The organism is Pigmentiphaga sp. MLSB6-MA01 (assembly GCF_058793475.1).
Map to the genome: position 1 here is coordinate 55,882 of NZ_JBXAFV010000014.1, position 54,897 is coordinate 110,778.

53 protein-coding genes and 1 tRNA gene (2 of these 54 cut by a window edge) are annotated in these 54,897 nt (G+C 67.9%); 31 read left to right on the forward strand and 23 right to left on the reverse strand.

Features of this window, described 5'->3' with window-relative positions; translation table 11 throughout:
- Both AC1Q6E_RS21360 and AC1Q6E_RS21365 read left to right on the forward strand, forming a co-directional pair.
- Positions 1 to 444, forward strand: partial view of an RraA family protein gene (locus AC1Q6E_RS21360; RefSeq protein ID WP_152798492.1) — the 3' portion only. It extends 207 nt beyond the left edge of the window; 444 of the gene's 651 nt are visible here — the last part of the coding sequence; its start codon lies off the left edge, out of view; it ends in the stop codon at positions 442 to 444.
- Positions 441 to 1,118 carry a 4-carboxy-4-hydroxy-2-oxoadipate aldolase/oxaloacetate decarboxylase gene (locus AC1Q6E_RS21365; RefSeq protein WP_152798493.1) on the forward strand — a complete coding sequence of 226 codons (678 nt, stop codon included), beginning with the start codon at positions 441 to 443 and terminating at the stop codon, positions 1,116 to 1,118. The genes AC1Q6E_RS21360 and AC1Q6E_RS21365 overlap by 4 nt, the downstream gene beginning before the upstream one ends.
- Before the next feature lie 257 nt (positions 1,119 to 1,375).
- Here the strand turns inward: AC1Q6E_RS21365 and mgtE are convergent, their stop codons facing one another.
- The 6 genes from mgtE to AC1Q6E_RS21395 form a co-directional block, all read right to left on the reverse strand.
- Positions 1,376 to 2,845 (reverse strand): magnesium transporter, encoded by a 1,470-nt coding sequence (mgtE, locus tag AC1Q6E_RS21370; RefSeq protein ID WP_152798494.1) that lies wholly within the window; start codon positions 2,843 to 2,845, stop codon positions 1,376 to 1,378.
- Between the two features lie 254 nt (positions 2,846 to 3,099).
- Positions 3,100 to 3,822, reverse strand: coding sequence for a monofunctional biosynthetic peptidoglycan transglycosylase (gene mtgA, locus AC1Q6E_RS21375; RefSeq protein WP_152799070.1), 723 nt, complete (start codon positions 3,820 to 3,822; stop codon positions 3,100 to 3,102).
- 75 nt (positions 3,823 to 3,897) lie between these two features.
- Positions 3,898 to 4,737 carry a shikimate dehydrogenase gene (aroE, locus tag AC1Q6E_RS21380; protein ID WP_152792320.1) on the reverse strand — a complete coding sequence of 280 codons (840 nt, stop codon included), beginning with the start codon at positions 4,735 to 4,737 and terminating at the stop codon, positions 3,898 to 3,900.
- The gene (locus AC1Q6E_RS21385) at positions 4,737 to 5,723 is read right to left on the reverse strand and encodes an energy transducer TonB (RefSeq protein WP_296556911.1); all 987 of its coding nucleotides are present in this window, start codon (positions 5,721 to 5,723) and stop codon (positions 4,737 to 4,739) included. The genes aroE and AC1Q6E_RS21385 overlap by 1 nt, the downstream gene beginning before the upstream one ends.
- Positions 5,724 to 5,740: 17 nt before the next feature.
- Positions 5,741 to 6,691: an NAD(P)-dependent oxidoreductase gene (locus AC1Q6E_RS21390; protein ID WP_296556912.1), complete on the reverse strand. Its 951-nt coding sequence runs from the start codon at positions 6,689 to 6,691 to the stop codon at positions 5,741 to 5,743.
- 57 nt (positions 6,692 to 6,748) lie between these two features.
- The gene (locus AC1Q6E_RS21395; RefSeq protein ID WP_124691180.1) at positions 6,749 to 7,156 is read right to left on the reverse strand and encodes a VOC family protein; all 408 of its coding nucleotides are present in this window, start codon (positions 7,154 to 7,156) and stop codon (positions 6,749 to 6,751) included.
- Positions 7,157 to 7,374: 218 nt separating this feature from the next.
- On the opposite strand from AC1Q6E_RS21395, the gene AC1Q6E_RS21400 reads away from it, so the two are divergent.
- Genes AC1Q6E_RS21400 through AC1Q6E_RS21420 form a run of 5 tightly spaced genes read left to right on the forward strand, consistent with a single transcriptional unit; the run spans position 7,375 to position 11,661 of the window.
- A complete protein-coding gene (locus AC1Q6E_RS21400; protein WP_296556913.1) occupies positions 7,375 to 8,367 on the forward strand; it encodes a Bug family tripartite tricarboxylate transporter substrate binding protein in 993 nt (330 codons plus the stop codon).
- A gap of 15 nt (positions 8,368 to 8,382) precedes the next feature.
- Positions 8,383 to 9,606, forward strand: coding sequence for an FAD-dependent oxidoreductase (locus AC1Q6E_RS21405; RefSeq protein ID WP_296556914.1), 1,224 nt, complete (start codon positions 8,383 to 8,385; stop codon positions 9,604 to 9,606).
- Positions 9,593 to 10,531 (forward strand): alpha/beta hydrolase, encoded by a 939-nt coding sequence (locus AC1Q6E_RS21410; RefSeq protein WP_296556915.1) that lies wholly within the window; start codon positions 9,593 to 9,595, stop codon positions 10,529 to 10,531. The genes AC1Q6E_RS21405 and AC1Q6E_RS21410 overlap by 14 nt, the downstream gene beginning before the upstream one ends.
- 27 nt (positions 10,532 to 10,558) lie before the next feature.
- Positions 10,559 to 10,975, forward strand: coding sequence for a RidA family protein (locus tag AC1Q6E_RS21415; RefSeq protein ID WP_152798207.1), 417 nt, complete (start codon positions 10,559 to 10,561; stop codon positions 10,973 to 10,975).
- Between the two features lie 32 nt (positions 10,976 to 11,007).
- Entirely contained in the window at positions 11,008 to 11,661 is a 654-nt protein-coding gene (locus AC1Q6E_RS21420) for a GntR family transcriptional regulator (protein ID WP_492573486.1), read from the forward strand.
- 46 nt (positions 11,662 to 11,707) lie between these two features.
- On the opposite strand, the gene AC1Q6E_RS21425 is transcribed toward AC1Q6E_RS21420, so the two are convergent.
- The 3 genes from AC1Q6E_RS21425 to mpl are packed head-to-tail and all read right to left on the reverse strand — an operon-like array spanning position 11,708 to position 15,772.
- Complete coding sequence (locus AC1Q6E_RS21425; protein ID WP_152798209.1) at positions 11,708 to 13,756, reverse strand: ribonuclease catalytic domain-containing protein; 2,049 nt, start codon at positions 13,754 to 13,756, stop codon at positions 11,708 to 11,710.
- 7 nt (positions 13,757 to 13,763) lie between these two features.
- Complete coding sequence (locus AC1Q6E_RS21430) at positions 13,764 to 14,375, reverse strand: YqiA/YcfP family alpha/beta fold hydrolase (protein ID WP_152798210.1); 612 nt, start codon at positions 14,373 to 14,375, stop codon at positions 13,764 to 13,766.
- Positions 14,372 to 15,772 carry a UDP-N-acetylmuramate:L-alanyl-gamma-D-glutamyl-meso-diaminopimelate ligase gene (mpl, locus tag AC1Q6E_RS21435; protein ID WP_492573487.1) on the reverse strand — a complete coding sequence of 467 codons (1,401 nt, stop codon included), beginning with the start codon at positions 15,770 to 15,772 and terminating at the stop codon, positions 14,372 to 14,374. The genes AC1Q6E_RS21430 and mpl overlap by 4 nt, the downstream gene beginning before the upstream one ends.
- A 107-nt stretch (positions 15,773 to 15,879) precedes the next feature.
- Between mpl and AC1Q6E_RS21440 the strand changes: the two genes are divergently transcribed.
- The 9 genes from AC1Q6E_RS21440 (at position 15,880) to AC1Q6E_RS21480 (ending at position 23,322) form a co-directional block, all read left to right on the forward strand.
- Positions 15,880 to 16,497 carry a hypothetical protein gene (locus AC1Q6E_RS21440; RefSeq protein ID WP_152798212.1) on the forward strand — a complete coding sequence of 206 codons (618 nt, stop codon included), beginning with the start codon at positions 15,880 to 15,882 and terminating at the stop codon, positions 16,495 to 16,497.
- Positions 16,494 to 17,024, forward strand: a complete 531-nt coding sequence (locus tag AC1Q6E_RS21445) for a TlpA family protein disulfide reductase (RefSeq protein ID WP_152798213.1) — start codon at positions 16,494 to 16,496, stop codon at positions 17,022 to 17,024. The genes AC1Q6E_RS21440 and AC1Q6E_RS21445 overlap by 4 nt, the downstream gene beginning before the upstream one ends.
- Positions 17,025 to 17,161: 137 nt before the next feature.
- Entirely contained in the window at positions 17,162 to 17,596 is a 435-nt protein-coding gene (aroQ, locus tag AC1Q6E_RS21450) for a type II 3-dehydroquinate dehydratase (RefSeq protein WP_152798214.1), read from the forward strand.
- Between the two features lie 21 nt (positions 17,597 to 17,617).
- Positions 17,618 to 18,076, forward strand: a complete 459-nt coding sequence (gene accB / locus AC1Q6E_RS21455; RefSeq protein WP_152798215.1) for an acetyl-CoA carboxylase biotin carboxyl carrier protein — start codon at positions 17,618 to 17,620, stop codon at positions 18,074 to 18,076.
- A gap of 168 nt (positions 18,077 to 18,244) precedes the next feature.
- Entirely contained in the window at positions 18,245 to 19,594 is a 1,350-nt protein-coding gene (gene accC, locus AC1Q6E_RS21460; RefSeq protein ID WP_152798216.1) for an acetyl-CoA carboxylase biotin carboxylase subunit, read from the forward strand.
- Between the two features lie 16 nt (positions 19,595 to 19,610).
- On the forward strand, positions 19,611 to 20,504 hold the full coding sequence (gene prmA / locus AC1Q6E_RS21465; RefSeq protein ID WP_152798217.1) for a 50S ribosomal protein L11 methyltransferase: 894 nt from the start codon (positions 19,611 to 19,613) through the stop codon (positions 20,502 to 20,504).
- Between the two features lie 12 nt (positions 20,505 to 20,516).
- Entirely contained in the window at positions 20,517 to 21,692 is a 1,176-nt protein-coding gene (locus AC1Q6E_RS21470; protein WP_492573488.1) for a zinc-ribbon and DUF3426 domain-containing protein, read from the forward strand.
- 5 nt (positions 21,693 to 21,697) lie between these two features.
- A complete protein-coding gene (locus AC1Q6E_RS21475; RefSeq protein ID WP_152798218.1) occupies positions 21,698 to 22,654 on the forward strand; it encodes a carbohydrate kinase family protein in 957 nt (318 codons plus the stop codon).
- Positions 22,655 to 22,821: 167 nt separating this feature from the next.
- A complete protein-coding gene (locus AC1Q6E_RS21480) occupies positions 22,822 to 23,322 on the forward strand; it encodes an outer membrane lipoprotein (protein WP_152798219.1) in 501 nt (166 codons plus the stop codon).
- A gap of 67 nt (positions 23,323 to 23,389) precedes the next feature.
- Here AC1Q6E_RS21480 and AC1Q6E_RS21485 read toward each other — a convergent pair whose 3' ends face one another.
- The 7 genes from AC1Q6E_RS21485 to AC1Q6E_RS21515 all read right to left on the reverse strand — a co-directional run bounded on the left by AC1Q6E_RS21485 (position 23,390) and on the right by AC1Q6E_RS21515 (position 31,421).
- Entirely contained in the window at positions 23,390 to 23,947 is a 558-nt protein-coding gene (locus AC1Q6E_RS21485; protein WP_152798220.1) for a YggT family protein, read from the reverse strand.
- A gap of 228 nt (positions 23,948 to 24,175) precedes the next feature.
- Positions 24,176 to 24,694, reverse strand: a complete 519-nt coding sequence (locus tag AC1Q6E_RS21490; RefSeq protein ID WP_152798221.1) for a histone H1-like DNA-binding protein — start codon at positions 24,692 to 24,694, stop codon at positions 24,176 to 24,178.
- 382 nt (positions 24,695 to 25,076) lie between these two features.
- On the reverse strand, positions 25,077 to 26,240 hold the full coding sequence (locus AC1Q6E_RS21495) for a ribonucleotide-diphosphate reductase subunit beta (RefSeq protein WP_492573489.1): 1,164 nt from the start codon (positions 26,238 to 26,240) through the stop codon (positions 25,077 to 25,079).
- 26 nt (positions 26,241 to 26,266) lie between these two features.
- Positions 26,267 to 29,164 carry a ribonucleoside-diphosphate reductase subunit alpha gene (locus tag AC1Q6E_RS21500; protein WP_296556918.1) on the reverse strand — a complete coding sequence of 966 codons (2,898 nt, stop codon included), beginning with the start codon at positions 29,162 to 29,164 and terminating at the stop codon, positions 26,267 to 26,269.
- Between the two features lie 539 nt (positions 29,165 to 29,703).
- Entirely contained in the window at positions 29,704 to 30,297 is a 594-nt protein-coding gene (gene ampD, locus AC1Q6E_RS21505; RefSeq protein ID WP_492573490.1) for a 1,6-anhydro-N-acetylmuramyl-L-alanine amidase AmpD, read from the reverse strand.
- A complete protein-coding gene (locus AC1Q6E_RS21510; protein WP_152793839.1) occupies positions 30,294 to 30,539 on the reverse strand; it encodes a PP0621 family protein in 246 nt (81 codons plus the stop codon). The genes ampD and AC1Q6E_RS21510 overlap by 4 nt, the downstream gene beginning before the upstream one ends.
- A gap of 30 nt (positions 30,540 to 30,569) precedes the next feature.
- Complete coding sequence (locus AC1Q6E_RS21515) at positions 30,570 to 31,421, reverse strand: cytochrome C assembly family protein (RefSeq protein ID WP_152793840.1); 852 nt, start codon at positions 31,419 to 31,421, stop codon at positions 30,570 to 30,572.
- A 23-nt stretch (positions 31,422 to 31,444) separates the two neighbouring features.
- Between AC1Q6E_RS21515 and ffh the strand changes: the two genes are divergently transcribed.
- The 5 genes from ffh to AC1Q6E_RS21540 are packed head-to-tail and all read left to right on the forward strand — an operon-like array spanning position 31,445 to position 36,407.
- Positions 31,445 to 32,863, forward strand: coding sequence for a signal recognition particle protein (ffh, locus tag AC1Q6E_RS21520; protein ID WP_152793841.1), 1,419 nt, complete (start codon positions 31,445 to 31,447; stop codon positions 32,861 to 32,863).
- A 42-nt stretch (positions 32,864 to 32,905) separates the two neighbouring features.
- Complete coding sequence (locus AC1Q6E_RS21525) at positions 32,906 to 34,048, forward strand: MlaE family ABC transporter permease (protein ID WP_152793842.1); 1,143 nt, start codon at positions 32,906 to 32,908, stop codon at positions 34,046 to 34,048.
- Positions 34,042 to 34,836 carry an ABC transporter ATP-binding protein gene (locus AC1Q6E_RS21530; RefSeq protein ID WP_492573491.1) on the forward strand — a complete coding sequence of 265 codons (795 nt, stop codon included), beginning with the start codon at positions 34,042 to 34,044 and terminating at the stop codon, positions 34,834 to 34,836. The genes AC1Q6E_RS21525 and AC1Q6E_RS21530 overlap by 7 nt, the downstream gene beginning before the upstream one ends.
- On the forward strand, positions 34,837 to 35,775 hold the full coding sequence (locus AC1Q6E_RS21535; RefSeq protein ID WP_152793844.1) for an MlaD family protein: 939 nt from the start codon (positions 34,837 to 34,839) through the stop codon (positions 35,773 to 35,775).
- Positions 35,772 to 36,407, forward strand: a complete 636-nt coding sequence (locus AC1Q6E_RS21540; RefSeq protein ID WP_296556921.1) for an ABC-type transport auxiliary lipoprotein family protein — start codon at positions 35,772 to 35,774, stop codon at positions 36,405 to 36,407. The genes AC1Q6E_RS21535 and AC1Q6E_RS21540 overlap by 4 nt, the downstream gene beginning before the upstream one ends.
- Here AC1Q6E_RS21540 and AC1Q6E_RS21545 read toward each other — a convergent pair.
- The 3 genes from AC1Q6E_RS21545 to AC1Q6E_RS21555 are packed head-to-tail and all read right to left on the reverse strand — an operon-like array spanning position 36,386 to position 40,139.
- The gene (locus AC1Q6E_RS21545) at positions 36,386 to 37,108 is read right to left on the reverse strand and encodes a hypothetical protein (RefSeq protein WP_296556922.1); all 723 of its coding nucleotides are present in this window, start codon (positions 37,106 to 37,108) and stop codon (positions 36,386 to 36,388) included. The genes AC1Q6E_RS21540 and AC1Q6E_RS21545 overlap by 22 nt on opposite strands.
- A 20-nt stretch (positions 37,109 to 37,128) precedes the next feature.
- Entirely contained in the window at positions 37,129 to 38,652 is a 1,524-nt protein-coding gene (locus tag AC1Q6E_RS21550) for an alkaline phosphatase (protein WP_152793846.1), read from the reverse strand.
- 47 nt (positions 38,653 to 38,699) lie between these two features.
- The gene (locus AC1Q6E_RS21555) at positions 38,700 to 40,139 is read right to left on the reverse strand and encodes an alkaline phosphatase (protein ID WP_296556923.1); all 1,440 of its coding nucleotides are present in this window, start codon (positions 40,137 to 40,139) and stop codon (positions 38,700 to 38,702) included.
- A 211-nt stretch (positions 40,140 to 40,350) separates the two neighbouring features.
- On the opposite strand from AC1Q6E_RS21555, the gene AC1Q6E_RS21560 reads away from it, so the two are divergent.
- Entirely contained in the window at positions 40,351 to 41,346 is a 996-nt protein-coding gene (locus tag AC1Q6E_RS21560; protein ID WP_152793848.1) for a Bug family tripartite tricarboxylate transporter substrate binding protein, read from the forward strand.
- 139 nt (positions 41,347 to 41,485) lie between these two features.
- On the opposite strand, the gene AC1Q6E_RS21565 is transcribed toward AC1Q6E_RS21560, so the two are convergent.
- Positions 41,486 to 43,219 carry a proline--tRNA ligase gene (locus tag AC1Q6E_RS21565; RefSeq protein WP_492573492.1) on the reverse strand — a complete coding sequence of 578 codons (1,734 nt, stop codon included), beginning with the start codon at positions 43,217 to 43,219 and terminating at the stop codon, positions 41,486 to 41,488.
- Positions 43,220 to 43,302: 83 nt separating this feature from the next.
- On the opposite strand from AC1Q6E_RS21565, the gene AC1Q6E_RS21570 reads away from it, so the two are divergent.
- Together AC1Q6E_RS21570 and AC1Q6E_RS21575 are read left to right on the forward strand one after the other, a co-directional pair.
- Complete coding sequence (locus AC1Q6E_RS21570; RefSeq protein WP_152793850.1) at positions 43,303 to 43,875, forward strand: RNA pyrophosphohydrolase; 573 nt, start codon at positions 43,303 to 43,305, stop codon at positions 43,873 to 43,875.
- Between the two features lie 71 nt (positions 43,876 to 43,946).
- Positions 43,947 to 44,564, forward strand: coding sequence for a CNP1-like family protein (locus AC1Q6E_RS21575; protein ID WP_296556925.1), 618 nt, complete (start codon positions 43,947 to 43,949; stop codon positions 44,562 to 44,564).
- An 83-nt stretch (positions 44,565 to 44,647) separates the two neighbouring features.
- On the opposite strand, the gene AC1Q6E_RS21580 is transcribed toward AC1Q6E_RS21575, so the two are convergent.
- Positions 44,648 to 44,724 (reverse strand) — tRNA-Pro (locus AC1Q6E_RS21580).
- Positions 44,725 to 44,785: 61 nt separating this feature from the next.
- The gene (ispB, locus tag AC1Q6E_RS21585; RefSeq protein WP_152793852.1) at positions 44,786 to 45,751 is read right to left on the reverse strand and encodes an octaprenyl diphosphate synthase; all 966 of its coding nucleotides are present in this window, start codon (positions 45,749 to 45,751) and stop codon (positions 44,786 to 44,788) included.
- A gap of 248 nt (positions 45,752 to 45,999) precedes the next feature.
- On the opposite strand from ispB, the gene rplU reads away from it, so the two are divergent.
- The 7 genes from rplU to AC1Q6E_RS21620 all read left to right on the forward strand — a co-directional run bounded on the left by rplU (position 46,000) and on the right by AC1Q6E_RS21620 (position 54,335).
- Positions 46,000 to 46,311, forward strand: coding sequence for a 50S ribosomal protein L21 (gene rplU / locus AC1Q6E_RS21590; protein WP_087841668.1), 312 nt, complete (start codon positions 46,000 to 46,002; stop codon positions 46,309 to 46,311).
- Positions 46,312 to 46,380: 69 nt separating this feature from the next.
- Positions 46,381 to 46,638 carry a 50S ribosomal protein L27 gene (gene rpmA / locus AC1Q6E_RS21595; RefSeq protein ID WP_087841667.1) on the forward strand — a complete coding sequence of 86 codons (258 nt, stop codon included), beginning with the start codon at positions 46,381 to 46,383 and terminating at the stop codon, positions 46,636 to 46,638.
- Between the two features lie 412 nt (positions 46,639 to 47,050).
- The gene (obgE, locus tag AC1Q6E_RS21600; RefSeq protein ID WP_492573493.1) at positions 47,051 to 48,262 is read left to right on the forward strand and encodes a GTPase ObgE; all 1,212 of its coding nucleotides are present in this window, start codon (positions 47,051 to 47,053) and stop codon (positions 48,260 to 48,262) included.
- A gap of 55 nt (positions 48,263 to 48,317) precedes the next feature.
- On the forward strand, positions 48,318 to 49,442 hold the full coding sequence (proB, locus tag AC1Q6E_RS21605; RefSeq protein WP_152793854.1) for a glutamate 5-kinase: 1,125 nt from the start codon (positions 48,318 to 48,320) through the stop codon (positions 49,440 to 49,442).
- Between the two features lie 196 nt (positions 49,443 to 49,638).
- Positions 49,639 to 51,033, forward strand: a complete 1,395-nt coding sequence (locus tag AC1Q6E_RS21610) for an MFS transporter (protein WP_492573525.1) — start codon at positions 49,639 to 49,641, stop codon at positions 51,031 to 51,033.
- 162 nt (positions 51,034 to 51,195) lie between these two features.
- A complete protein-coding gene (glpK, locus tag AC1Q6E_RS21615; protein WP_152793856.1) occupies positions 51,196 to 52,725 on the forward strand; it encodes a glycerol kinase GlpK in 1,530 nt (509 codons plus the stop codon).
- Entirely contained in the window at positions 52,725 to 54,335 is a 1,611-nt protein-coding gene (locus AC1Q6E_RS21620) for a glycerol-3-phosphate dehydrogenase/oxidase (protein WP_492573494.1), read from the forward strand. Before glpK ends, AC1Q6E_RS21620 begins: the two co-directional genes overlap by 1 nt.
- Here the strand turns inward: AC1Q6E_RS21620 and AC1Q6E_RS21625 are convergent.
- On the reverse strand, positions 54,278 to 54,897 hold the 3' portion of the coding sequence (locus tag AC1Q6E_RS21625; RefSeq protein ID WP_492573495.1) for a TetR/AcrR family transcriptional regulator. It continues 106 nt past the right edge of the window; 620 of the gene's 726 nt are visible here — the last part of the coding sequence; its start codon lies beyond the right edge, outside the window; the stop codon is at positions 54,278 to 54,280. The two genes, AC1Q6E_RS21620 and AC1Q6E_RS21625, sit on opposite strands and share 58 nt — an antisense overlap.

Genomic DNA, 54,897 nt, shown 5'->3' on the forward strand with positions numbered 1-54,897 from the left:
GGCCATGTCATCGTGCTGGACAACGGCGGACGGGTGGACTGCACGGTTTGGGGCGACATCATGACCGAGATCGCGCATCGCCGGAAGCTGGGCGGCACCGTGATCGACGGCATCTGCCGCGATGTGTCGCTGTGCATGGACCTGGGCTATCCTGTCTTCAGCCGCGACCACTGGATGCGCACCGGCAAGGACCGCGTGCAGGTCGAGGCCACCAACGTGCCGGTCAACATCGGCAATGCCCGGGTCGCGCCGGGCGACCTGCTGCGTGGCGACGCCGACGGACTGATCGTGGTGCCGCAGGTCCACGAGGAAGCCGTGCTGGCGGCGGCCGAGGAAATCGCGATGGTGGAGGATCGCATCCGCGAGGCGGTGCGGGGCGGCATGCGCCTGGATGAAGCGCGGCGAGGCCTCGGCTATCACACCCTGCAGACGAGGAAGAAATGAGCCAGAACCGTTTTCCGTTCATGTCGCTGTCCACCGTCACGGTGGATATCGAGCGCCCGAGCCCGGCCCAGGTGGAGCAGGCCTTGCCGCTGCCCAGCTCGACCCTGCATGAAGCCGCCGGCAAGATCGGCGCGCTGCCGTCGGCGATCAAGCCCGTGCATCCCTCGTTCCGCATCTGCGGTGCCGCCGTGACGGTGCAGTCGCCGCCCGCCGACAACCTGTGGCTGCATCGCGCCATCGTCGCCGCGCAGCCGGGCGACGTGCTGGTGGTGCACGTCGGCGGCCACTACGAGGCCGGCTACTGGGGCGAGGTCATGTCGCAGGCGGCCCGCGCCCGCGGCCTGGCGGGGCTGGTCATCGATGGCTGCGTGCGCGATGGCGCCATCCTGGAGCGCTTCGGCTTTCCCGTCTTCGCGCGCGGCCTGTGCATACGGGGCACGGGCAAGGATTTCGAGGCCCGCGGCTGGATCAACGCGCCGACGCTGTTCGGCGACGTCACCGTGCAGCCGGGCGACCTGATCGTCGGGGACACCGACGGCGTCGTCGCCATTCCCCGCGCCCGCGTCGACGAGGTCCTGGCCAAGGCCCGCCAGCGCGAAGAGGACGAGGCCCGGATCATCGAGCGTCTGGCAGCCGGCGAAAACTCCCTGGACATCTATGGCTGGAATAGATAGGGGGGCCCCCCTACGCCCTTCGGGCGCCCCCCAGGGGGCGATGCGGGTGGACCGGCGGAGCCGGATCCACCGCATCCTGGGTCTAGTACCCGTTTCTTGGAGTGTGGCAGCGGTACTTCGCTGGCTGCCAGCGGTAGCAACGGTGATTCAATCCAAGAGACCGGTACTAGACCCAGGAAACCGCGGATCTGGCTTTGCCAGTCCGCTGGTTTCGCCCCCTGGGGGGCGCGCGTAAGCGCGTAGGGGGGGACCTCTTCCTATAGCAGGAACAGCGTCGCCAGGCCCAGGAAGATGAAGAACCCCATGGTGTCGGTCGCGAAGGTCAGCAGGACCGACGAACCGATGGCGGGGTCTTTGCCGAAGCGGCTGCGGGTCAGGGGGACCAGCATGCCTATGCAGGCGCCGACCAGCAGGTTCAGGACCATGGCGGCCATCATGACCAGGCCGAGCGAGTAGCGCCCGGAGATCGCCCAGGCGAACAGGGCGGCCACCGCGCCGCCGCCCAATCCGACCGTCAATGCGATTTCCAGTTCGCGGCGCACCAGCTTGCCGACGTTGGCCGCGTTGATGCGGCCCACGGCCAGCGCCCGGATGATGAGGGTCATGGTCTGGTTGCCGGAGTTGCCGCCTATGCCTGCGACGATGGACATCAGGAAGGCCAGGATGACGATGTGGCCCACGGTGTCCTCGAAGCGCGAGGCGACGAAGGCGGCGGTCGAGGCGGTGCACAGGTTGACCAGCAGCCAGGGGGCGCGGTTGCGGATGGCCTGGTGGATGGGCGCGAAGATGTCCTCTTCCTGCAGGCCGGCCTTGGACAGCGCCTGCTCGTCCGAGGCTTCGCGGATCACGTCCACCACCTCGTTCACGGTCACGCGTCCGATCAGGCGGCCGACGGCGTCCACCACCGGCGCCGACACCAGATCGTAGCGCTCGAATGCGGCGGCGGCCTCGTCGGCTTCGTCCAGCGGCGCCAGGGTCAGGATTTCCGTCTCCATCACGTCGACCACCTGCGTCTCGGGATCGCTGACGATAAGGCGGTTGATGGCCAGGCTGCCCATCAGCTTGTCGTGCCGGTCGACCACGAAGATCTGGTCGGTGTGGTCGGGCAGTTCCTGCAGGCGCCGCAGGTAGCGCAACACCACTTCCAGCGTGACGTCGTTGCGCACGCGGACCATTTCGAAGTCCATGATGGCCCCGACCGAATCCTCGGGGTAGCTCATGACTTCGGTCAGGCGCGCGCGTTCCTCGTCGGTCAGGCCCTTCTGGACCTCGGCCACCACCTCCGGCGGCAGGTCGGGGGCCAGGTCGGCCAGCTCGTCGGCTTCGAGGTTCTCGGTCGCGGCGACGAGTTCCTCCTGGTCCATGGTCGAAATGAGCGACTCGCGGACCCAGTCGGCCACTTCGAGCAGGATCTCGCCGGCGCGCTCGGGGCGGACCAGTTGCCAGACCGCCTGCCGGTCTTCCTTGGGCAGGGATTCGAGAATGAAGGCGATATCGGCCGGATGGAGGTCCTCGAGCAGCGCGCCGAGTTCGGCATCGTGCTGGCGGTGGACCAGGGCCTCGACCAGCGGGGCGCGGCTATCGCCGGCTTCCTGCCGGTGGACCAGTTCTTCGACCAGGTGCTGGCGTCGCAGCAGTTCCTGGACATGCTCCAGGGCTTCCTGGGCATCTTCGGGCTCGAGCCGGTTGCGCTCGAGCGATTTGGGGTGGGTTGCTTGTTCGACCATCGCGCGAGAAAACACAAGACGGCCCCGCACGGGCCTTGGGTCTGGCGCCTGACGCGGGCGGACTCAGGTAGGGCTCGAACGGAGGCCGGGGAACAAAGGGCCGGCGGGTAGTAAGGGTCTAGGTCGTGGCTGTGAGGCCATACCGGGAAAGCAGTACGCATGCACTGCGAAGTAGAAGACGCCGCAATTGTACGCGTGCCGAATGACATTCGTCTGCGTGGCCCGGCCGCCTGGCGAGCTTGGTTGCAATTGCGTCACGGAATGGCCGCGCCGGGCATCCAGCGCAGCAGGCGGTCGGTGCGCGAGGCGAGGTAGGCCGAGCCCCGGTTCTTGTCGTAGAACCGGGGCCGGGGCAGCATGGAAGCCAGCCGCGCGGACTGGTAGGGCGACAGGTTGGCGGCCGAGGTATTGAAATAGTGCCGGGCCGCCGCCTCGGCGCCGAAGACCCCCTCGCCCCATTCGGCGATGTTCAGGTACAGCTCCAGGATGCGCTGCTTGGTCATGACCAGCTCGATCATGTAGGTGATGACCACCTCCTGGCCTTTGCGCAGGTAGTTGCGGGAGTTGGACAGGAACAGGTTCTTGGCGACCTGCTGGGTGATGGTGGAGCCGCCGCGCATGGGCCGCGAGGGCGGTTTGCGGCCGCGCGCCACCGCGCGTTCGGCAGCTTCGGCCAATTGACGGTTGTGATCGTAGGCCTTTTCGACGGCGTTCCAGTCTATGCCGCCATGTTCCAGGAAATTGGCGTCCTCGGCGGCCACGGCGGCGCGCTTGAGGTTGTTGCTGATACGGGCGTAATCCACCCACTGGTAGTTCAGGCGCCGGTGGGGATCGCGCTCCTGCAGCCGCGACAGTTCGCTGCGCATGACCGAGGTCGAGCCCGGCGGCATGTAGGCATACCAGAGCACCCAGCCGAACAGCCAGGCCTGGTACAGCAGCACCAGCGCCGCCGCGGCCAGCACCAGGCGCACGGCCATGCCCGCGGCGCGGGAGGCAAGCGAGCGGCGGCGGGAGGGGCGCGCGGGGCGGCGGGGTGGCATGACGGGTCGGTATTACGCGGACAGCATGTGCCGCAGGGCGGCCAGGACCGGCGCCGGGTCCGGCCGCACGCCGCGCCAGATGAAGAAGCTTTCGGCCGCCTGGCCGACCAGCATGCCCAGTCCGTCGGCGGTGGCCGTCGCGCCGTCGGCCACCGCCTGGCGCATGAAGGCGGTGGGGCGGGCGGCGTACATCAGGTCGTAGGCCATCGCGCCGGGGGCGTAGGCGCCGGCCGGCAGCGGCGGGGCTTGGTCGTCCAGGCTGCTGGCGGTGGCGTTGATGACGAGGTCCCAGTTGCCGCCGGCCGGCAGGTCGCCATAGCCGCTTCCCCGCAGCGTGGCCTGTCCTGCCGGGAACGAGGCCGCCAGTTCCTCGGCGCGCGCCGGTGTGCGGTTGGCGACGTCTATGCGGGCGCAGCCGGCCTCGATCAGCGGCAGCAGGATGCCCCGCGCCGCGCCGCCGGCCCCGGCCAGCAGCACGCGCGCACCGGCCAGGCGCGCGCCCAGCCGCCGCAGGTCGCCGATCAGGCCGATGCCGTCGGTATTGCAGCCGTGCAGTTGCCCGCCTTCCATCCACAGCGTATTGACCGCCCCGGCCGCCATGGCGCGGGGGCTCAGGTGGGCGCGGGCCAGCTCGAAGGCCTGCAGCTTGAAGGGGACGGTCACGTTCAGCCCGCCGCCGCCCGCCGCGAAGAACCCCGAAACCTGGGCGGCGAAGTCGTCGATGGGCGCGCAGATCGCCTCGTAGGTGAGATCCTGGCCGGTCTGTTCGGCGAACCGCGCGTGTATCCAGGGCGATTTGCTGTGGGCGACAGGATTGCCGATGACGGCATAGCGGGTGGGAGTGGAGGGCATCAGCCGGGCTTCGCGAGTAGCTTGTCGTTGGTGAAGTACCAGGTGCGGGTGATGGCCAGGACGTCGGTGTCGCGCGCGATCTGGGGCGGGAACGGGGCGAACGGCGTGGCCAGCGCGACGATGCGCCTGGCCGCGTCGTTCAGTATTTTATGTTCCGAAGGCTTGTCGATGTCCATGCGTTCGACGGTTCCGTCGCTGCGTATATATACCGTCATGCGCAGGGACCCGTACACCTTGCCCCGGGCCGCCGCCGGATAGTTCTGGTTGCCCAGTGTCTCGACCCGCTGCCGCCATTGTTCCACGTACGCCGCGAAACGGTATTCCGAGGTGGAGGGCGCGAAGAAGTGTCGGCGCGGCCGCTTGTTGTAGTCGTCGACGCGCTGGGAGATTTCGGCGAACTGGCGGGCGAGCTGCTCCGCCCGGACCTGGGTGGGATTGCGTTCGGGAACGGGGGCGCCCAGGGGCCCAGGGGGCGTGGGCGCCTGGCCAGGGGCGCGCGACAGCGAGGCGGCCAGGCGGCGTTGTTCCGCCTCCAGCGCCGCCTGGCGCTGCTGCAGTTCGGCCAGCAGCTTGCCGTCGCGGCTGGCGGCCGAGTGCGGCACCGGTGCCTTGGCATGCCCGGACGCGGCATCGCCGCCGCCGTCGCTGGCGACCTGCGCCCGCAACTGGGCCTGGGCCGGGGCGTGGCCGGTGCCGGCGTTGAGCAGCACCACTTCCAGCCCGTCGTCGCGCTCGGGGCGCGTGGGCCCGGGCGCGGTGAAGTGCAGCGCGAACAGGATGAGGTGGGCGAACAGCGAGATCGCCAGCGCACTCATCAGGTAGCGCCGGTCGGGGCGGGTGGTCCAGTCCTCGGCCAGTTGGTCGAGGAGGCGCGCGCCGGCGCGCCGAAGCCGGCGCGGCAGAGGATCCTGCGTGGAAGAGAGCCGGGGGCCGGAGGCCGCGGGCTTGCCGTCAGGGGGGAGGGGGGGAGCGGGGGGATGCGACACCCCGCGATTGTAAAGCGTCAGGCGGCAGCGGATGGCCGTACGGCGTAGCGCGGCGGGCGGCCGGCCAGGCCATCTTCCAGGCTTTCCAGCATCATGTCCAGCTGCACCAGGATGGCGGCGGGCGAGCGGCCCGATATGTGGGGTGTCAGCACGACATTGTCCATGGCCGCCAGCTCGGCCAGCAGCGCGGCCGGCGGCTCGGGCTCTTCCTCCAGCACGTCCAGGCCGGCGCCGGCGATCTGTCCGGCGCGCAGCGCTTCCATCAGGTCGTCGGTCTTGAGCACCGATCCGCGCGCGACGTTGATGACGACGCCGCCGGGCCCCAGGGCCTGGAACATCTCGCGGTTCAGCAGGTGGCGCGTGCGCGGGCCGCCGGGGCAGCAGGCGAACAGGAAATCGCTGTTGCGGGCGAGTTCCAGCGGGTCGGCATGGTAGGTGCCGGGCGCGCCGGGCTTGGGCGAGGGGTTGTGGTAGCCGATGTCGGCCCCGCAGGCGGCGGCGCGTTCGGCAACCATGCGGCCGATCTGGCCCAGGCCGATGATGCCCACCCGGGACCTGTTCAGGCTGGGACGGGGCGCGCGCAGCGAAGTCCAGGCTTCGCCGCGGGCCAGCCGGTTGCCCAGGGTCCGCAGGCCCCGCGCGACCGCGAGGGCCAGGCCGATCGCATGGTCGGCCACCGTGGCGGCATTGGCGCCGGGGGCGTTCGTGACCACGATGCCCCGGGCATGGGCGCCGGCGATGTCGATGTTCTCGGTGCCGGCGCCCATGGAGCAGATCACGCGCAGGCGGGGCAGCCTGTCCATCTGGGCAGCCGTCAGGCCGATCGAGCCGTTGGTGACCACCGCTTCGGCGTCGGCGGTGGCGCCGTCGCCGAAGGCCGATGCGCTCTCGTGCAGGTGATAGTGGCGCGCGATGCCGTCGCGCAGCGCGGGCGGCAGGGCAATGGTGGTCAGGACGTGTCGGGTCATGGGTGGTTTCCAGGGATAGGGCGGTGCGCCGCGCGCGGCGCAGGGGCTCGGACCGTTTCAACCGGCCGGCTTGACTTCCTTCACGGCGCCCTTCCAGCCATTTTCCGTGATGTCGAAGACCGTGCCGTCCGGCATCCGGTATTTGACCTCATAAAACACGTTGGGGTCGGTTTCCTTGCGGCCGGTCAGGTAGGTGCCGCCGGCTTCGGTGATGCGTTTCTCGGCGGCTTCCAGGTCGTCGACCCACATGCCGAAGTGGATCACGCCGCGTACGTCCTTCAGGCCCGCGTAGCCGGGCACGGTCTCGTTGGCGAAGTTCAGCAGCGCCACGTTCATGACGCCGTCCGTCATGTAGACGCCCCGCATGGCCTTGCCGGCCCGGGTCATGCCGAAGGCTTTTTCGAAGAATTGGGCCGCCGCCTCGGGATCTTCCACCGAAAGGGCGATGTGCCTGAGTTTTTCCATGAGTGCTCCTGGTCGTTCAAGGGATGAAAAATGGGCCTTTCCATTTTTTGGTGTTCCATTCTATATTACAGGTATACCAAAATTAATAAAGGATTTTTGTTTTTGCTTTTGTGAATACCTGAATTTGATTTGGCATGTAAGTTGCATCGGATGTCTCCGTGTGACCGGGCGCCTCGGGCGAGTGCGTCGTCGGCCACCTCACCAATCTGGAGCTCGGAATGAACAAGCAACGCAGGTCTTACATGAAGGCGGGGGCCCTGGCCCTGGCCGTGTCGGCATCGGCGGCGGCGCCCGCGGGCGGGGCGTTCGCGGCGTCCTGGCCGGTGCGGCCCATCACCATCGTGGTGCCCTATGCACCCGGCGGCAACACCGACCTGATGGCGCGCCTGATCGGCGAGCAGCTCTCCAAGGCCCTGCATACGCCGGTCGTGGTCGATAACAAGGCGGGGGCGGCGGGCCTGATCGCGGCGGAGTACGTGGCGCGTTCGCCGGCCGACGGCTATACCTTGTTCATGGGCACGCTCACGCAGATATCCACGGCGCCCTTCACCAACAAGATCCGCTACGACCCGGTGAAGGATTTCGTGCCCATCGCCAACGTGGGCGGCAATCCGTTCGTGATCACGGTCAATGCACGCGTGCCGGCTCGGGACATCCAGGCATTGATCGCCTATGCGAAGCGGAATCCCGGCAAGCTCAACATGGGTAACGCCGGCGTGGGCGGGCTGACCCATTTGTCGGCCCTGGTCTTCGCGAAGTACACGGGCATCGACGTCGTCGAGGTGCCGTACAAGGGGGCATCGCTGGCGCTGGGCGACGTGGTGGCCGGCCAGATCGACATGTATTCCGGCAACCTGTCCGAGGTCGTGCCCTATGCCCGCGATGCGCGGGTACGCTTGCTGGGCGTGTCCAGCAGGAACCGGGTCAAGCAGTTGCCCGACGTGCCGGCGCTGGCGGAGTCCGTGCCCGGCATTCCCGAGGTCGAGACCTGGAACGGGCTGCTGGGCCCGGCGGGCATGCCGGCGGAGGCCGTGGACCGGATCTCCGGCGCGGTGCTCGCGGCCCTGGCCGACCCCGCCTTCCGCAAGAAGCTGGAGGACGCCGGCATTACCCCGCTGCCCGAGGCCAAGGAACAGTTCGCCCAGCGTATCCGCCGCGACATCGAGGTGTGGAAACCCATGATCGAAATGGCCGGCATCAAGCCAGAATAATCCAGGAGGAGGACCATGATGCAATCAGACAAGCAGCGCGTTCTCATCGTCGGCGCGGGCCCCGTGGGCATGGTGTGCGCGCTGGCGCTGAACCGGCGGGGCATACCGGTGACCGTGTTCGAGCAGGAGCCCGGCCCGGTCAAGGACCAGCGCGCCGCGTCCATCCATCCGACCACGCTCGAGATGCTGGACGAGCTGGACGTGACCCGTACCATCGTGCCGCGCGGCCTGATCTCGGAAACCTACCAGTACCGCGACCGGGTCAGCGGCAAGCTGATCGCGGAATTCGACCTGCGCGGAATGGCCGACGTCTTCCGTTTTCCGTTCGTGCTGCAGTACGAGCAGTACAAGCTGACGGGCGACATCGCGCAGCAGTATGCTGACGAATCGGACTTCGACGTGCGCTATGGGCATACGGTCGACCAGATCGAGGAGCATGCCGATCACGTCGAGATCGCGGCCAGGGGGCCCGACGGTATCCGGCGCTATCGCGGCGCCTACCTGATCGGCGCCGACGGCGGGCGCAGCACGGTGCGCAAGGCCGCCGGCATCCCGTTCGAGGGCTTCACCTACCAGGAGCGCTTCATCAAGATCGCCACCAGTTTCGATTTCCAGCAGGCCCATCCGGACTACGCCTATCGCAACTATTTTTCCGATCCGGACGAATGGTGCAATCTTTTCAAGGTCCGGGGCGAGGCCGGGGAAGGGCTGTGGCGCGCCATCTTCCCGACCCGCGTGGACGAGTCCGAGGAGCAGGCCCTGAGCGAGCGGGGCGTCGAGGCACGGATGCAGAAGTTCTTTCCCAAGGCCGGACGCTACGAAGTCGCCTATTGCAACGTGTACGGCGTGAACCAGCGCGTGGCGCAGACCTTCCGGCGCGGCCGGCTGCTGCTGGCCGGCGACGCCGCGCACGTCAACAATCCGATCGGCGGCATGGGCATGAACGGAGGCATCCACGACGCCATCAACCTGGCCGGCAAGCTGGGCGCGGTGCTGACGCGAGGCGCGGACGAGGCGTTGCTGGACCAGTACAGCCGCCAGCGGCGCCATGCCGCGGTGGCTTTCGTGCAGGCGCAGACCATCGCCAACAAGAAAATGCTCGAAGAAAAGGACGAACCCAGCCGCCAGAAGAAATTCGGAGAGCTGGCCCGCATCGCGGACGACCCGGCCGGCGCGCGGCAATACATGCGCCGCGCCTCGTTGCTGGAGAGCCTGGAAACCGCCAATGCCATCACCTGAGGACACCATGATCGATCCCACCCGCACGCTGGGCAGCCTGCCGCCCGAGCAAGCCGCCGAACTCGAGCGCGCCGGCCCCATCTGGGGCACCGACATCAACCGTTTCCGCGACCTGGTCGTCAAGCTGTATTCGCCGCTGGTGGCGGCGGCGCCCAAGGACGGAATCGCCGTCGCGCGCGACCTGCCGTACGGCGACAGCGCGCGCCAGGTGCTGGACGTTTTCACGCCCGACGGCGCGCGCGATGCCGACGTCGTGGTCTTCGTGCATGGCGGGGCCTTCATCCGCGGGTCCAAGAGTTCCAACGGCCATATCTACGACAACGTGTCGTACTGGTTCGCGCGCCAGGGCATGGTGGCGGTCAACATGGAATACCGCCTGGCGGGCGAGGCGCCGTTCCCGGGCGGCGCCGACGACGTGGCCGCCGCCGTGCGCTGGCTGGCCGGGAACGTGTCCGCCCACGGCGGCAATCCGCGCCGCATGTTCCTGATCGGGCATTCGGCCGGCGGCACGCACGTGGCCACCTATTGCTTCGATCCGCGCCGGGGCTACCGGCCCGATCCCGGGGTGCTGGGCGCGGTGCTGGTCAGCGCGCGCCTGCGGGCCGACACGCTGCCGGGCAATCCCAACGCCCGCGCGGTCGAGGCCTACTTCGGCACCGACCCGGCCCGCCACGAGGCCGACTCGCCCATGGCCCATGCGGCCGAGTCGGACCTGCCGGTGATGATCGCCATCGCGCAATACGAGAATCCCTACCTGGACCTGTACGGGCTGGAGTTCTGCCAGCGCATTGCCCGCGCGCGCGGCTACGTTCCGCGCTTCGTGCAGATGATGCGGCACAACCATACGTCCATCGTCGCGCATTTCGATAGCGGCGAGGAAACGCTGGGCCGGGAGATCCTGGATTTCTTGCGCGGCATCGCCTGATTTTTTCTTTCGAGTCCGAGGTCCCCCATGAGTCATTCCCCCGCGCCCACCGCGCGTCCCCAGCCGCTCGGCAAGTATCCGCCCTACAGGATCGACGGCGACACCATCTACCTGTCCGGCATCAGCGCCCGCCTGCCCGACGGGTCCATCGCCGGCACCACCCGCCATGCCGATGGCAGCGTGACCCGCGACATCGAGGTCCAGACCCGGGTGGTGCTCGAGAACGTGCGGGCCACGCTGGCCGAGGCCGGCGCGAGCCTGGCCGATTGCATCGACATCCTGGTATTCCTGACCGATATGAAGGATTTCCCGAAATACAATGCGATCTACGGCGAGTATTTCGATGCAGGCGGCCCCACCCGCACCACGGTGGCGGTCAACGAGCTTCCGCGTCCCGACATGATCGTCGAGATGAAAGTGGTGGCATGCCGGCCCCGGCCGTGACCGCATGCGTCCCACAGACCTATCGGGTAGTCATGTCCACGATTTCCTCCAAGATATCCAAGCAACTGGCTGAACAAATCATCGACGGCACCTACCCGCCGGGCGCCAAGCTCGAGGAACGGTCGCTGGCCGAGAAGTTCAACGTGTCACGCACGCCCATCCGCGAGGCCCTGCGCGAGTTGGGCAGCCGGGGGCTGGTGGAGGTGATGCCGCGCCGAGGCGTGGTGGTCGCGTCCATCGGCGTCAAGGAACTGGCCAAGCTGCTGGAGGCCGACTGCGAACTGGAAGCCCTGTGCGCGCGGCGGGCCGCCGAATGCATGACAGCCATGGAAAAGAAGGAGCTCGAGTTCATCTACGAGCAGAGCGCCGAGTTCGCCAGGAACGAGGACACCGCGGGCTATCTGAACAACAATCGCCAGTTCCACGCCCTGATCCTGGCCGGCGCCCACAACGACGTGCTGGCCGCGATGGTGGCCGACCTGCGCGAGCGGCTGGCGCCGTTCCGCCAGGCCCAGGCCCAGGTGAACGACCGGCTGGCGGTGTCGCACGACGAGCACGAGCCCATCGTCAGGGCCATCCTGGGCGGCGCCTGCGAGGCGGCGTACAACGCCATGCGCAGCCATCATGCCCGCCTCAGCAATCACGTGCTGCGGCTGATCCGCTCGCGCCAGGACGAGGACGCCTGAGTCCGCGGCAGGCGGAGCGCAGGCCGCCGCCGCGGCAAGACGGGCGTCAGGCCCCTTCTTCCGGCTTCGGCCCGTCGTCCGGGGCGGGAGCGCCGGCATCGTCCAGGCGCTGGTCCGTGGGGTCGGGACCGTCCGCGGCATCCGTCTCGGCCATTTCCACTACGGCTTCGGCCGTCGGTTCGTCCTCGATGTCCTCGGCGTCTCCCTGGGCATCCACCACGTCCAGGAAGCGGCAGTCCAGGCTCAGGTCGAGTTCGTCGTCGCCCATGACTTCCAGGAGGACGTGCCGGCCGCGCTCCAGGTCGGGCAGCGTACCTATGCGCGTATAGAACGGCGCGTCCTTCAGCCTGACCAGATCCTCGCGCAGTACCACGGCCTCGATCCGGCGCAGGCCCTGCTGCTTGATCCAGCGCAGGCACCAGAAGCGTTCCATGGCCTGCTGGAAGTCGGCATAGGCGCCGTACTTGGCCTCGAACGCGCTGATGACGGCATACAGGTCGGCCTCGCGGGGCTTGTAGGGGGCGACCAGGCGCGCCGATACCCCGTGCTCGATGGCGGCGATCAACTGGCCCTGGTTGACCAGGTCCACATAGCGCCGCAGCGGCGACGTGCACCAGGCATATTGCGGGACCCCTATCGAATCATGGGGGGCGGCGGCGGTTCCCATCCGTACCCGGCCCATCTGCTGGGACCGGTAGATGCCCGGTACCCCGCAGGACGACAGCAGGCCGCCCCAGAGGTTGTTGGCCAGGATCATGTACTCGGCCACCAGCCGGTCCAGCGGCGCGTTGCGCTTGCGCTGCTCGATGCGGACATGCGCCGATTCGGGGTGGTCGGGGTCGCCGTCCACGTAGAAGCTGAAGTCGACCCGGTTGTTCGATTCGGGCTTGCCCCGGACCTCGTCGCGGCGCCGGGACAGGGCCTTGGCCAGCCGCCACAGCGGGCGGAAGACGTGTCCGTAGGGCAGTTCGGCGGCGGGGTCGTCCAGTTGCGCTTCGCCGACCACGTCGTCCAGCGTGTTGTGGCGCAGGTTCTCGCGCACGGCGATGCGCTCGATGCGCGATTCGTGCGATAGGATCTCGCCGGTGTCGGGGTGGGCGACGACGTACAGCGACAGCGCGGGCACCGGCCGGCCGGCATCCAGCGAGAAGGCGGCGATCACCTCGTCGGGCTGCATGGGGATCTTGGCGCCCGGCATGTAGACGGTGGACATGCGCGCGCGGGCCAGCTCGTCCAGGCCGCTGTCGCGCGTCACCGCCAGGCCCGGGGCGGCGATGTGGATGCCGACCCGAAGCCGGCCGTCGTCCAGCTCCTGCACCGACAGCGCATCGTCGATCTCGGTGGTCGTGATGTCGTCCACCGAATAGGCCTCGACGTCGGCCAGCGGCAGGTCGCGCGCGATGGCGGGCACCTCGGCCGGGGCGAAGCCCGTGCCGCGCGGGAAGTGCTGGGCGTAGAAGCGGCGCTTGTGGATGGCGATCGCGCTGGGGAAGGCGCCCAGGTCCATCAGCAGCCGCTCGGGCCGCATCTGCAACTGGGTGCAGGCGGCATCCAGCGCCTTCCATTCCAGGGTGTTCTTGTCGGGCTTGAACAGCAGGGTCTCGGCCTGGCGGGCCAGGGGCTCGGGCAGGGTGCCGGCCTTGATCTCGTCCACCCAGGCCTGCTGTTGTTCGGCCTGGCGCTGCTTCTTTTCCAGGGCGGCCAGCGCGGCCGCCAGGATGTCGGGCGGGGCGGGACGGTACTTGCCCTTGCCGCGGCGGTGGAAATAGACCGGCGCGCCGTGCACGCGCAGCAGCATCGCGGCCTGCTCCACCGGGGTTGGCGGGTGGCCGTAGTATTCCTCGGCCAGCACCGGGATGTCGAAGTCTTCCTTGGGCGCGCATTCCCACAGGAACTCCAGGTCCAGGTCCTGCGAGGCCGCCTCGGCCGCCTTGAGCAGGGCCTCGGGCGACGGTTGCTCGAAACGCACGATGACCGCGGACTTCTTGATCTTGCTGCGCTTGCCGCTGGCCGCCTCGACCTGCAGGCTGGTGTCGGTTTCGCTCAGGACGGTGGCGGCCTTGAACCCGCCGTCGTCCTCGTAGAGGACATGCATCGTGTGTTTACCCAGGGATAGATTCGTCGTCTGCCGCGGCGTCGGCGAAGGCCAGGACGCCGGGCAGGTAAAGCTCGAAGTCGGAGATGCCGTGGTCGCCGCCGTCGATGATGTGCTGCCGCGCGCCCGCGTAGTGGTCGCGCATTTCACGCCAGTCCAGCACTTCGTCGCCGGTGGCCGCTAATAGATAGTAGCGGCTGGGACGGGTGATGCGTGCGACGGCGTAGGCGCGCAGTTCGTCCACGTGGCCGGCGGTGAAAAGGAAGGGCTGGCCGTCGTGGTAGGACTGGTGTTCGCCCACCTGCGTGGCCAGGTCGCGCGGCGCGTGCACGGCAGGATTGAGCAATGCCGCGCGGCAGCCCAGCTGCTCGGCCAGCCAGGTGGCATAGTAGCCGCCCAGCGAGGAGCCGATCAGCGTCAACGCCTGCCCGTTCGCCCGGGCATGCCGCTGCATGTCGCGCGCCAGCGGTTCGGCCAGTTCCATGGCTTCGCGGGGACTGGCCGGCAACTGCGGGCAGGCCCATTCGCGCCGGCGCCCGCGTTCGGCCATGGCCTGGGCCAGGAGCCGCGCCTTGGTCGAGGCGGGCGAAGAGCGGAATCCGTGCAGGTAGAGGATCATCGGGCGGTCCCGGCGGGGGCGCGCTCGCGCAGCGCCTGCAGCAGCTTGTCGTGCACGCCGCCGAAGCCGCCGTTGCTCATGACCACGACGTGGTCGCCGGGGCGCGCGGCGGCGGCGATGGCCGCGACCATGGCCGGCAGGTCCGCCCAGCCGCTGGCCCGGCCGCCCAGGGGCGCCAGGGCCTCGGCCGGGTCCCAGCCCAGCGCATGCTTGCCGTCCTGGGCGCCGAAGCAGAACACCAGGTCGGCGTCGCGCAGCGAGTCGGGAAGCAGGGCCTTCATGGCGCCCAGCTTCATGGTGTTCGAGCGTGGCTCCAGCACGGCCAGGATGCGCTCGCCGGCGACCCGGGCGCGCAAGCCGGCCAGGGTCGTGGCGATGGCGGTGGGGTGGTGGGCAAAGTCGTCGTAGATCCGCACGCCGTCCACGGTGCCGCGCAGTTCCATGCGGCGCTTGACTCCCGCGAAACGGCTCAGGGCCGCCACGGCGTCGGCCGGGGCGACGCCCACGTGCCCGGCCGCCGCGATGGCCGCCAGGGCATTCATCCGGTTGTGCTCGCCGCTCAGTGTCCAGGCGACGCGGCCCGCGGATGCCCCCCGGTGGATGATCTCGAAGGTGCCCGCCGCGTCGTCGGGGCCCGCCCGCCAGTCGCCGTCGACGCCAAACGTGACGGTTTCCGACCAGCATCCGCGGGCCAGCACCCGCTCGATGGCGGGCGTGCGGGTGGGCGCGACGACCCGGCCCTGGCCGGGGATGGTCCGTACCAGATGGTGGAATTGTGTTTCGATCGCGGCCAGATCCGGGAAGATGTCGGCGTGATCGTATTCCAGGTTGTTCAGGATGGCGGTCCGGGGCCGGTAGTGGACGAACTTGGACCGCTTGTCGAAGAAGGCGGTGTCGTACTCGTCGGCCTCGATCGCGAACACCGGCCGCGCGGCGCCCCGGCCCGGCTGCAGGCGCGCCGATACGCCGAAGTCCTGCGGCACGCCGCCCACCAGGAAGGACGGCTGCAATCCGGCCGACTCCAGGATCCAGGCCAGCATCGAGGTCGTCGTCGTCTTGCCGTGCGTGCCGGCCACGGCCAGCACGTGGTGGCCGGGCAGGACGTGCTCGCCCAGCCACTGCGGCCCGGACGTGTAGGGCAGCCCTTCGTTCAGGATGGCTTCCATCAGCGGGTTGCCGCGGCTGACCACGTTGCCGACCACGAACAGGTCCGGCCTGAGCGCCGTCTGGCCCGCGTCGAAGCCTTCGATCAGTTCGATGCCCTGTTCCATGAGCTGGGTGCTCATGGGCGGGTAGACACCGGCGTCGCAGCCGGTGACGCGGTGCCCGGCCGCCCGCGCGATCAGCGCCAGGCCGCCCATGAAGGTGCCGCAGATGCCGAGTATGTGTAGATGCATGGTTGCCTGCTTCCGGTCGGGGTATGGATTGTAGACGCCCGGGCCGGACCGCCGCGGTCCGGGGCGGGGACGAAGTATGATGTCGAGGTCACCTCCTCGGAGCAATCATGCCGTTTTCTTCTTTGCGCCAGGAAATCGCCGCCGCTGCGGCCCGGATGATCGCCGAGGACGGGCTGGACTACAGCTCGGCCAAGCGCAAGGCGGTCAAGCAACTGGTGGGGGCGGGCAGCCTGCCCCGCGGCGACGTGCTGCCGGACAATGACGAGATAGAGAGCGAGGTCCGCGAATATCAGGCCTTGTTCATGGGGGATACCCAGCCCGCGCGCCTGGCAAGGCTGCGGCGGGTGGCGCTGTCGGTCATGGGCCTGCTGGAACGATTCCAGCCCTACCTGGTCGGTCCTGTCTGGAACGGCACCGCGGGCGAGCATTCCGATATCGCCCTGCAGTGCTTTGCCGACTCATCCAAGGAAGTCGAGATATTCCTCCTCAATCATGGCATCAAATACGAAGTGGGCGAGCGCCCGGATTTCCGTGGCCGCGGCAAGGTCGAGGCCCTGTATTTCCTCTGGCAGGAGGAAGGCGTCATGCTGAGCATCTATGATGGCCTGGCGCTGCGAGGGGCCTTGAAGCCGGGCCCGGACGGCCGGGCCGAGCGCGGCGACGCCCGGGCCGTGGCCAGGCTGCTGGAGGATGTCCAGGGGCGGCTGCAGGGAGAAACGGCATGAGCGGGTCTTCTCGCCGCCGGCTGCTGGCGTACGGCGGCGCGGGCGTGGCGGCGGCCCTGCTGGGCGGCGGCGTGGCCTGGTGGCGCCTGGCGCCGGGCACCGCGTCCGACCGGGCGGTGAACATCCTGTACGCGCAGACGCTGGAGGGGCTGGACGGCCGTTCCTATCCGTTCCAGCAATGGCGAGGACAGCGCCTGGTGGTGAATTTCTGGGCGACCTGGTGCCCGCCTTGCGTGGACGAGATGCCGGAACTGGACATGCTGCACCAGGAATTCGCCAAGACGGCGCAGTTTGTCGGGATCGGCATCGATTCGGCGGCCAACATGCGGAAATTCGTCGAAAAAGTCCCGGTGGGTTATCCTTTGCTGATCGCCGGGAATGTCGGTACGGAACTGGCGCGCGAGCTGGGCAACGCCAGCGGCGGCTTGCCGTATACGGTCGTGATCGACGAAAAAGGGGGAGTTATCCATCAGTATTCCGGCCGGATCAAGCCCGATACCCTGCGGGGTGTGCTCAAGCCTGCCTGAATGCTGTCCGGACCCCTGGGCATCCCCGGGGCGGGATGTTCCCGACATAGGCAGAATCGCCGAATTCGTTACAATTGATAGACAATATGGCGTGTTTTGCGTAAAAATCGCGCCCTTCCGTATCGCATCGCAGGCATATGGCCCATCGCATACTGGTTTTGCACGGCCCGAATCTGAATCTGCTCGGCACGCGCGAGCCCGGTATCTATGGTGCGACGACCTTGGCCGACATCGATGCCCGGCTGCTGGCCCTGGCGCAGCAGCACGGCGCATCGCTCGCCTCGTTCCAGAGCAACCATGAAGGTGCGCTGGTCGACCGCATCCAGGCGGCCGTGGGCGAGGGTGTCGATTTCATCGTGATCAATCCGGCGGCCTACACGCACACCAGCGTGGCGGTCCGGGACGCGCTTGCGGCGGTGGCGGTGCCGTTCATCGAAGTCCATTTGTCGAACGTGCACAAGCGGGAAGCCTTCAGGCACCGTTCGTATTTTTCCGACCTGGCCGTGGGCGTGATCGCCGGGCTGGGCGTCGATGGCTATGAAGCGGCCGTGCGTTACGCGCTGTCGCATTGAAGAAAATTACGGGGAAGCCCCATGGATCTTAGAAAACTGAAAACCTTGATCGACCTGGTTGCCGAGTCCGGCATCGCCGAGCTGGAGATCACCGAGGGCGAAGGCAAGGTGCGTATCGTCAAGTTCGCGCAAGGCGGGCAGTTCACCGCCTCGCCGGGGGTCCAGGCCTACCAGGTCATGCCGCAGGCAGCCGCCCCGGCCCCGGCCGCCGAAGCCGCCCCTGCTCCCGCGCCCGTCGTGGCCCAGGGCCATGTCGTCAAGTCGCCCATGGTGGGCACCTTCTACCGTGCGCCCAACCCCGGCGCCTCGGCGTTCGTGGACGTCGGCCAGGCGGTCAAGGAAGGCGATCCCCTGTGCATCATCGAGGCCATGAAGCTGCTCAACGAGATCGAGGCCGACAAGGCCGGCACCATCAAGGAAATCCTGGTCGAGAACGGCCAGCCGGTCGAATACGGCCAACCCCTGTTCGTGATCGGCTGACCGGTCGACACCATGCGCATCGACACCTTGCCCGTTGATGCGCTTCACACCGTGTTATCAGTCGGGCGCCGGGACCGGCGCGCCAGTCCCGGCAAGGCACCGTCCGCCGCGGCGCCACCGGAGGACGCCGCCTCGGCCAGCCGTCCGACTTTTTCAGGACATTCGTTCATGTTTGAAAAGATCCTGATCGCGAATCGCGGGGAAATCGCCCTGCGCATCCAGCGCGCCTGCCGCGAGCTGGGGATCAAGAGCGTGGTCGTGCACTCCGAGGCCGATCGCGAGGCGAAGTACGTCAAGCTGGCCGACGAGTCGGTCTGCATCGGGCCCGCGCCGTCGCGCGAGAGCTACCTGAACATGCCGGCCATCATCTCGGCGGCCGAGGTCACCGATGCCGAGGCCATCCATCCGGGCTACGGCTTCCTGTCCGAGAATGCCGATTTCGCCGAGCGGGTCGAGAAAAGCGGCTTCGTGTTCATCGGGCCCAGGCCAGAATCCATCCGCATGATGGGCGACAAGGTCAGCGCCAAGCAGGCCATGATCGCGGCCGGCGTTCCCGTGGTGCCCGGTTCCGACGGCGCGCTGCCCGAGGATCCGAAGGAAATCATCCAGATCGCCCGCAAGGTCGGCTATCCGGTCATCATCAAGGCCGCCGGCGGCGGTGGTGGACGCGGCATGCGCGTGGTCCACACCGAGGCCGCGCTGCTCAACGCCGTGACCATGACGCGGTCCGAAGCCGCGGCCGCCTTCAACAATCCCGACGTGTACATGGAGAAGTTCCTCGAGAACCCCCGCCACGTCGAGATCCAGATCCTGGCCGACGGCCAGCGCGGCGCGATCTGGCTGGGCGAGCGCGATTGCTCGATGCAGCGCCGCCACCAGAAGATCATCGAGGAAGCGCCGGCGCCGCACATCCCGCGCCGGCTGATCGACCGTATCGGCGATCGCTGCGCCGACGCCTGCCGCAAGATCGGCTATCGCGGCGCCGGGACGTTCGAGTTCCTGTACGAGAACAACGAGTTCTATTTCATCGAAATGAACACCCGCATCCAGGTCGAGCACCCGGTCACCGAGGCGATCACGGGTGTGGACTTGGTGCAGGAGCAGATCCGCATCGCCGCAGGCGAGAAGCTGCGGCTTCGCCAGCGCGACGTCGTGTTCCGCGGCCACGCCATCGAGTGCCGCATCAATGCCGAGGATCCGTTCCGCTTCACGCCCAGCCCGGGCCGCATCACCAACTGGCATGTTCCCGGGGGCCCTGGCATCCGTGTCGACTCGCATGTCTACAACGGCTACTTCGTGCCGCCCAACTACGACTCCATGATCGCCAAGGTCATCGCCTATGGCGATACGCGCGACCAGGCGCTGGCGCGCATGCGCATCGCCCTGTCGGAAATGGCGGTCGACGGCATTTCGACCAACATCGCGCTGCACCGCGAACTGCTCCAGGATGCCCGCTTCATCGAAGGCGGAACCAACATCCATTATCTGGAGCATCGCCTGTCCCAGCGTCCGGACTGAAGGTAGCGAGTCCGTCATGCGCGAACTGGTGTTCGATTGCCCCGAGCAACTGGCCGAGCCGCTGTCCGACGCGCTGCTGGAAGCCGGCGTGTTGTCGGTGTCGGTCGAGGATGCCGACTTCGGCACCGACGCCGAGCAGCCCTTGTTCGGCGAGCCCGGCCTTGAGCCGGAAACCCAGGCATGGTCGCGCAACCGCGTCGTGGCGCTGCTGCCCGATGGCGAGGATCCCGCCCAGTTGCTGGCGGTGGCCTGCGCGGCCTGCGGGATCGACGATCCGCCCGCCTGGCAGTTGCGCGAGGTGCCGGATGCCGACTGGGTCCGCCTGACCCAGTCGCAGTTCGAGCCGATCGAGGTCGACGCCCGCATCTGGATCGTGCCGACCTGGCACGAAGTGCCGGACCGGCCGGGCACCATCTCCCTGCGCCTGGATCCGGGCCTGGCCTTCGGTACCGGCAGCCATCCCACCACGCACCTGTGCCTGGCCTGGCTGGCGGGCAATCTGCGCGCCGGCAGCAGCGTGCTGGACTACGGCTGCGGTTCGGGCATCCTGGCGATCGCCGCGCGCAAGCTCGGCGCCGGCGAGACCGTGGGCATCGACATCGACCCGCAGGCGGTCCAGTCGGCCCAGGCCAATGCGGCGGCCAACGCGGTCGAGGTACTGGCCGGCCTGCCCGACGTGCGCCAGGGCTGGCGCGCCGACGTGGTGGTCGCCAACATCCTGTCCAATCCGCTCAAGGTGCTCGCGCCCATGCTGTGCGACCGGGTACTGCCCGGCGGCGACCTGATCCTGTCCGGCGTGCTCGAGCGGCAGGCCGACGAGGTTGCGCAGGCCTATGCGCCCTGGATCGCCATGAAGGTGTGGCGCGCGCTGGATGGCTGGGTCTGCCTGCACGGGCAGCGCCCCGCCTGACGGGCATCCGGCATGGTTCTCGCTACCCGCTGCCCCCAATGCGCCACGGCGTTCCGGGTCGCTCCCGACCAGATCAAGCTGCGCGGCGGCTGGGTGCGGTGCGGGGTTTGCAACGAAGTCTTCGATAGCAGCCAGAGCCTGATCGAGCTGGATCCGGCCGGAGGTTCGCCGCGTCCGGTGGCCGCGGGACCGGCAGCGATGCCCGAGGCGCCCGCCGCCGAACCCCATGTGCTGCGCCGGCGGGGAGAAGGCCTGGCCGCGACCGTGCAGGACGACGAGGACCTGGCGCCGGCATTGGCGTCCACGCCGCCTTCCCCGCCGGTCGTGACCGACAGCGAATCTGCCTCCCGCGACATGCCGGCCGACGACGCGCCGCCTGGAGCCGGCGCGTCGATGGCGGGTGAAACGGCGCCGGCGGTTTTCGCCGAATCCTTGCCCGGCCAGGATCTGCCTTCCGTCCTGCGGTCCCGTCGCCCCGAGCCGGTCGGCCTGCCGGGCGAGGCCGATGGCGGGCCGGATGCGGGTATTGCGCCCGCGGCGGACGTTTCCATCGTGGGCGAGTCGCGTGTCCGCGCGCAGGGGGCGAGCGTGGAAGCGGCGCCGGGTTTCCTCGATGGCGAGACCCGGCGGCGCTGGCGGCGCGCCCAGTGGCTGTGGGGGCTGGCCGCGCTGGTCGCGCTGCTGATCCTGCTGGCGCAGGCGGCCTGGATCTTCCGGGCCGAGATCGCGACCCGCGTGCCCGCGTTGCGTCCCGTCATGGAGCAACTGTGCCAGCGGCTGCAGTGCATCGTGGGCTATCCCCGGGCGCCCGAACTGCTGGTGATCGAATCATCGTCGGTCGAGCCCTGGTCGCCCGAGTCGCCGGGATTCGCGCCGCCCATCGCCGATGAGCCCGAACCGGCGCCGGGTGAGTCTTCCGAGGTCGTCCTGCCGACGCGCCAGCTGGCGCTGCGGATGGTGTTGCGCAACCGCGCGGCGTTCCCGCAGTCCTGGCCCGCCATCGAGCTGTCGCTGATGGACTTGTCCGACACCGTGGCCGCCCGCCGGGTGCTGCTGCCGTCGGTCTATCTGTCGCCCCGCGATTTCGCCCAGCCGCTGGGGCCGCTCGAAGAGCGGGTCCTGCGGATTCCCATCGAAACCATCGACGCCCACGCCACCGGCTACCGCGTCGCCATCTTCTATCCGTGACCGCCATGGCCTATCCCGAAACCGCTCCCGTCATCATCTGCGGCTCCGTTGCGTTCGATACGATCATGGTGTTCGAAGGCAAGTTCCAGGAGCACATCCTGCCGGAGCAGGTCCACGCGCTCAGCGTCTCCTTCCTCGTGCCTTCCATGCGCAAGGAGTACGGTGGTTGCGCGGGAAATATCGCCTACAACATGCGGCTGCTGGGCGGCACGCCCGTGCCGGTGGCGACCGTGGGCGAGGACGCGGGCGACTATCTGCGCCGCATGCGCGAGCAGGGCACCAACGTCGACTGGGTCAAGGTCGTGCCGGAGACCTTCACCGCGCAGTGCTTCATCACGACAGACCTGGCGGACAACCAGATCACCGCCTTCCACCCCGGGGCCATGTCGGCGGCGGCCACCAATGACCTGACCGGAGCGCCGGGCGTCTGGGGCATCGTCGCGCCCGACGCCAAGGACGGCATGTTCGCGCATGCCCGGCGGCTGCACGCGCAGGGCATCCCCTTCATCTTCGACCTGGGCCAGGCCATGCCGCTGTTCAGCGGCGAGGACCTGGAGGAAATGCTGGCGCTCGCGCAGGTGCTGACGGTCAATGACTACGAGGCCCATGTGGTCGAGCAGCGTACCGGCCGCAGCATGGCCGACATCGCCGCCGGCTTGCAGGCCGCCATCGTCACCCGGGGCGAGAAAGGCTCGACGCTGCTGACCGGCGGCCAGGAGATCCGGATCGATCCCGTCAAGGCGGAAGCCGTGGTCGATCCGACGGGGTGCGGCGATGCCTATCGGGCCGGCCTGCTGTACGGGCTGACGCTGGGATGGCGCTGGGAGGACTGCTGCAAGCTGGCCAGCCTGATGGGGGCCATCAAGATCGCTTGCCGGGGCCCGCAGAACCACCAGATCAGCCGCGAGGAGATCTCGGCGCGCCTGGAGCGCGGCTACGGGCTCTCGCTGCCGCAGGGCTGAAGCGGGGCCGCCGCGGTCATGGTTTGAAACAACCTTGGCGGGCCCGGACAGGCGCCGGCGGGCTGGCGGGCGAACCGACAGGGTATAAATTCAGTCCTAGACCCTGTCGTTTCATTCCAAGAAGAGGGCGCTGCGGCGTTTCTCCGCTTTTCCACCAGGATGGTTCTATGAATCCAAGCAATTCGTCTCTTTCCCAGGTTGCCGGACGCGGGCGTGTCCTGGCCGTGGCCGCCGCGCTGTCCGCGCTGGCGCTGCTGGCCGGATGTGCGACGGGCAGCAACTCGGCATCGGTCTATGACCGGAACCAGGCGCAGCGCGAGCAAGTGGTGCGCATGGGCACGGTGGAGTCGGTGCGGCGCGTCACCATCGACCGCGGCCAGACCGGTGTCGGCACGGCGGGCGGCGCCATTGTCGGCGGCGTGGCGGGCAGCAGCATCGGCGGGGGCCGCGGCCAGATCATCACATCGGTGCTGGGCGCGATCGCCGGCGGCATCGCCGGGCAGGCGGTGGAAGGCGGGATGTCCAAGCGCGACGGCCTGGAAATCACCGTTCGTTTCGAAAACGGAGAACTGCGCTCCATCGTGCAGGAAGCCGACGAGATGTTCTATGTCGGGGATCGGGTGCGCGTGCTGAGCGGCACCGGCGCGACCCGCGTCACGCATCTCTAGACAGGCGCCCGCCGCCATGCGGCGGCGCCGCGTCGATGCCGGGGCGGGCCTTGCTGCCCGCCGGGGCTTACAGTCCGAAGATGGGCAGTCCTATCCGCGACAGCACCATCAGCGCGACCTGCGTGAACAGGAACAGGACCAACGGCGATAGATCCAGCCCCCCCAGGGAAGGCATGAAACGCCGGATGGGATCCAGCAGCGGAGCCGTCAGCGCCTGGAGGACAGGCATGGCCGGTGCGTTGGGGTTCACCCATGACAGGATCACCATCAGCAACGTGACCCACATCACGAGGTTGACGGCCCACTTCAGCATCAGCATCAGCGAGATCCACAGCCCCTCCGGCAGCATGGACAGCGGATTGCCTCCCGCGATCAGCATTACCGCCGTCAGGTAGATCAGCGCCGTCAGCCAGGCCGCCACCAGACTGGCCCAATCCACGCCCCCGCGCCCGCCCAGCACCCGCCGCAGCGGGATCACCAGCCAGTCCGTCACCTGGAACACCGTTCGCGAAATGGGGTTGTACGGTGGCATCCGCGCGAATTGCAGCCACAACCGCAGCAGCAGCACGGCCCCGTAAAGGGTGAAAACGACGTTGAGTAGAAAACGGGCGATATCGCCAACCATGAGAACTCCGAGTGCCTGCACGATTTATTCAGCAGGCTGTAAGAAAAAGATTATAGCTCCCTGCATAAGTCTCCCACAGACCCAGGATGCGGTGGATCCGGCTCCGCCGGTCCACCCGCATCGCCCCTTGGGGGGCGCGCGAAGCGCGTAGGGGGGCCACAAAAAACCCCGCCAAAGCTTGCACTCTGGCGGGGTTTGAATCAGAGCGCAAGGCGCTCCGATTAGGGCTTACGGGCGGCTGCCCGTAGGGAAGGGCCAAGCGGCTGCGGGGTTGAGCGCCGTTTTCGCGCCCGGAGCGGCCGCGGTGGACGGCGCAGGGGCAGGCTTTTTGGCAGCAGGCTTCTTGGGAGCGGCCTTCTTGGCCGGAGCCTTCTTCGCAGCGGGCTTCTTGGCAGCGGTAGCCTTCTTGGCCGCGACCTTCTTCACCGCAGCTTTCTTGGCCGGGGCCTTCTTGGCCGCGACCTTCTTCACTGCGGCTTTCTTGGCCGGGGCCTTCTTGGCTGCAACCTTCTTCACCGCGGCTTTCTTGGCCGGAGCCTTTTTCGCCGGGGCCTTCTTGGCTGCGACCTTCTTCACTGCGGCTTTCTTGGCCGGGGCCTTCTTGGCCGCAACCTTCTTCACCGCGGCTTTCTTGGCCGGAGCCTTCTTCGCCGCAACCTTCTTCACTGCCGCCTTCTTGGCCGGGGCTTTCTTCGCCGGGGCCTTCTTGGCTACCGCTTTCTTCGCGGCCTTTTTGGCTGTCGCCATGGTCTGCTCCTTTACGAGACGTTCAGGGACCCAGAACACACGAACCCGCTCGGACCATCCTCACGGGCTATTCATCGGCGCAAGCCCTGCTGTTGAACAACACCTCAACAGCGGAATCAGTTTGCGCTAATGAATGCTTTACACAGCCATTCGACATACCCCGCAACCAGTGCGACCCATGTCGAATGACTTGGCAGGCGGTTTTCCCGCCTGCCGGATGACACCCCCGTTTGCCCGGCCGCCGCTGCTTCGTCTTCGACAAAGCAACATGCGCAGGGGCCGGATGGTGCGCCGGGCGAGGGGGCCTGCCCCACGCGCCGCGTCTGAACTCATCCGGGCCCTGCCGGGCGCCCAAGGGCGCCTGATCCTGTCTACGTGCGGTCTAGTCCCAGCTCAGCGCCCCGCCGGTCTGGTATTCGATCACACGCGTTTCAAAGAAATTGCGTTCTTTCTTCAAGTCGATCATCTCCGCCATCCACGGGAAGGGATTCTCTTCCTGCGGGAACAGCGGCTCGATACCGATCTGCTGGCAGCGGCGGTTGGCGATGAAGCGCAGATACGATTTGAACATCGGCGCATTCAGGCCCAGCACGCCACGCGGCATGGTGTCTTCGGCGTAAGCGTATTCGAGTTCGACCGCTTTGCGGAAGAGGCCGCGGATGTCTTCGCGGAATTCCGGCGTCCACAGGTGCGGGTTCTCGAGCTTGATCGTGTTGATGAGGTCGATGCCGAAATTGCAATGCATGGACTCGTCCCGCAGGATGTACATGTATTGCTCGGCGGCGCCGGTCATCTTGTTCTGCCGGCCCAGCGCCAGGATCTGGGTGAAGCCGACGTAGAAGAACAGGCCTTCCATCAGGCACGCGAAGACGATCAGCGACTTCAGCAGGGTCTGGTCGGCCTCCGGCGTGCCCGTCTTGAAGTTCGGGTCGGCGATGGCGTCGATGAAGGGGATCAGGAACTCGTCCTTGGCGCGGATGGACGGAACTTCATTGTAGGCATTGAAGATTTCCGACTCGTCCAGGTCCAGGCTCTCGACGATGTACTGGTAGGCGTGGGTGTGGATCGCTTCCTCGAAGGCCTGGCGCAGCAGGAACTGCCGGCACTCCGGGGCGGTGATGTGGCGATACGTGCCCAGCACGATGTTGTTCGCGGCGAGCGAGTCGGCCGTGACGAAGAAGCCCAGGTTGCGCTTGATGATGCGGCGCTCGTCCTCGGTCAGGCCCTCGGGGTTCTTCCACAGCGCGATGTCGCGCGACATGTTGATTTCCTGCGGCATCCAGTGGTTGGCGCAGGTGGCCAGGTACTTTTCCCAAGCCCATTTGTATTTGAACGGGACCAGCTGGTTGACGTCCGTCTGGCCGTTGATGATGCGTTTGTCCGCGATGTTGACGCGGCTCGAGGAGGCGCCGGCGGACGCGGCAGCGCCCGAGGCCAGCGCGACCTCGTCGAACGCCCCGGCGTGTTCGCGCGGGGCGGCGGCGCCCGTCGGCTGCAGGGCCGGCGTGGCGGAGGGGGTGGATACTTCTTCGTCCCAAGACAACATAGATCGACTCCGGTGTTCAGCGGGGGTTATTGGCAGGCTTCGCACTCTTCGAAGCCGGGGTCACCCGGCTTCATGGTGCATACCGCCCCGACGATTTCCGGTTCCGGAAGGTTGGTGCCCGACGCGGACATTCCCGCATTGGACGATGCCGTGGGCACGGCGTTCAATTCGCCGCCGCGTCCCGTCGATTTTTCAGCGCTGGTCGCACCCAGCGTGCGCAGGTAGTAGGTGGTCTTCAGGCCGCGCTGCCAAGCCAGCTTGTACGTTTCGTCCAGCTTCTTGCCCGACGCGCCCGCCATATAGATATTGAGCGATTGCGACTGGTCGATCCACTTCTGGCGGCGCGCCGCGCATTCCACGAGCCAGCGGGGCTCTACCTCGAAGGCCGTCGCGTACAGCTTGCGCAGCTCGGGAGGTACCCGGTCGATCTTGGCGAGACTGCCATCGAAGTACTTCAGGTCCGCGATCATCACCTCGTCCCACAGCCCGAGCTTCTTGAGATCACGCACCAGGTAATCGTTGACGATCGTGAATTCGCCGGAGAGATTCGATTTGACGTACAAGTTCTGATAAGTCGGTTCAATGCACGCAGATACACCAATGATATTGGAAATCGTCGCCGTCGGGGCAATAGCGATGCAGTTGGAATTGCGCATGCCGTGCAGTTTGATGCGCTCGCGCAACGTATTCCAGTCCAGCGACGCGCTTTCATCGATGTCGACGTAGCCGCCGCGCTCTTCGCGCAGCAGCTTGATGGAGTCCTGCGGAAGAATGCCGCGGTCCCACAGCGAGCCTTCGAACGACGAGTAGCGGCCGCGTTCTTCGGCCAGTTCGGTCGAGGCGAGGTAGGCGTAGTAGCACACCGCTTCCATCGAGCGATCGGCGAAGTCGATGGCGGCATCCGACGCGTAGGGCACGCGCATGATGTGCAGCGCGTCCTGGAAGCCCATGATGCCCATGCCGACGGGACGGTGGCGCAGGTTGGAGTTGCGGGCCTTGTCGACGGCGTAATAGTTGATGTCGATCACGTTGTCGAGCATGCGCATGGCGATGTGGACCGTGTTGCGCAGCTTGTCGTGGTCGAGCTCGACCGTGCCATCGGCGTTGGTCTTCAGGTGGGCGACCAGGTTGACCGAGCCGAGGTTGCAGACCGCGATCTCGGACTCGTTGGTGTTCAGCGTGATCTCGGTGCACAGGTTGGAGCTGTGGACGACGCCGACGTGCTGCTGGGGCGAGCGGATGTTGCAAGGATCCTTGAACGTGATCCACGGATGGCCGGTCTCGAACAGCATCGACAGCATCTTGCGCCATAGCGACGTGGCCGGGATCTTCTTGAACAGTTTCAGTTCGCCGCTGGCGACCTTGGCTTCATAGCCCAGGTAGGCCTTCTCGAATTCCTTGCCCACCTTGTCGTGCAGGTCGGGGCAGTCGGACGGGGAGAACAGGGTCCATTCGGCGTTGTCCATGACCCGCTTCATGAACAGGTCGGGAATCCAGTTGGCCGTGTTCATGTCGTGCGTGCGGCGGCGTTCGTCGCCGGTGTTCTTGCGCAGCTCGAGGAACTCCTCGATGTCCAGGTGCCAGGTTTCGAGGTACGTGCACACGGCGCCCTTGCGCTTGCCGCCCTGGTTGACCGCCACGGCGGTGTCGTTCACCACTTTCAGGAAGGGGACGACGCCCTGGCTTTCGCCGTTGGTGCCCTTGATGTGGCTGCGCAGCGCGCGCACGGGGGTCCAGTCGTTGCCCAGGCCGCCGGCGTACTTGGCCAGCAGCGCGTTTTCCTTGATGGCGTCGTAGATGCTTTCCAGGCTGTCGGCCACCGTGGTCAGGTAGCACGACGACAGCTGCGAGTGCAGGGTGCCGGCGTTGAACAGGGTCGGCGTCGAGCTCATGAAGTCGAACGACGACAGGATGTTGTAGAACTCGATGGCGCGGGCTTCGCGATCGGCTTCCTCCAGGGCCAGGCCCATCGCGACGCGCATGAAGAAGGCCTGCGGCAGCTCGATGCGGGCGCCCTTGATGTGCAGGAAGTAGCGGTCGTACAGGGTCTGCAGGCCCAGGTAGGTGAACTGCAGGTCGCGGGTGTCCTTCAGCGCCGCGCCCAGGCGGGCGAGGTCGTAGGTGGCCAGCTTGGCGTCCAGCAGGCCGCCTTCGATGCCGCGGGCGATGAACTGCGGGAAATATTCGGCGTAGCGCGTGGCCATGGCGGCTTGTTCGACTTCTTCGCCCAGCACTTCCTTGCGGATGGTGTGCAGCAGGAGGCGTGCCGTGACCGTGCTGTAGGCCGGGTCCTTCTCCAATTGCGAGCGGGCGGCCAGGATGGCGGACTTGAAGATCTCGTCGGTGGAGACGCCGTCGTACAGGTTCTTGACGGTTTCCTTGAAGATGCCCTCGGCCGAGGCGAATTCTTCCAGGCCCGAGCACGCGGCCTGGATGATGGCCTGCAGGTGCTGCGGGTCGAGCGGGATGCGCAGGCCGTTCTCGGTGACGTGCACGATCGCCTGGTTGGACGAGGTGTGCATCAGCGCGCGCTGCTGGGCGCGCTTTTCGCGGTACAGCACGTAGGCGCGGGCGACGTCATGCTCGCCGGAGCGCATCAGCGCCAGCTCGACCTGGTCCTGGATGTCTTCGATATGGACGGTGCCGCCGCTGGGCTGGCGACGGATCAGGGCGTGGACGACCTGTTTGGTCAGGCCTTCGACGAGCTCGCGCACACGCGCGGAAGCAGCGCCCTGGCCGCCGTTGACGGCCAGGAAGGCCTTGGTCAGCGCGATGGAAATCTTGCCGGGTTCGAATCCGACCACGGCGCCGTTGCGCCGGATGACCTTGTGGTCGGAATACGCGGTCTGGCCGGCTTCGGTCTGTGCGGGCTTGGAAGCTAGCGGCGCAGCGGTCGATTGGGCCGAGGGAGTCGAGAGTTGCATAAGGCCTCCTGGATGCATGAAGGCGCGGGATGCCGCGCCGGTACTCGGTGTTCTGGGATTTGCAGCGAAATAATTCTGGATTACAAGGGCGTCAGGCCGCGCCGGAGCGCGGCTTGGGGCCTAACGACGAAATGCGGGACGGCTCGTGCCGTCGCACATCCGGGCTGGTATGGATAAGCCATGTTTTCCCCCTCCCTTGCAGCACGGACACTACATCTAGTGGTGTGTGACCGGCGAGGCACTAATTCTAGGGGGGTGCTGATTGTACGGCAAGTGTCAAAATGTTGCTGGCGGAAAGAATCCGGCGCTCGCATAGGTAATTCGGGCTCTATTTATTAGACAGCTAGCAACCATGCGTGTTTCACGCGGAAAGGTGCACGAGGCACGCTTGAAATGCGGCGTTTGCAGCGCGTGGAACAGAGCGGGTGCGGGTTGAGCCTGGGCGGGCCGGGGTTGGCGAGGGCGAGATTCTACAGGAGGGGCGGTGGCGGCCCGGCCCCCGGGTGCCCCGGGCACGGCCTGTGGCGGCGTGGGGTGGGTCAGGGGGCGGGTGGGGCGGTTTCGGGGGGGAGGGCGGTCCAGCCGGTTTCGCGGCCGTAGCGGGCCCAGTCGAAGGCCGGGCCGGGGTCGGTCTTGCGGCCGGGGGCGATGTGTTCGTGCCCGCGGACGGCTTCGAGGGGGTGGCGGGCGCGCAGGGCGGGGGTGAGCCAGGCCAGGGCGCGGTACTGGGCGTCGGTGAAGGGCAGGGTGTCGCAGCCTTCGAGTTCGATGCCGATGGAGAAGTCGTTGCAGCGTTCGCGGCCGGCGTGGCAGGAGACGCCGGCGTGCCAGGCGCGTTGGCCGGTGCTGGCGAACTGGACGATGGCGCCGGCGCGGTCGATCAGGAAGTGGGCCGAGACTTTCAGGCCGCGCAGGCAGTCGAACCAGGGATGGGCGTCGCAGTCGAGGGTGTTGGTGAACAGGGCTTCGACGTAGGGGCCGCCGAACTCGCCGGGCGGCAGGCTGATGTTGTGCAGGACCAGCAGCGAGATCTCGGTGCCGGGCGGCCGTTCGTCGGTGTTGGGGGAGGGGACGCGGCGCACGGCGGGGTGGTCGATCCAGCCACCGTCGTCCAGCCGCGCTTCCGGGGTCATTTGCCCGGCCCCTTCAACGAGTGGGCCAGGCTGCAATAGTTGTAGCCTTTGCGCCGCACGGCCTCGGAGGGGGGCAGATGGATGCCGCAGTGGGCGCAGCGCACCATGCCGTCGGCGGGGAAGCGGCTGGCGTCGACGCGGCGCGATTGGCGGCGGTGGCCCTTGACGGCGCTGCGGGCGGCGATGCGGGCCACGAGCAGCGCGACCACGATGACGAACACCCAGAAAAGTAGCTTGCCCATGGAGGAAAGGGATCCTATCGGAGGCGCGTGCTAGCGGCGCAGGATGATCTCGAGCACGAACCGGGTGCCGGTGTAGGCCAGCAACAGGAAGGCGAAGCCGACCAGCGTCCAGCGCAGCGCGATGCGTCCGCGCCAGCCCCAGACCTGGCGGCCCAGCAGCAGCAGGCCGAAGGTCAGCCACGAGAGCAGCGTGAAGACGGTCTTGTGGTCCAGGGGCAGGGCGGTGCCCGACAGCGATTCGGAAATGACGATGCCGGTGAGGACGGCCAGGGTCAACAGCACGAAACCGATCCAGATCAGCCGGAACAGCAGGCGTTCGAGCATCAGCAGGGGCGGCACGGCGTCGAACAGGCGGGCGTAGACCCGGGCCGAATGGCGGGGCTGGGGCGGGTTGCTGGCCGAGATGTCGTGCAGGCGCCGGTCGGCCGAGGCCATCAGCAGCGCATGCAGGGCGGCGATGGTGATCATGCTGTAGGCGGCCAGCGCGATGGCCAGGTGCACGCGCAGCCAGCCGCTGTCGGCGTGGGCGATGATGCGTCCCTCGGGAAAGACGACGGGCAGCACGGTGCCGATCACGCCCAGCGGCATCAGCCAGAGCCGCAGGCCGTCGATCGCGACCCACAGGCTCTCGGCCCAGAATACGACCAGGCCCAGCCACAGCGCGGCCGAGATCCCCAGCGCGAAGCCCAGTTTCAGGTTGCCGTCGCCCAGCATGGCCTGCTGGACCGCGAGGCCGTGCACGACCAGCACCAGCGCCAGCCCCAGGCGCTCGGCGGAGCCGGCCCGGGGTTCGGGGTGCGACGAGACGGCTCGCCACGCGAGTACCGTCAACAAGGCGTAACCGGCCGCGGCCAGTGCGTGCAATACAATTCCCATATCCATGGAAGTGTAAGCGAATCCTATTCATGCTCGATAACCTTACCGCTCGCCTGTCGCGCGTCGTCAAGACCCTGAAGGGTGAAGCGCGCCTGACCGAGGCGAATACGCAGGAAATGCTGCGCGAAGTCCGTCTGGCGCTGCTCGAAGCCGACGTGTCCCTGCCGGTCGTGCGCGAGTTCGTTGCGCGGGTCAAGGAAAAGGCGCTGGGCGAGGACGTCACGGGCAGCCTGACGCCGGGCCAGGCCCTGGTGGGAGTGGTCCACAAGGAGCTGACGTCCCTCATGGGGGGGGACCTCGGGCCCCACGCGAGCGAGTTGTCGCTGGCCCAGCAGCCTCCCGCCGTGATCCTGATGGCGGGCCTGCAGGGGTCGGGCAAGACCACCACCACCGGCAAGCTGGCCCGCTGGCTGGCCGAGGGCGGCCATGTCCAGAACGGCCGCAAGACGGGCAAGAAGAAAGTGCTGGTGGTCAGCGCCGACGTCTACCGCCCCGCCGCCATCGAGCAGTTGAAGACCGTGGCCGCGCAGGCCGGCGTCGATTTTCTGCCTTCGTCCACCGACCAGGCGCCCGAGGCCATTGCCCGCAACGCGCTCGACCATGCGCGCAAGCACCATTACGACGTGCTGATCGTCGATACGGCCGGCCGGCTGGGCATCGACGAAGCGCTGATGAACGAGATCCGCGCGCTGCATGCCCTGCTCGATCCGATCGAGACCCTGTTCGTGGTCGACGCGATGCTGGGCCAGGACGCGGTCAACGTCGCCAAGGCCTTCAACGACGCCCTGCCGCTGACCGGCGTGGTCCTGACCAAGCTGGACGGCGATGCGCGCGGCGGCGCCGCGCTGTCGGTGCGCCACGTGACCGGCAAGCCGCTCAAGTTCGTCGGCGTGTCCGAGAAGCTGTCCGGCCTCGAGCCCTTCCATCCCGAACGCATGGCGCAACGGGTGCTGGGCATGGGCGACATCCTGTCGCTGGTCGAGGAAGCCCAGCGCGCGATCGACGTCGACGAGGCGCAGAAGCTGGCCGCCAAGCTCAAGTCGGGCGACAAGTTCGACCTGAACGATTTCCGCGCCCAGATCGCGCAGATGAAGAACCTGGGCGACATGGGCTCGCTGTTGGAGAAGCTGCCGGCGCAGTTCTCGCAGGCGGCCTCGCAAATAGACAGCAAGCAGGCCGGCAAGCAGATCCGCCGCATGGAAGGCATCCTGAACTCCATGACCGAGCTCGAACGCGCCAAGCCCGAGCTGATCAAGGCCTCGCGCAAGCGCCGCATCGCCACCGGCGCCGGCGTGCAGGTGCAGGAGGTCAACCGCATGCTGTCGCAGTTCGAGCAGATGCAGGCCATGATGAAGCAGATGAAGAAGGGCGGCATGGCCAAGATGATGCGCGCCATGGGCGGCATGAAGGCGCTGCGCGGCATGAAGGGCTTGCCTGGACTCAAGTAAAGCCCCGACAATCCCGGTTCCGTGGTCCCGTCTCCAGGAACGATGAGCGTAGCTCCGCAGCCAGGCCGTCTAGTGTGGGATGCCGCAACCGGTGCCGGCCGCCTGTTGGTCGAAGGCGACTGGACGCTGGCGGCCTTCGAGGCCCTGCGCCGCGAGGTCGCCCGGTTCGATGCGGGCGACCAGGTGCGCGCGCTGGACCTCAGCCGGCTGGGCGCGCTGGATACCGCGGGCGCATCGCTGCTGGTCGACCTGCTGGGCGCCGAGCGCCTGCCCGGGCTGCTGGCCGCCGGTCCCCAGGTGGATGCCTCGCGCCGCGCGCTGCTCGACACCATCATCCGCGCCCAGGGCGCGGTCCAGCGGTGCAAGCCGCCCGAGCCGCCTGCGCCGCTGGCCGAACTGCTGTGCCACGTGGGCGAGGCCGCCGAGCAGTTCTGGAAGCACGCCGTGGGCCTGTGCGGGTTCATCGGCCTGACGCTCGAGAGCCTGGGCCGGTCGCTGGTGCGCCCACGCTCGTGGCGGATCACGGCCACCGTCGCGCAGATCGAGCAGATCGGGCTGAATGCCGTTCCCATCGTCGCCTTGCTGACCTTCCTGGTCGGCGCCGTCGTGGCTTTCCTGGGCGCGACGGTGCTGCGGGACTTCGGCGCCACCCTTTATACGATCAATCTGGTCGGGTTTGCCTTTCTGCGCGAATTCGCCGTGTTGCTGACCGCCATCCTGATGGCGGGCCGGACGGCCAGCGCCTTTACCGCGCAGATCGGCTCGATGAAGGCCAACGAGGAGATCGACGCCATCCGGGCGCTCGGCCTGGACCCCATCAACATGCTGGTGCTGCCGCGCGTGCTGGCGATGCTGGTGTCGCTGCCCCTCCTGACCTTCATGTCCATGCTGACCGGCATCGCGGGCGGCATGGTGGTGTGCGCCTGGAGCCTGGACATTCCGCCGTCGCTGTTCCTGTCCACGTTGCGCGAGAGCCTGGACGTGCGGCACTTCTATGTCGGCATCGTCAAGGCGCCCATCCTGGCCTTCATCATCGCCGTGATCGGTTGCCTGGAAGGCTTCAAGGTCAGCGGCAGCGCCCAGTCCGTGGGCGAGCACACCACCTCCAGCGTCGTGCAGGCGATCTTCGTGGTGATCCTGATCGACGCGCTGGCGGCGCTGTTCTTCATGGAGATGGGATGGTGACGGCCGACGAACCCATCGTGCGCGTGCGCGGGCTGGTCAACCGTTTCGGGACCCAGACCGTGCACGAGGGGCTGGACCTGGACATCCGCCGGGGCGAGATCCTGGGCGTGGTGGGCGGTTCGGGCTCGGGCAAGTCGGTGCTGCTGCGCTCCATCGTCGGGCTGCGGCGGCCGACCGCGGGCAGCGTGCAGGTGTTCGGCCAGGTGCTGGACGAGCTGTCTCCCGAGATGCGTTCGCGCCAGGAACGGCGGATGGGCGTGCTGTTCCAGCGCGGCGCGCTGTTCTCCTCGCTGTCGGTGACCGAGAACGCCGCGCTGCCGCTGATCGAGCACGCGGGACTGGCCCGGCCCGAGGCCGAGCGGCTGGCGCGGCTCAAGCTGGCGCTGGCGGGCCTGCCGGTCGAGGCCGGCGCCAAGTCCCCGGCCTCGCTGTCGGGCGGCATGGTCAAGCGGGCGGCGCTGGCGCGCGCCCTGGCGCTGGACCCCGATCTGTTGTTCCTGGACGAGCCCACGGCGGGACTGGACCCGATCGGCGCGGCGGCCTTCGACGAACTGATCCGCACCCTGAGAGATGCGCTGGGGCTGACCGTGTTCCTGGTCACGCACGATCTGGACACGCTCTACGCCATCTGCGACCGGGTGGCGGTGCTGTCGCAGCGCAAGGTGCTGGTGGTGGACCGGCTGGAAGTGGTGGAGCGGGTCGACGATCCGTGGGTGCAGGAATATTTCCAGGGGCCGCGCGGACGCGCGGCGTCGCGGGCGGCCGAACGGTCGCGCAAGGAGGAGTAGATGGAAACCCGGGCGCATCATGTCGTGATCGGCCTGTTCCTCGTCATTGCCGTGACGGGGGCCCTGCTGTTCGCGTTGTGGCTGGCCAAGAGCCATTCGGACGCCAGCGTGGCGCAGTTCGACGTCGAGTTCAACGAGGCGGTCAACGGCCTGTCCGAGGGCAGCGCCGTCATGTACAGCGGGATCAAGGTCGGCGACGTGGCGCGGTTGCGGCTCGATCCCGTGGATCCCCGCAAGGTGGTGGCGCGGATACGGATCGCCAGCGACGTGCCGGTCAAGGAGGATACGGTGGCGCGCCTGCGCCTGACCGGCGTCACGGGTACCTCGGTGATCCAGCTCGGCAGCGGCACGCCGGAAAGTCCGCGTCTCCTGCCCAAGGGCGACAAGGTGCCGGTCATCGTGGCCCTGCCGTCGCCGATCACCCAGTTGCTGGCGGGCGGGGAGGACCTGATGCTGAACGTCAACGAAATGGTCGCCAGCGCGCGCCAGATCATGTCGCCCGAGAACGCCCGGCAGATCAGCAGCATCCTGGAGCACCTCGAGCAAAGCACGGCCGAGCTGGCCGCGCAGCGGGAAAGTTTCGCGAAGCTGGGCGGACAACTGGGAGAGATCGGCCGGCAGACGTCCGAGGCGCTGGCCAGGGCCAACTCGCTGATGACGCATGCCGACGAATTGGTGGGTTCGCAGGGGAAGGACACCATGCAGAGCGCGCAGCAGGCCATGACGTCGCTGGCTCGCGCCAGCGATAGCATCGACCGCCTGGTGCAGGAGAACAGCGGCGCGCTGGGCAGCGGCGCCCAGAGCCTGGGCGAGCTGGGCGGCGCGCTGCGAGAGATGCAGGCGACGATGGCGTCGCTGCGGGCCATCACCCGCCGCCTCGAGGACAACCCGGCCGACTACCTGCTGGGCCGCGAACAACCCAAGGAGTTCACCCCATGAGAGGCGCGCGCGCAATCATCCGTTGGGCGGGCATGTCGCTGGCGGTGCTGGCTTCGGCCTGCACGCTGTTGCCGGAACAGAAAACGGTCGACATCTATCGCCTGCCGTCCGCGCAGGCGGCGGTTTCCCCGCCGGGCAAGGCCCAGGCCTGGTCGCTGCGCATTCGCAGCCCGCACGCCAATACCACGCTGGACAGCGCTCGCATCGCGGTCATCGTCCAGGGGGACCGCCTCAGCACCTATGGCGGGGCGCGCTGGACCGACGCGCCGCCGGTGCTGCTGCGCGCCCGCCTGGCCGAGGCGTTCAGGCTGGACGGCCGCGTCGCATCGGTATCGACCACCGCCAGCAATGTGCGCGCGGACCTGGAACTGGACAGCGATCTGCGCGCCTTCCAGAGCGAATATCGCGGTGCCGTGCCCTACGCGGTGGTCAGCCTGGATGCCCGGCTGATCTCGACCGCGACGCGGCGCGTGGTGGCCTCGCGCAGCTTCGAGGTCGCGCAACCTGCCGAGGGCGTCGAAGTGCCGGCCGTGGTGTCGGCCTTCGGCCTGGCCAGCGATGCGCTGGCCGGCCAGGTGGTCCAGTGGGTGGTGGAGCAGGGGGCCCGGGCTCAGTCCAGCAAGTCGGAGTAGTCGCCCCGTTCGTAGCCCTCTACCGCCTTCCAGGGCAGCACGGCCGGCGCGGGCGCCGCCGTCACCGTGATCCGGTTGACCGACAGGCCGTGCGGCCCGCGGGTCTCGACACGGCGGGCGTATTGTCCCTTCATGTCCCAGTCCACGGTGATCATCGATTCGCCGCGTGCCAGGCGATAGCGCTGCACACCCTTGGCGGGTGCGCCGTCCGGCTGCATGCGCTTCAGGCTGGCCGGATCCACCACCCCGTAGGTGATGTCCCAGGAGCCGTTGTAGCCGACGTTGCCGTAGTTGGCTTCGTCGATGTCGAGCACCTTGCGCTGCTTGCGCAGCACCATGCGTACGGCCACCTTGCCGGCGGTATCCCGCTGCAGCCACAGGGGCGAGCCCACCGTGTCGGCATGGGAATGGCCGGCGTGTGGTTCCGGGCCGCCCTGTTCATGCGCGTCGTGGCCGTGTTCGTCGCTGGCGCGCAGCGCGGCGGGGAAATCCCGCTCGATCCAGACCGAGCCCGCGCGGCGCACCATCAGGTCGGTGTAGCGGCTTTCCCGCTGCACGCCGTCGCGGCCGGTGGACGAGGCGTAGCGCTCGATGCGCAGATTCAGGTCGGGCGCCGCCTGGGCCGGCTGCGCCGTCGCCTTTTGAGCGACGGCGGGGCCCAGGGGCAGCAGTGCCGCGAGGCACCATGCCATCCGTTTCATCGCAGACTCCCGCCCGTGTATCACAGACCGGCCGCTTCGCGGACCTTGCCGAACACCTTGGTGTTGTCCAGCGTGCCCTTGAAGATCTTCGAGCCGGCTCCGCCCGCGAACAGCATCACGTCGCCCCCGCCGTGGGTCTCGGCGCCGGGCGTGCCCAGGACGATGCCCACTTCCTGCAGGAAGTTGTCGTCGAAGGTGTCGACGCCGCTCAGGTCCTCGCGCGAGGCGCCGCGGGCCGGCGCGATCCAGGGCTTGTTGCCGTCTTCGGGGTTGACCTGGCTGGAGCCGCTGGCGTTGGGACGGCCGCCGTTGCCGAACACCAGGGTGGTGTAGGGCTTGCCGTCGGCCGCCAGGGCGGTCTTGTTGTCGCTGTAGCCCTTGACCGTGCCCAGGATGGGGTTGCCGATCTTGGGGTAGCCGTTGAACGCGATGGCGTGGTCATGGTCGGCCGTGACCACCACCAGCGTGTTCTTCAGGCCCGGATCCTTCTTCTCCATGAAGTCCAGCGCGGTCTGGATGGCGGTGTCGAAGGCCAGGGTGTCTTCCAGCGCGCGCTTGGCATTGGTGCCGTGCAGGGCGTGGTCGATGCGGCCGCCTTCCACCATCAGGAAGAAGCCTTTGTCGTTCTTGCTGAGCACGCCCAGCGCCTTCTCGGTCATTTCGGCCAGGCTGGGCTGGTCGTAGCCCAGGGCCGGCTTGACGCGGTCCAGTTCGTAGGCCATTTCGCTTTGCGAGAACAGGCCCAGCAGCTTGGTGGTGGAGCCGACGTTCAGCGCGCGCAGCTTGGTGCCGGTGTCGACGTAGGCATAGCCCTTGGCCTGGAAGGCCGAGACCAGATTGACGTCGTCGGTGCGCTTGCTGCTGGGGTTGACGGACTTGGGCAGGTAGTTGCGCTGTCCGCCGCCCATCAGTACGTCGATGCCGTCGAGCAGCTTGGCGTTGTAGCGCGCATGGCCGGGCGTGGATTGCTCGGCGATGGTGTTGTAGGCATTGCGGTTGCAGACGTGGGCGTAGGTCGCGGCCGGCGTGGCGTGGCCGACGCGGGTGGTCGAGACGGCGCCGACCGAGCGGCCCTTGGCCTTGGACAGCTCCAGCAGCGTCTCGGCGGGCGTGCCGTTGGTGGCGGGGCAGGTGGTGTCTTCGCCGTTGATGTATTGGCTGCCCGAGGCGTCCACCGCCGTCGTGTCGGACGACATGGAGATCACTTCGTTGCGCATCTTCACGCCGGTCATGTAGGCCGCCATGGAGGGCGCGCTGTCGGTGGTCTGGCCGTCCAGCGAGAAGGTCTTGACGCGCGCGGCGTAGGGCAGCGACTGCATCGTCAGCTTGGCGCGCTCGGAGCTGGTCAGCGAGCCGGGCTTGGCGGCGAGCTGCTTTTCGCCCTTGTAGATGCGCGCGGCCGTCACGGTGACCGGGCCCATGCCGTCGCCGAGGAAGAAGATGACGTTCTTGGCTTCGCTCGCGGCGTGGGCGAAGTTGGCGCCCGCCAGCAGCGGCAGGGCGAGCAGGGCGGCAAGGCGGGTCTTGCGGAGATTGCGGTTCATGGTCGTATCCTTAGGCTGTATCGGTCGATGTGCGGATCCGTCGTCCATCAAAGCTCGACCGCCTTGCGGATCAGGCCGAATACGTCGGTATTCGTGATCACGCCCGAGAACTGGTCGGCGCCCAGGCCGGTGGCACCCAGGAATACGTCGGCGCCGCCGTGCGTTTCCGAATCGCTGGCCGGGTCCATCGGGATCACGGCTTCCTGCAGGTAGTTCTTGTCTTCCAGCGCGGTGTCGTCGATCGGGCCGCGGGCAGCCAGGCGCTTGGGACCGTTGCCGAAGCCGATGATGGTGTACGGGTTGCCGTCCACGTCCTTGCTCGGCGTGGCGGGGCCGACATAATTCTTGACCAGGCCCAGCACGCCGGGCTTGCCCGGCTCGGTCTTGCCGGTGCGCGCGGCGTAGCCGTTCATCTGCAGCGTGTGGTCGTGGTCGGCGGTAACGACGATCAGCGTGTTCTTCAGGCCCGGATCGGCCTTCTGCATCTTGTCCAGCGCCAGCTTGATGGCGTCGTCGAAGGCCACCGTGTCCTGCAGCGCGCGGCGCGCGTTGGTGGCGTGCAGGGCGTGGTCGATGCGGCCGCCTTCCACCATCAGGAAGAAGCCCTTCTTTTTCGCGGCCAGCGCGTCGATCGCCTTGCCGGTCATCTCGGCCAGGCTGGGTTCCTTGGAGGCATCGCGGTCCAGGTCATAGGCCATGTGGCCCTTCGTGAAGAGGCCGGCGATCCGGGTGCCGTCCACGGGCAGCTTGTCGAAGTCGGCCTTGTTCGCGGCGTAGCTGTACTTGGCCTTCAGCTCGGTGACGAGATTGCGCTTGTCGTTGCGCTTGCCGCCGTCTTCCTTGGGGACGAAGTAGTCCGTGCCGCCGCCGAAGATCACGTCCACGCCATCGCCCAGGCGGGCGTTGAAGCCGGCGCCGCCGGGCACCAGGGCCGCGGCGATGGTGTTTTCGGCATCGCGGTGGCAGACGTGGGAATAGGTGGCGGCGGGCGTCGCGTGCGTGATGCGGGTGGTGGTGACCACGCCCGTGCCGTAGCCCTTGGCCTTCATCAGTTCGAGCAGGGTGTCGACCGGAGCGCCGTTGCCGCTCGGGCAGGTGGCGTCGTAGTTCGTGTGGTACGGCTTGCCGCTGGCGTCGGCGGCCTTGGTGGCGGCGCTCATGGACACCACCTCGTTGTTCATCTTCACGCCCGTCATGTAGGCGGACATGGACGGCGCGCTGTCCGTCACCTGGGCGTCGTTCGAGTAGGTGTGGACGAACGCCGTTTCCGGCAGGGTGTCGATGGTCAGGCTGCCGTCTTCGCCGACCTTGTAGATGCGGGCGGCGGTCAGCGTCGTGATGCCCATGCCGTCGCCCAGGAAGAACAGGACGTTCTTGGGTGTCTGAACTACGGGCGGCGTCGTGCCGTTGTTGTCGTCATCGCTGGAACATGCCGTGACCAGGCAGGTCACGGCCAGAGCGCACAGAGTTGTCTTGGCGCGGATCATAGAGGTTCTCCCCAGTAACCAGCCGCGAAGTCTGGGGGGGGAACATTTCACCATGATGAAAGACGGTGGCCGGATTCCGATGCAGGCCTCGTGCCGCCGGGATTGTGAGCGCCCCTGTTTGTGGATACTATCAACTATATGGTTGACGTAATCAATCATATGCAGGCGCCCGCCAGTGGCGCCGATGACCGTATAGCCAAGGAGACGTTCAATGATCATTCTGGAAAAGGTGGGGCGCAGGGTCGGCGGGGTGTTCTGCGTGGTGGCCGCGGCGTGGGCCGGAGGGGATGTCCGGGCCGCCGAGCCGCCCGCGGCGGGATTTCCAGGACGTACGGTCCAGGTGATCGTGCCCTATCCGCCGGGCGGCCTGACCGACGGGCTGGTCAGGCAACTGGCGGCCGAGCTGGGCCAGGCATGGAAGCAGAGCGTGGTCGTCGAAAACCGGGGCGGTGGCGGCACGACCATCGGCACGGCGCAGGTGGCCCGCGCCCAGCCGGATGGCCACACCTTGCTGTTCACGAGTACGGGCCTGGTCACCAACCAGATCCTGATGAAGTCGCTGCCCTACGAGGCGGATGCCCTGTCGCCGGTGGCGATGGGCGGTACCGCGCCCAATGTGCTCTACGTGCGGCCGGGCCTGCCCGTCCAGTCGGTGGCCGAGCTGGTCGCCTATGCGAAGGCGCGGCCAGGCGAGGTGAAGTTCGCCTCGACCGGGAACGGCTCGAGCCCGCACCTCACCGCCGAGCTGCTCGCGTCCCGCGCGGGCATTTCCATTCTGCACGTGCCCTACAAGGGGGCGGGGCCGGCCCTGACCGATCTGCTGGCGGGCCATGTCGATGCGATGTTCCATTTCCCCGCTTCGCTGTCCCTGGCCAGGCAGGGCAAGCTGCGGGCGCTGGCGGTGGCCGCGGACGAGCGCCTGGCCGATGCGCCGGACCTGCCCACGGTGGTGCAGGCCGGCGTGCCGGGCGTGGTGTCGGGGAGCTGGTTCGGGTTCTTCGCGCCGTCCGCGACGCCGGCGGCGATCCAGGACAAGATCCATCGCGACGTGGCGCAGGCCTTGCAGGCGCCGGCGGTGCGGCGCTACATGCAGGAGTCGGGACTGGTGTCCCCGCCCATGTCGCGCGCCCAGTTTTCGGCATTCATCGCCCACGAGCGCGACAAATGGGCCGAGGTCGTCCGGACGCGCAACATCCGGCTGGAATAGCCGGGGTCGGTCGGCTTGGCGTCAACAGGCCTCTGGATGGCCAGGGATGCCAGGGGCGGCGTTCTTGACCCGTCCTTGGCGGGCGGAGCGGATCGCCCCGCCCGCCAAGGACTACGGCGGTGATGAATGGCGGCTCGAGTTAGGCCAGCCGGGCCAGCGTGGCGGCCAGCGCTTCGCCCACGGGGATCTTGGCGGCGGCCTCGTCGCGGCGTCCCTGCAGTTCGATCAGCCCGTCCTTCAGGCCGCGGTCGCCGATGGTGACGCGGACCGGCACGCCGATCAGTTCCCAGTCGGCGAACATCACGCCGGGGCGCTCGTCGCGGTCGTCCAGGATCGCGTCGACGCCTGCTTCCTTCAGGCCTTCGTAGAGCTTGGTCGCGGCCTCGCGCACGGCTTCGCTCTTGCCCCAGCCCACCGGGCAGACGACCACTTCGAACGGCGCCAGCGCGCGTGGCCAGATGATGCCGCGCCCGTCGTGGTGTTGCTCGATCGCGGCGCCCAGCAGGCGCGTGACGCCTATGCCGTAGCAGCCCATCTGCAGCAGCGCGGGTTTGCCGGTCTCGTCCAGGTAGGTGGCCTTGAGCGCCTCGGAATACTTGGTGCCCAGGAAGAACACGTGGCCGACTTCGATCCCGCGCTGGATCGCCAGCGGGCCGCTGCCATCGGGCGACGGGTCGCCGTCGACGACGTTGCGCAGGTCGGCCACCAGGTCGGGCTCGGGCAGGTCGCGTCCCCAGTTCACCCCCACGTAGTGGTGGTCGGCCTGGTTGGCGCCCGTGACGAAGTCGTGCAGATTGGCCACGGTGCGGTCGGCCACGACTTTGACGGGCTTGGCGGTGCCCACGGGTCCGATGAAGCCGGGCACGCAGCCGAAGTGCTCGACGATCTCGGCATCGGTGGCGAAGCGGTAGCCATGGTCCAGGCCGGGGATCTTGCTGGCCTTGATCTCGTTCAGTTCATGGTCGGCGCGCAGCAGCAGCAGCCAGATCTGGACCGGCTTGCCGGCCTCTTGCGGCTCGACCGCCAGCGCGAGGGATTTCACGTGGCTGGCCAGCGGCAGGCCCAGCAGCTCGGCCACGGCCTCGCACTTGGTGGCACCGGGAGTGGGGGTCTTCTCCAGCGCCCGGCCGGGCGCCGCGCGCCGGGCGACCAGGCAGGGCGCCTCGGCCAGCTCGATGTTGGCGGCGTACTGGGTGGAGGGGTTGTAGACGATGAGGTCCTCGCCGGTGTCGGCGATGACCTGGAATTCATGGCTGCGCGTGCCGCCGATGGAGCCGGTGTCGGCCGCCACGGCGCGGAAGGTCAGGCCCATGCGGGCGAAGATGCGCATGTACGCGTCGTACATGGCGTCGTAGCTCTTCTGGGCGCCGGCTTCGTCGCGGTCGAAGGAGTAGGCGTCCTTCATCGTGAACTCGCGGCCCCGCATGACGCCGAAGCGCGGCCGGCGCTCGTCGCGGAACTTGGTCTGGATGTGGTAGAAATTCTTGGGAAGCTGGCGCCAGCTGTGGATCTCGTTGCGGGCGATGTCGGTGATGACTTCCTCCGAGGTGGGCTGCAGCACGAAATCGCGGCCGTGGCGGTCTTTCATGCGCAGCAGCTCGGGACCGTACTGTTCCCAGCGGCCTGATTCCATCCACAGCTCGGCGGGCTGCACGACCGGCATCAGCAGCTCAAGCGCGCCGGCGCGGTTCATTTCCTCGCGGATGATGGCCTCGACCTTGCGGATGACCCGCAGGCCGATGGGCATGTAGCTGTAGATGCCGCCGGCCAGCTTGCGGATCATGCCCGCGCGGGTCATGAGCTGGTGGCTGACGATCTCGGCGTCGGACGGTGCTTCCTTGAGGGTGCCGATATGGAACTGCGATGCGCGCATTGCGGTGCTCACGTGGGTGGATACGAGTTTGGCCCCCTGGGCCTATAATTGACTCAATTGTATGAGAATCGCTGGGGTGGCTCATGCTGGATCGTGAAGGTTACCGTCCCAACGTCGGCATCATCCTCGTCAACCAGAAGAACGAGGTCTTCTGGGGCAAGCGCGTCAACGAACATTCCTGGCAGTTTCCGCAGGGCGGCATCAAGCATGGTGAAAGCCCTGTCCAGGCGATGTTCCGCGAGCTCCACGAAGAAGTGGGCCTGCGGCCCGAGCATGTCCGCATTTTGGGTAGAACACGCGACTGGTTGCGCTATAACGTGCCCGATCACTTCGTCAGGCGTGAATGGCGCGGGCACTACAAAGGGCAGAAGCAGATCTGGTTCCTGCTTCGCATGCAGGGACGCGACTGCGATGTCTGCCTGCGCGCCTCGTCGCATCCGGAATTCGACGCGTGGCGCTGGAGTTCCTATTGGGTCCCGCTGGAGTCGGTCATCGAATTCAAGCGCGACGTGTATACGCTGGCCTTGAACGAGCTTGCGGTCGTGCTCTTCCGCCGGAACCACGAGACCCGGTACCTGCGCCAGCACATCGGTTCGCACCGGCGCGGCCAGGGCGAACCACAGGCGTCCCTGTCCAGGGAAGCGCCCGAGGCCTGAACGCCCGCCGCGACCCTCGCTCCGGGCGTTCGGGTATCGTGTCGGGTGCAACCTGTATAGGGAAAACATTTATGCATAGTCAGTACGCCGGGATGCGCCCGGCGCGGCCCGTCCGCCGGGCCGTGCGTGCCGCCGCCTGGGCCGGCGCGGGATGCCTGGCCCTGTTTCTCGCCGCCTGCGGCAGCCAGCCGCGGGGCGAAGGCAACTACCTGCTGGACGACATCGATGCCCAGCGCACCCTGCCCGACGCGGGATGGGAAGCGCTGAAGGCGGAACTCCCGCCGGTGCCCACCGAGGCCGACGTGCTGCCGGTCGAAGGCCTGTCGCGCAACGAACGTTTCCGTTTCGGCGTGGATCCGCGCTCCATCCAGATCGCCCCGGGCCTGATCGTGCGCTATACGCTGCGTGCCGTGAGCGATATGGGGGCGGAGAACATTTCGTATGAGTCGGTCCGCTGTGGAACGCGGGAGTGGCGCACGGTGGCCCTGTACCGGCCGGGGGCCGGCTGGCAGCGCCCGGTGCACGACGAGTGGCGTCCGCTGCTGCCCAATACGATCCAGCATCTGCTGCGCAACGGCGTGCTCTGCTCGGGTGGCGGCCCGGCCGGCGCCAAGGCGTCGGACCTGGTCTATCGCGTGCGTCATTGGGACCGCTATGCCGACGCCATGGCGGGCCGCAATACGCAGTAGAGGTCCGCACCGGTACAAACAAAAACGCACAGCCAGGGCTGTGCGTTTTGCGTGCCTGGCTACAGGCTTGTCGACCAGATCAATGGTCGGGGCGAGAGGATTCGAACCTCCGACTCCTGCGTCCCGAACGCAGTACTCTACCAGGCTGAGCTACGCCCCGACTTGTCGGTCCGGCCTACCGGATACGGGCTGAACAACTTGCCCGGCAGGCCGTTTTTCTTTCAGCGATCTCGGTTGATCGCGAAAGCGCAGAATTCTAGCAGAGAATCGCGGAAAGCGGAAACGGGGTAGCTGGAAATCGCCGCGACCGCCGCATCGGCCTCGGCCTGGGCCCGGGCGCGGGTGTAATCCAGGGCGTCCGACTCCCGGATGGCGGCGGCGACCGCGGCGAAGTCGCCCTCGCCGTTTTCGATGGCGGTGCGTACCAGCGCCTGCTGTGCCGGCGTGCCGACGTCCAGCAGGCGGATCAGCGGCAGCGTGGGCTTGCCCTCGCGCAGATCGTCGCCCAGGTTCTTGCCCAGCGCCTCGGCCTCGCCGCTGTAGTCGAGCACGTCGTCGATCAATTGGAAGGCCGTGCCGGCGCGTCGGCCGTACTCCGCCGCCGCGGCCTCCTGCGCGGGCGAGGCGCCCGCCAGCACCGCGGCGAGCTGGGACGAGGCCTCGAACAGCCGGGCGGTCTTGTAGCGCACCACCTGCAGGTAGCGTTCCTCGGTCACCAGCGGGTCGTGCACGTTGAGCAGTTGCAGCACCTCGCCCTCGGCGATGACGTTGGTGGCGTCGGCCAGGATCTGCATGACGCGGACCGAGCCGGTCTCGACCATCATCTGGAACGAGCGGGAATGCAGGAAATCGCCCACCAGCACGCTGGCGGCGTTGCCGAAGACGGCATTGGCCGTGGCGCGGCCCCGCCGCAGCGCCGACTCGTCGACCACGTCGTCGTGCAGCAGCGTGGCCGTATGGATGAATTCCACGACCGCGGCCAGCAGGTGATGTTGCTGCCCCTCGTATCCCAGCGCCCGGGCGACCATCAGCAGCAGGGCGGGGCGCATCCTCTTGCCGCCCGCGCCGATGATGTAGTCGGCGATGGTGCGGATGAGCGGGACGTCGGAGTCGAGTCGTGCCCGGATGACGGCGTCGACGCGCTGCATGTCGTCGGCGATGGGGGCGAACAGGGTCGGCAGGCTCAAGAGGAATCCGTGGGTAGGCTGGCCGTTTCCGGCCAGATTTGCAACAAAAGCCGAGATGCAACAACCGGCGGCAGAGTGACAGGGCCCGCTTTCGGGCGGGGGCGCCCGAAAGCGCCGTGGCAACCAAATTATACCGGGGCTGTGCGCGGGGCGAGGGCGGGATTGACGTTCCGGCACAACTCCGGTTATAGTCTATGGTTCGACCCCCATTGGGGGTTGAAGCTTTGAACAACCCAAGAGGTCATCCCATGTACGCGGTCATAAAAACCGGCGGAAAGCAGTATCGCGTTGCCGCTGGCGAAAAACTGAAGATAGAACAGATACCGGCAGACATTGGGCAAGAGATCACGCTGGACCAGGTCCTGGCAGTGGGCGAAGGCGATCAACTCAAGATCGGCGCGCCTCTTCTGTCCGGTGCCGTGGTCACGGCCAAGGTTCTTGCACACGGTCGCCACGACAAGGTCCGCATTTTCAAGATGCGTCGGCGCAAGCACTACCAGAAGCGCCAAGGCCACCGTCAAAACTACACCGAAATCCAGATCGGCACCATTTCCGCCTGATCGGAGCCCGGCGCGGCCGGGCACCGGAATGTAGGCAAGAATCGGTAACGAACAAGCAGGAGTGCAAACATGGCACAGAAAAAGGGCGGCGGTTCCACACGGAACGGCCGCGACTCAGAAGCGAAACGCCTGGGCGTCAAGGCCTACGGCGGTGAGTTGATCCCGGCTGGCTCGATCATCGTGCGCCAGCGCGGCACCCGTTTCCACCCCGGCGTCAACGTCGGCGTGGGCAAGGACCACACCCTGTTCGCGCTGGTCGACGGCCGGGTGCAGTTCGCGGTCAAGGGCGCCCTGCGCAAGCATACCGTCTCGATCGATCCTGTGTAATAGATCCCCCCTACGCGCTGACGCGCGCCCGGCATGGTGAGCCCCCAGCCGCTACGCGGCAGCCCCCCGAGGGGGCCGGGGCCCGCCTTGGGGCGGCCCGGCGCCGGGCCCCGAGGGGCGGCACGGGCGGACTGGCGGAGCCAGATCCGCTGTGCCCCAGATATGGGCTCGGCTTCGTAGGGTAGGGTATGTGGTTGCGGGGCGCTTTGGCGCCCTGGAAAAAATAGTGCCGCTGCGCGATGTTACGCGTGGGGGCTTTTTTTTATGATCGCACTAGTATCAGTGCTTGTACGATCATTTCTCTTGAGTCTTTGAAACCCCGCCGCCGCACCTCCCGGGATGCGGTGGATCCGGCTTTGCCGGTCCACCCGCATCGCCCCCTGGGGGGCGCGCGAAGCGCGTAGGGGGGGGCATGAAATTCGTCGACGAAGCCACCATCGAAGTGATTGCCGGCAAGGGCGGCAATGGCGTGGCGAGCTTTCGCCGCGAGAAATTCATCCCCTTTGGCGGACCCGATGGCGGGGATGGCGGGCGGGGCGGCAGTGTGTACGCCGTGGCCGACCGCAACATCAATACGCTGATCGACTACCGTTACGCCCGCCTGCATCGCGCCCAGGGCGGCGAGCAGGGCAGCGGTTCCGACCGCTATGGCGCCGGCGGCAGCGACATCACGCTGCGCATGCCGGTAGGGACCATGGTGTACGACGCCGAGACCAACGAGCTGCTGTTCGACCTGGCCACGCATGGCCAGAAGGTCGTGCTGGCGGCCGGGGGCAACGGCGGCCTGGGCAACCTGCACTTCAAGTCCAGCACCAACCGCGCGCCTCGGCAGTTCACCCAGGGGCGCCCCGGCGAACAGCGCAAGCTGCGGCTGGAGTTGAAGGTGCTGGCCGACGTCGGCCTGCTGGGCATGCCCAATGCCGGCAAGTCCACGCTGATCCGCAAGCTGTCGAACGCCCGGCCCAAGGTGGCCGACTACCCGTTCACCACCTTGCATCCGAATCTGGGCGTGGTGCGCACCGACGCTGAACGCAGCTTCGTGATCGCCGACATTCCGGGGCTGATCGAGGGCGCGTCCGAGGGCGCCGGACTGGGGCACCAGTTCCTGCGCCACCTGTCGCGCACGCGCCTGCTGCTGCATCTGGTGGATGTGGCGCCGATGGATCCCACGGTGGATCCCGTGCGCGAGGCGCGCGCCATTGTCGAGGAACTGCGCCGCTATGATCCGGCCCTGTATGAGAAGCCGCGCTGGCTGGTGCTCAACAAGGTCGACATGGTGGACGATCCGCAGGGCCTGAAAGAGGCGTTCTGCCTGGAGTTCGGGTGGGACGGTCCGGTATTCTGCATTTCCGCGCTGGCTGGCGACGGTACCCAGGACCTGGCCTGGGCCGTTCAGAACTGGCTGGATGAGCAACGCGAGGCCGAACAGGCTTTCGACGAAGACCGGCGCTTCGTGGCCGCCCCGGAACCCGCGCCCAAGCCGGCGCTTCCCCGCCGCCGCTCCCCGCGCCGCGCGCCGGCCGATGGCGGCGATGCGGGAGCCCAGACGCCCGAGGATGCGCCTGACTCCGACGGTGGCGATGCCGGCGGGGAGGGGGGCGAGGGCGGTGGCGATGGCGATTGAATTCCACGATATCCTGCTGATCGATTCCTTGTCTTAATTCGCTTCTCGGCGTTCGATGAATAGCACTTCCGTGATCGCCGCCGCCCGGCGGCTCGTGATCAAAGTAGGCTCCTCGCTGGTCACCGACGAGGGCCGCGGCCTGGATCGGCGGGCGCTGCTGCGCTGGGCCGGACAGATCGCGTACCTGCGCGCACTGGGCAAGGAAGTCGTCCTGGTGTCCAGCGGCGCCATCGCGGAAGGCATGCTGCGCCTGGGCTGGGAAAAACGGCCCACCCTGGTGCCCGAACTGCAGGCGGCCGCGGCGGTGGGCCAGATGGGCCTGGCGCAGGCCTACGAAAGCGTGTTCGCCGAGCATGCGCTGCATACCGCGCAGATCCTGCTCACCCACGAAGACCTGTCGGACCGCACGCGCTACCTGAACGCGCGGTCGACGCTGTTCACGCTGCTGCGCCTGGGCGTCGTGCCCATCATCAACGAGAACGACACGGTGGTCACCGACGAGATCAAGTTCGGCGACAACGATACCCTGGGCGCGCTCGTGACCAATCTGATCGAGGCGGACGCGCTGATCATCCTGACGGACCAGGCGGGGCTGTACTCGGCCGATCCGCGCAGGAATCCCGACGCGAAGTTCGTATCCCACGCGCGCGCGGGCGATCCCGAGCTGGAGTCCATGGCCGGCGGCGCCGGCAGCAGCCTGGGCAAGGGCGGCATGCTGACCAAGATCCTGGCCGCCAAGCGGGCGGCGGGAAGCGGTGCGCATACGGTGATCGCGTCGGGCCGCGAGCCGGAGGTACTGGTGCGGCTGGCGGACGGGACCTGCATCGGCACCGAGCTGCGCGCTTCGCTGCCGCTGCTGTCGGCGCGCAAGCAGTGGATCGCCGATCATCTGCAACTGCGCGGCCGTGTCACGGTCGACGAAGGCGCGGCTTTGGCGCTGACCCGCGACCACAAGAGCCTGCTATCCATAGGCGTGACGGCGGTCGAGGGCGAGTTCGACCGCGGCGACGTCGTGGCCTGCGTGGATGCGTCCGGCAAGGAGCTGGCGCGCGGGCTCATCAATTATTCTTCCGGCGCCACCCGCCGCATCATGCGCCAGCCGTCGAGCCAGATCGAGGTGTTGCTGGGCAGCATGGAAGAACCCGAGCTCATGCACCGGGACAACATGGTCATCCGCTGACCGCGATTCCCGTATTTCGACGGCAACAATCGAGGCGAGGGGGCGATGTTCCGATGGACGTCGCCCCTTCTGTCCTGTTATTTTGTGTACGCTGTACACATTTGTCGTCTCCTTCCATTCCGCCATGTCGCGCGCCGGCGCGAGGAGTTCATCCGTGAATGTCGACCTCGACCGCCGCAAGCGTTGGCTGGCCTTGATGGTGCTGTGCCTGGGCGTGTTGATGATCGTGCTGGACACGACCATCGTCAACGTCGCGCTGCCCTCCATCCGCGACGACCTGAAGTTCTCCGAGACCGCCCTGGTCTGGGTGGTCAACGCCTACATGCTGACCTTCGGCGGCTTCCTGCTGCTGGGCGGGCGGCTGGGCGACCTGTACGGGCACCGGCGGCTGTTCGTCGCCGGCATCGCGCTGTTCACCCTGGCCTCGCTGGCCTGCGGGCTGGCCCAGTCCCAGGCCCTGCTGGTGGCGGCGCGGGCGGTGCAGGGCCTGGGCGGCGCGGTGGTCTCCGCGGTGGCGCTGTCGCTGATCATGACGCTGTTCCCCGGGCAGGAGGACCGTGCCAAGGCCATGGGGGTCTACGGCTTCGTCTGCGCGGGGGGCGGCAGCATAGGGGTGCTGCTGGGGGGGCTCCTGACCAGCGTGCTCAGCTGGCATTGGATTTTCCTGGTCAACCTGCCCATAGGCGCGGCCGTCTACGGCCTGTGCATGACGCTGCTGCCGGCGAAGGGCGGGCAGCCTGGCGAGCGGCTGGACTTGGCCGGCGCGGCGACGATCACCGCCTCGTTGATGCTGGCGGTGTATGCCGTGGTCAATGGCAATGAACGCGGCTGGACCTCGTTCCATACGCTGAGCATGCTGGGCGCCGCCGCCGTCCTGCTGGCGGCCTTCCTGGCCATCGAGGCCCGGGTGCGCGCGCCGCTGATGCCGCTGGGGCTGTTCCGGCTGCGCAACGTGGCCACGGCCAACGCGGCGGGCGTGCTGTGGGCCGCCGCCATGTTCGCCGCCTTCTTCATTTCCGCGCTGTACCTGCAGGTGGTGTTGGGCTACAGCCCGATGCAGGTGGGACTGGCCTTCCTGCCGGCCAACATCATCATGGCGGTGTTCTCGCTTGGCCTGTCGGCCCGGCTGGTGATGCGCTTCGGCATTCGCGCGCCCCTGGCCTGCGGGCTGGCGCTGGCATCGGTGGGGCTGGCGCTGTTCGCGCGGGCGCCGATCCAGGGCGAGTTCCTGATCGACGTGTTGCCGGCCATGTCGCTGCTGGGCCTGGGCGCGGGCATCGCGTTCAACCCCATGCTGCTGGCGGCCATGAACGACGTGGATCCCCGCGATGCCGGGCTGGCCTCGGGGGTGGTGAACACCTCGTTCATGATGGGCGGCGCGCTGGGCCTGGCCGTGCTGGCCAGCCTGGCGGCGGCGCGGACGAACGTCCTGCTGGGGCGGGGCGCCGCCGAGGCCGCCGCGCTGGGCGGTGGCTACCAGCTGGCCTTCGCCCTGGGGGCCGCCTGCGGCGCGGTGGCCGCGGTCCTGTGCGCGATGCTGCTGCGCCCGCCCGCGGCGCAGCGGGCGGCCGATTCGACGCCAGCGGCCTAGGTCCTGCCCGAAGGGGCCCACTCAAACGCATCCCTGACTGTGTTGCGAATGGCCGCCGGGGTCCGGCCGGGCCAGGTGCGCGCGGGCGGCGCTCGCGCTACCATCTGCCTGCGTCCTGGCCGACGCGTCCACGCAACGCAGGTTTCACCAGGTTTCCTCCGTATGCGCTACATCCTTTCGCTGGACCAGGGCACGACCAGTTCGCGGGCCCTGTTGATCGATCATGCCGGGCAGGTCGTCGCGGTCGCCCAGAAGGAGTTCCCCCAGTTGTTCCCCCGTCCGGGCTGGGTCGAGCACGACCCCGAGGACATCTGGGCGTCGCAGTTGGCCGTCGCCCGGGCCTGCCTGGCGCGGGCGCCCACGTCGCTCGTGGGCAATGGCTATTCGCGCGCCCCGGCCATCGCCATCGGCATCACGAACCAGCGCGAGACCACGGTGCTGTGGGATCGCATCACCGGCAAGCCGGTGGCCCACGCCATTGTCTGGCAGGATCGCCGCACGGCCGAGCGCTGCGACCAGTTGCGCCGGGAAGGTCTGGAGGCGCTGATCCAGCGCAAGACCGGGCTGGTGCTGGATGCCTATTTCTCCGCCACCAAGCTGCAATGGCTGCTGGACCACGTGCCGGGCGCCCGGCAGCGTGCGCGCAACGGCGAACTGGCGTTCGGCACCGTCGATGCCTGGCTGATCTGGAAGCTGACCAATGGCCGCGTGCACGCGACCGATGCCAGCAATGCCTCGCGCACGCTGCTGTTCGACATCCATCGCATGGCCTGGGACGAGGAACTGCTGGACCTGTTCGACATCCCGGCCAGCGTGCTGCCCGCCGTGGTGCCGTCGTGCGCGGTGCTGGGCGAGACCGACCCCGATCTGTTCGGCGCGGCGGTGCCGATCGCGGGCGTGGCGGGTGACCAGCAGGCGGCCACGTTCGGGCAGGCCTGCTTCGAGCCCGGCATGGTCAAGAACACCTATGGCACCGGCTGCTTCATGCTCATGAATACCGGCACCGTCCCGATGCCCAGCCACAACAAGCTGGTGGCCACGGTCGGCTGGCAGGGGCCGGCCGCGGCCGATCCCACCACGCGCACCGCCTATTGCCTGGAGGCGTCGGTGTTCATGGCGGGCGCCACCATCCAGTGGCTGCGCGACGGCCTGAAGATGATCGCCAGCGCGCCCGAGGTCGAGCCGCTGGCCGCCAGCGTGGCCGACTCGGGCGACGTTTACCTGGTGCCGGCCTTCACCGGGCTGGGCGCGCCCGATTGGGACGCCTATGCGCGCGGCACGCTGATCGGCCTGACGCGCGGTACGACCCGTGCCCACATCGCCCGCGCGGCGCTGGAGTCGATCGCGCTGCAGGCCACCGATGCGCTGACCGCGATGATGGGGGATTCCAGCCTGGCCATCCGGGAACTGCGGGTGGATGGCGGCGCCTGCGGCAACGACCTGTTGATGCAGATGCAGGCCGATTTCCTGGGCGTGCCCGTGGTGCGGCCCCAGGTCACCGAGACCACGGCCCTGGGCGCGGCCTATCTGGCGGGCCTGGCCACGGGGTTCTGGAGCGACGGGGCGGAGGTCGCCTCGCAGTGGGAACTGGACCGGCGCTTCGAACCCTCGATGCCCGAGCCCGCGCGCCGTGCCAAGGTCGAGCGCTGGCGCGAAGCCGTCGCGCGCGCCCGCGCCTGGGCCCGGCCCTGATGGCGTCCACGCAGGCCCCCCTGCCTACCGACCGCGCCGGACTGCTTGCCCGCCTGGCCGACGCCCGCGACTACGACGTGGCGGTGATAGGCGGCGGCGCCACCGGCCTGGGGGTTGCGCTGGATGCGGCCACCCGGGGCCTGCGCGTGGTGCTGGTGGAAGCCCACGACTTCGCCAAGGGCACCTCCTCGCGCGCGACCAAGCTCGTGCACGGAGGCGTGCGCTACCTGGAGCAGCGCAATTTCCCGCTGGTGCGCGAGGCCCTGCGCGAACGGCAGATCCTGCTGCGCAATGCGCCTCACCTGGCTCAGCCGCTGCCTTTCGTCGTGCCTGCCTACCGTTTCTGGGAAAGGCCTTACTACGGCGCGGGCCTGGTCCTGTATGACGTCCTGGCCGGCAAGGCGGGCCTGGGGCGCACGCGCTGGCTGGACGCGAGAGAGGTCGTGGCCCGGCAGCCCGGCTTGCGGACGCAGGGGCTGCGCGGCGGCATCGAGTACTGGGACGGCCAGTTCGACGACGCCCGGCTGGCGATCGCGCTGGCGCGTACCGCGGCGCGCGAGGGGGCGCTGCTGGTCAATCATTGCGCGGCGGTCGGCCTGATCCGCGAGCAGGGCAGGGTGGCCGGCGTGCGCTGCGAAGACCGCGAGACGGGCCGCTCGTATGCCCTGCGGGCGGCATGCGTGGTGAATGCCGCGGGCATCTGGGTCGACGCCGTGCGGCGTCTGGATGCCCGCGCGGAAGGTGCCGGGGAAACGATCCTGTTCAGCCAGGGCGCGCACGTCGTCGTGGCGCGCGATTTCCTGCCCGGGGACCGGGCGCTGCTGGTCCCCCGCACGCGCGACGGCAGGGTGTTGTTCGCGCTGCCGTGGATGGGCAAGACCGTCATTGGCACCACCGACACTCCGCGCCCCAGCCTGGAGCTGGAGCCGCGTCCGCTGGCCGAAGAGGTCGATTTCCTGCTGGGCGAGGCGGGGCGCTACCTGGCGCGCGCGCCGGGCGCGGAGGATGTCTCCAGCGCCTGGGCGGGCCTGCGCCCGCTGGTCCGGCCGCCCGGACCCGCCAGTACCAAGGATGTCAGCCGTGAACACATGGTGCACGTCGAGGCCGATGGGCTGGTCACCGTGGCGGGCGGCAAGTGGACGACGTATCGCGCGATGGCCCAGGATACGCTGGACACCTGCCTGGATGCCGGGCTGTTGACGTCCGCCGGCCGCTGCGTGACGGCGGATCATCCCCTGGTGGGCGCCGAGGCCGGCAGGCACCGCATCGGCGATGCCCCCGGGCTATGGGAGTATGGCAGCGAACAGGACGCCGTGTGTGCCCTGCCGGGCGCGGACCGCGAGCTGGGCGGAGGCCTGACCGAGGCGATGGTGCGTTTCGCCGCGCGCCACGAGTATGCGCGCACGGTCGAAGACGTGCTGGCCCGCCGCTCGCGCCTGCTGTTCCTGGACGCGCGTCAGGCGCGCGATCTGGCGGGCGAGGTCGGAAGGCTGCTGACCGAGGAGACCGGCGCCGATGCGGGCGCGGAGGCTTTCCGTGACCTGGCGGGCAGTTACTTGCGCTGGCCGGCCGGGGCTTCCTCGTCGGGCACCACCAGTTTTTCCAGGTAGGCCAGGTCCTCGCGCAGCAGCCGCAAGGATTCTTTCACGTCGGGCACCCGCGCCCGGCGCGACTCGTCGCGCCGCAGGGCATGGATGGCCATGTCGGCGATGGCCTCGGCCACTTCCTGCTGGCCGAGGCGTCCATTGGGCTTGAACCACCATGCCGTCCAGTTGCACATGCCGATCAGTCCGAAGGCCGCCACGTGGGGGTCGGCCATGCGGAAATGGCCGAGCTGGATGCCGCGCTCGATGATGCCGCTGAAATCCGCCAGCACGCTGCGGCGGGCCGTATGCATGGAAGCGCGCTGCCGCTGCGTGAGGTCCGATTCGTTACGGTCGGCCACGCGGAATTCGGCCGGGCGCGACAGGATGAGGTTGGCGTAGTCGGTGACCAGCTCCCGCAGGGCCTCGGCCGGATCGCGGTCCTGGCGGGAAACGGCGGCATTGGCCAGTTCCCGGGCCGAGGTCAGGATTTCCTCGGTCAGCGCCCGCAGGATCGCGTCCTTGTTCTTGAAGTAGTAGTAGACGGCGGTACGGCTCAGGCCCAGCGATTCGGCGATGTCCTGCATGC

Coding starts and splice junctions, on each gene's coding strand:
- AC1Q6E_RS21365 (WP_152798493.1), top strand. CDS start 441: ATGAGCCAGAACCGTTTTCCGTTCATGTCGCTGTCCACCGTCACGGTG.
- mgtE (WP_152798494.1), bottom strand. CDS start 2,845: ATGGTCGAACAAGCAACCCACCCCAAATCGCTCGAGCGCAACCGGCTC.
- mtgA (WP_152799070.1), bottom strand. CDS start 3,822: ATGGCCGTGCGCCTGGTGCTGGCCGCGGCGGCGCTGGTGCTGCTGTAC.
- aroE (WP_152792320.1), bottom strand. CDS start 4,737: ATGCCCTCCACTCCCACCCGCTATGCCGTCATCGGCAATCCTGTCGCC.
- AC1Q6E_RS21390 (WP_296556912.1), bottom strand. CDS start 6,691: ATGACCCGACACGTCCTGACCACCATTGCCCTGCCGCCCGCGCTGCGC.
- AC1Q6E_RS21395 (WP_124691180.1), bottom strand. CDS start 7,156: ATGGAAAAACTCAGGCACATCGCCCTTTCGGTGGAAGATCCCGAGGCG.
- AC1Q6E_RS21400 (WP_296556913.1), top strand. CDS start 7,375: ATGAACAAGCAACGCAGGTCTTACATGAAGGCGGGGGCCCTGGCCCTG.
- AC1Q6E_RS21405 (WP_296556914.1), top strand. CDS start 8,383: ATGATGCAATCAGACAAGCAGCGCGTTCTCATCGTCGGCGCGGGCCCC.
- AC1Q6E_RS21410 (WP_296556915.1), top strand. CDS start 9,593: ATGCCATCACCTGAGGACACCATGATCGATCCCACCCGCACGCTGGGC.
- AC1Q6E_RS21415 (WP_152798207.1), top strand. CDS start 10,559: ATGAGTCATTCCCCCGCGCCCACCGCGCGTCCCCAGCCGCTCGGCAAG.
- AC1Q6E_RS21420 (WP_492573486.1), top strand. CDS start 11,008: ATGTCCACGATTTCCTCCAAGATATCCAAGCAACTGGCTGAACAAATC.
- AC1Q6E_RS21425 (WP_152798209.1), bottom strand. CDS start 13,756: ATGCATGTCCTCTACGAGGACGACGGCGGGTTCAAGGCCGCCACCGTC.
- AC1Q6E_RS21430 (WP_152798210.1), bottom strand. CDS start 14,375: ATGATCCTCTACCTGCACGGATTCCGCTCTTCGCCCGCCTCGACCAAG.
- mpl (WP_492573487.1), bottom strand. CDS start 15,772: ATGCATCTACACATACTCGGCATCTGCGGCACCTTCATGGGCGGCCTG.
- AC1Q6E_RS21440 (WP_152798212.1), top strand. CDS start 15,880: ATGCCGTTTTCTTCTTTGCGCCAGGAAATCGCCGCCGCTGCGGCCCGG.
- AC1Q6E_RS21445 (WP_152798213.1), top strand. CDS start 16,494: ATGAGCGGGTCTTCTCGCCGCCGGCTGCTGGCGTACGGCGGCGCGGGC.
- aroQ (WP_152798214.1), top strand. CDS start 17,162: ATGGCCCATCGCATACTGGTTTTGCACGGCCCGAATCTGAATCTGCTC.
- accB (WP_152798215.1), top strand. CDS start 17,618: ATGGATCTTAGAAAACTGAAAACCTTGATCGACCTGGTTGCCGAGTCC.
- accC (WP_152798216.1), top strand. CDS start 18,245: ATGTTTGAAAAGATCCTGATCGCGAATCGCGGGGAAATCGCCCTGCGC.
- prmA (WP_152798217.1), top strand. CDS start 19,611: ATGCGCGAACTGGTGTTCGATTGCCCCGAGCAACTGGCCGAGCCGCTG.
- AC1Q6E_RS21470 (WP_492573488.1), top strand. CDS start 20,517: ATGGTTCTCGCTACCCGCTGCCCCCAATGCGCCACGGCGTTCCGGGTC.
- AC1Q6E_RS21475 (WP_152798218.1), top strand. CDS start 21,698: ATGGCCTATCCCGAAACCGCTCCCGTCATCATCTGCGGCTCCGTTGCG.
- AC1Q6E_RS21480 (WP_152798219.1), top strand. CDS start 22,822: ATGAATCCAAGCAATTCGTCTCTTTCCCAGGTTGCCGGACGCGGGCGT.
- AC1Q6E_RS21485 (WP_152798220.1), bottom strand. CDS start 23,947: ATGGTTGGCGATATCGCCCGTTTTCTACTCAACGTCGTTTTCACCCTT.
- AC1Q6E_RS21490 (WP_152798221.1), bottom strand. CDS start 24,694: ATGGCGACAGCCAAAAAGGCCGCGAAGAAAGCGGTAGCCAAGAAGGCC.
- AC1Q6E_RS21495 (WP_492573489.1), bottom strand. CDS start 26,240: ATGTTGTCTTGGGACGAAGAAGTATCCACCCCCTCCGCCACGCCGGCC.
- AC1Q6E_RS21500 (WP_296556918.1), bottom strand. CDS start 29,164: ATGCAACTCTCGACTCCCTCGGCCCAATCGACCGCTGCGCCGCTAGCT.
- ampD (WP_492573490.1), bottom strand. CDS start 30,297: ATGACCCCGGAAGCGCGGCTGGACGACGGTGGCTGGATCGACCACCCC.
- AC1Q6E_RS21510 (WP_152793839.1), bottom strand. CDS start 30,539: ATGGGCAAGCTACTTTTCTGGGTGTTCGTCATCGTGGTCGCGCTGCTC.
- AC1Q6E_RS21515 (WP_152793840.1), bottom strand. CDS start 31,421: ATGGATATGGGAATTGTATTGCACGCACTGGCCGCGGCCGGTTACGCC.
- ffh (WP_152793841.1), top strand. CDS start 31,445: ATGCTCGATAACCTTACCGCTCGCCTGTCGCGCGTCGTCAAGACCCTG.
- AC1Q6E_RS21525 (WP_152793842.1), top strand. CDS start 32,906: ATGAGCGTAGCTCCGCAGCCAGGCCGTCTAGTGTGGGATGCCGCAACC.
- AC1Q6E_RS21530 (WP_492573491.1), top strand. CDS start 34,042: ATGGTGACGGCCGACGAACCCATCGTGCGCGTGCGCGGGCTGGTCAAC.
- AC1Q6E_RS21535 (WP_152793844.1), top strand. CDS start 34,837: ATGGAAACCCGGGCGCATCATGTCGTGATCGGCCTGTTCCTCGTCATT.
- AC1Q6E_RS21540 (WP_296556921.1), top strand. CDS start 35,772: ATGAGAGGCGCGCGCGCAATCATCCGTTGGGCGGGCATGTCGCTGGCG.
- AC1Q6E_RS21545 (WP_296556922.1), bottom strand. CDS start 37,108: ATGAAACGGATGGCATGGTGCCTCGCGGCACTGCTGCCCCTGGGCCCC.
- AC1Q6E_RS21550 (WP_152793846.1), bottom strand. CDS start 38,652: ATGAACCGCAATCTCCGCAAGACCCGCCTTGCCGCCCTGCTCGCCCTG.
- AC1Q6E_RS21555 (WP_296556923.1), bottom strand. CDS start 40,139: ATGATCCGCGCCAAGACAACTCTGTGCGCTCTGGCCGTGACCTGCCTG.
- AC1Q6E_RS21560 (WP_152793848.1), top strand. CDS start 40,351: ATGATCATTCTGGAAAAGGTGGGGCGCAGGGTCGGCGGGGTGTTCTGC.
- AC1Q6E_RS21565 (WP_492573492.1), bottom strand. CDS start 43,219: ATGCGCGCATCGCAGTTCCATATCGGCACCCTCAAGGAAGCACCGTCC.
- AC1Q6E_RS21570 (WP_152793850.1), top strand. CDS start 43,303: ATGCTGGATCGTGAAGGTTACCGTCCCAACGTCGGCATCATCCTCGTC.
- AC1Q6E_RS21575 (WP_296556925.1), top strand. CDS start 43,947: ATGCATAGTCAGTACGCCGGGATGCGCCCGGCGCGGCCCGTCCGCCGG.
- rplU (WP_087841668.1), top strand. CDS start 46,000: ATGTACGCGGTCATAAAAACCGGCGGAAAGCAGTATCGCGTTGCCGCT.
- rpmA (WP_087841667.1), top strand. CDS start 46,381: ATGGCACAGAAAAAGGGCGGCGGTTCCACACGGAACGGCCGCGACTCA.
- obgE (WP_492573493.1), top strand. CDS start 47,051: ATGAAATTCGTCGACGAAGCCACCATCGAAGTGATTGCCGGCAAGGGC.
- proB (WP_152793854.1), top strand. CDS start 48,318: ATGAATAGCACTTCCGTGATCGCCGCCGCCCGGCGGCTCGTGATCAAA.
- AC1Q6E_RS21610 (WP_492573525.1), top strand. CDS start 49,639: ATGGTGCTGTGCCTGGGCGTGTTGATGATCGTGCTGGACACGACCATC.
- glpK (WP_152793856.1), top strand. CDS start 51,196: ATGCGCTACATCCTTTCGCTGGACCAGGGCACGACCAGTTCGCGGGCC.
- AC1Q6E_RS21620 (WP_492573494.1), top strand. CDS start 52,725: ATGGCGTCCACGCAGGCCCCCCTGCCTACCGACCGCGCCGGACTGCTT.